Here is a 55,255-nt window from a genome sequence, read left to right on the forward strand (position 1 = left end):
GGTGAAGTGCACGCGCGCCCGCATCTCTTGATTCAGGCCCCCCGCGGCATATTGCAGCTCGCTTTCATGACCGAAGGCGACCAGGCCAGGGATCAGATGGCGATGAGCGAGTTGTCTCATCGCTTCGGCGTTGCCGAACCCGACCATACTACGCCGCTCCACGGCGTGACATGGGATGAAGGAGACCTGCACTGCGAAAAGCACACCGAGTTCTCGACGTATCTCTGGTGCGCTTCGCTGGATTCCGAGACGGGAGAGCCGTGCGGCGAAAATCCGTTCAAGCATGGATTTGTTCCTCCCGGCCCGGTCGTATCCGGCATCCGTTTGAGACTTCTTCCGTGGACGCCGGAAACGGAGAAGGAGGTCGATCGCTTCGATCCTGCCAGCCTGTGCTACTCGCTGGTGGAGAACGGCTCTGCCGCCATCCTGACCGACTTTCGACAGGATGAGGATGGCCTGACGCAGATCCTCGTCCTGGCCCGCGATTTGACCCCGGCGCGGGCGGGTGCGCTGGCTCAACGTCTGCTGGAGATCGAGACTTACCGCACCTTGGCGTTGCTGTCCCTGCCGTTGACACGATCGATGACGTCGGAACTGCGACGCATGGAGTCGCGCCTTGCGGCGATCACCGACGAGATGTGTACGAGCTTGGTGGAACGGCGCGACAGCGACGTGCTGCTGTCCGAATTGACCGGCCTGGCTGCCGAGCTGGAAGCTGGCGTTGCGGCGAATCTCTATCGCTTCGGCGCCAGCCGTGCCTACTACGAGATCGTCGAGGAAAGGCTGGCAGCGCTTTTGGAAGAGGCCGTATCCGGGTACTGCACCTGGGCGGATTTCCTGCAGCGTCGCATCGCTCCCGCCATGCGGACATGCCAATCCGTAAAGGAGCGCCAGACCAAGCTCTCCGACAAGCTGACCCGGGCCATCGCGTTGCTGCGTTCCTGGATCGACGTCGAGCTTGAACGCCAGAACCGCGATCTGCTTGCGTCGATGAACAACCGGGCCAAGATGCAATTGCGCCTTCAGCAAACCGTCGAAGGCCTGTCGGTCGCGGCAATTTCTTATTACGTCGTGAGTCTTCTCGGCTATTTGCTCAAGGGCATTCCGATGGTTCACGACAGCGTGGCGCCGGTGATGGCGGTTCTGGTGCCTGCGGTGATGCTGACGATCTGGTGGATCGTGCGCAGGATCAGACACGCCCACGGCGACACGGCAGCGGAAGAGAAATCTTCCTGACGAGCTGCCGTCCTGGCGCGCGAGAGCTGCGCCGTTCCTTTGAACATAGGAGAACTACATGGAACGCATCGAACATCACGCCAGCTTTGATGGTTGGCAGGACGTTTATCAGCATGAATCCACGACGCTCGGTTGCACGATGAAGGTCGGCGTCTATCTGCCTCCGCAGGCACAGCACGGCAAGGTGCCGGTGCTGTACTGGCTTTCAGGCCTCACCTGCACCGAGCAGAACTTCATCACCAAGGCCGCCGTCCAGCGCTACGCGGCCGAACATGGCATTGCCGTCGTCGCGCCCGATAGCAGTGCTCGCGGCGAAGGCGTTGCCGACGATCCTGCCTATGACCTCGGACAGGGGGCGGGTTTCTACGTCAACGCCACACAGGAACCCTGGGCTGCGAATCATCGGATGTACGACTACGTCGTGCAGGAATTGCCGGCGCTGATCGAGGCCCACTTTCCCGTGACAGCGGAGCGGAGCATCAGCGGCCATTCCATGGGAGGACACGGCGCTCTGGTCATCGCCCTGCGCAACCCGGGCCGTTATCGAAGCGTCTCGGCCTTCTCGCCCATCGTCGCCCCCACCCAGGTTCCCTGGGGGCACAAGGCCTTCGAGGCGTACCTGGGCAGCGATCGGGAAGTGTGGAAGCAGTACGACACCGTGGAGCTGATTCGCACCGTGCAGGAGCGTTTGCCGTTGCTGGTTGATCAGGGCTTGGGCGACGAGTTCCTGGAGAGCCAGCTTCAGCCCGACCTGCTGCGCAAAGCCTGCGACGAGACGGGGCACCCGCTCACGTTGAATCTGCGCCCAGGCTACGACCACAGCTACTACTTCATTGCCAGCTTCATTGGCGAGCATATGGCACACCACGCATCGGCGCTGAAACGCTGAGAGAGGAGATCAGGTCATGACAAAGACCTCCAAAAACCGACATCACGTCGTCATTATCGGAGCGGGCTTCGGCGGGATCGAGGTTGCCAACCAGCTTGCTGGTGTCGAGGTCGATGTGACGATCATCGATCGGCGCAATCATCACCTGTTCCAACCCTTGCTTTACCAGGTCGCAGGTGCGTCACTTTCGACATCCGAGATCGCCTGGCCTATTCGCTATCTCTTCCGAAATCGCCCGGAAGTGAACACCTTGATGGCGGAAGTGGAAGGTATCGACCAGGACGCGCGTCAGGTCATTCTCAACAATGGAATGCGGCAAACCTACGACACGCTCGTGCTCGCGACAGGTGCTACCCATGCCTACTTCGGACACGACGAATGGGGGGCTTTCGCGCCGGGGTTGAAGACGCTGGAAGATGCCACGACCATTCGGGGCCGAATCCTCGCGGCTTTCGAGGAAGCTGAGCGCACGAGCGATCCTCAGCAGCGTGCCGCGCTGCAGACGTTCGTCATCATCGGTGGTGGTCCCACCGGGGTTGAATTGGCCGGAACCATCGCCGAGCTGGCACGAGACACGCTGGCGCGTGACTTCCGCTCGATCGACCCGAGCACATCGCGGGTTGTACTGATCGAGGCTGGCCCGCGTCTGTTGTCGGTCTTTCCAGAGGATCTTTCGGCCTATACGCGCCAGGCACTCGAAAAACTCGGGGTCGAGGTCGTGCTGGGTACTCCGGTCACCGAATGCTCGGCCGACGGCGTGGTGTATGGCGGCAAGCCCCTTTCGGCCAAGACCATCGTCTGGGCCGCCGGAGTCCAGGCGTCTCCCGCGGCTCGCTGGTTGGGCGCTGCGTCTGATCGTGCTGGTCGAGTGGTCGTTGGCCCTGACCTGACGGTGGCCGGTCGCCCGGAGGTCTTCGCCATCGGCGATACAGCCTCGTGCACCATGGCCGATGGGAAGCCCGTGCCGGGCATCGCCCCGGCCGCCAAACAGCAAGGGAAGTACGTCGCTAACCTGATTGGACGGCGTTTGAAGGGCAAGCCCGCTGACGGGCCTTTCAAATACCGGCATCAGGGGAACCTGGCCACCATCGGCCGCAGCCTGGCGGTGATTGACATGGGGCGGGTGAAGCTGCGTGGTGCCTTTGCGTGGTGGATCTGGAAGCTGGCGCACATCTACTTTCTGATCGGCACGCGAAATCGTCTCAGTGTCGCTTTGAGCTGGGTATGGAACCACAGCATCGGCTACCGCGGCTCTCGCATCATCATGCATGCGATTGCCGACAAAGAGCCCACGGCGTTGGATAAATCCGGCTCTCTGGATTGAGGTGCCCACCTTATCGGAACGTCAACTATCAGAAATGCCAGGGAGAGGAACTTGACCGATCTATTCACGACAAAGCCCAAGCCTCCCTTGGCCGAACTCCTGCGGCCCAAGACGCTGGACGAATTCGTCGGGCAACGGCACTTGCTCGGCCCCGGCAAGCCGCTGCGTCTCGCGTTCGAGGCGGGCAAGTTGCACTCGTTCATCCTCTGGGGGCCGCCAGGCGTGGGCAAGACCACCCTAGGGCGCCTGGCCGCCAGTGCGACCGACAGCCGATTCATCGCCATCTCGGCCGTGCTGGCCGGGGTGAAGGACATCCGGCAAGCCATCGACGAGGCCCAGGCCGAACTGGACAACCATGGTCGATCGACGGTGCTTTTCGTCGATGAGATCCATCGCTTCAACAAGGCGCAGCAGGATGCCCTGCTGCCCCATGTCGAGTCGGGGCTCCTGACCCTGGTGGGGGGGACGACCGAGCATCCGGGGTTGGCGGTCAATTCCGCACTGCTCTCGCGCGCGCAGGTCTATACCCTCGAACCGCTGTCCAGCGACGAACTGAACCAACTCTACGAACGCGCACTGCCGCATCTCCAGGGCGTCACGTTGGACGCGGACGCGCTGGATCTGCTCAAGGGCTTTGCCGATGGCGATGGCAGGCGCTTCCTCAATCTGCTTGAGCAGGTGACGAATGCGGCGTCGGGCGCTGGCAAGACCGTGGTCGATGGCCAGTCCGCCAAGCTGTCCACCAGTCCATCGCTGCGCAGGTTCGACAAGGGCGGTGACGAGTTCTACTGGCAGCTCTCAGCCTTCCACAAGTCGCTACGGGGCTCCGACCCTGATGCGGCCCTGTATTGGCTGGCCCGCATCCTTGACGGTAGCGGCGACGTCAGCCAGGTGACCCGCCGCATGGTGGTAGTGGCCAGCGAAGACATCGGCAATGCCGACCCGCAGGCGCTGCAACTGGCGCTCAATGCCGCGCTGGCTTATGAGAGGCTGGGTTCCCCCGAAGGCGAAATACCGATTGCCCACGCGGCGACCTACCTTGCTGCCGCCCCCAAGTCGAACGCTGCCTATGCCGCCTGGAACAAGGCGAAGACCTTCGTCAAGAACAGCGGCTCCCTGCCTGTGCCTCTCCATCTTCGCAATGCGCCGACGAAGCTGATGCAGCAGATGGGGTATCACGAAGGCTACCGCTACGCTCCTGACGAGCCCAACGGCTACGCCGCTGGGCAAAGCTACTTTCCCGAGGGCGTGGCGCGGCCGGGCTGGTATCAGCCAACGGACAGAGGTGTTGAGCGCAGGCTGGGAGAATGGCTTACTTGGCTGCGCTCGCTGGATGATGGGACGCTGCCAGAGGCGGACGCCTGACCGGTCGCCTCCGAAACCTGCCCATCGTGATCTCACAAACTACAGGATAAGCACATGCCAGCCTCTTCTTTTGGTGAGTCCTCGGCGCATATCAGACGGAGACGCGTTGCCCACTATCTACGCACGGAGTCTGGCGCTGCGGTGCTGCTGGTGATCGTCACGGTTGTGGCGCTCGTGTGGGCGAACTCGCCGCTATCTAACGCCTATTTCGAGTTGTGGCACCTAGACGTCGGGTTCAACTTCGGGCCACTGCGCCTACACATGGATCTGCATCACTGGGTCAACGACGGCCTGATGGTCGTCTTCTTCTTCCTGATCGGACTGGAGGTGCGTCAGGAGTTCGCCCACGGATCGCTCCGTGACCGCAGCCGTGCCCGCCTCGCCCTGATCGCGGGGGTCACGGGAGTCGTGCTTCCCGCGCTGGTGTATGTCCTGATCGTGAAACTAGCCGGAAGTGAGGGCCTGCACGGGTGGGGTGCGGTGGTCGGCACCGATACGGCGTTCATGCTGGGCACCTTGGCGATCGTCGGCCCGCGGCTATCGGGTCAGTTGCGCGTGTTCCTGCTCACCCTGACCGTGGTCGATGACTTCCTCGCAGTGTCCATCATCGGCATCGTCTATAGCGAGGAGATCCGGATCGTCCCGTTGCTTATCGCCCTCGCCAGCCTCGTTGGATTGTGGTTGTTGGGGCGCACCCGCCAGTGGCGGGCGACGCCGTATGTGTTGATCGTGATCGTGCTGTGGTTCGCAACCGTGTACTCCGGCATCCATGCCTCTCTCGCCGGGATGGCCGCGGGGCTGCTGATCCCCGCCTACGCGACGCAACGTCACAAGGTCGTCGCGGCAAAACAACTGTTCCGCGACTTCTGGCAGTCTCCGAGTGCCGCATCGGCCCGCGCGGTGGACTGCGGGCTGTCCCGGGGTATCTCGGTGAACGAGCGATTGCACGAGTTCCTGCGGCTGCCGACGGCGCTGCTGATCGTGCCGGTGTTCGCCTTGGCGAACGCCGGAGTGGACGTGCGTGGCGGGCTGCTCGCCGAGGCCTTCGGCTCGCCAGTCACGTGGGGCGTCATCGCAGGGCTCGTGCTCGGCAAGCTCCTGGGCATCGGGCTCATCACTCTCATCGCCGTCCGTCTCGGCCTGGGCCGGCTGCCCGAGGGCGTCGGGGTGGGCAGCGTGTTCGGTGGTGCGGCACTGTCCGGGATCGGGTTCACCGTGTCGCTGCTGATCATCGGGCTCGCGTTCGGCACGACCTCCGACTTGGGCCGCCAGGCGACGGTCGGCGTGCTCGTGTCGATGGTGTTCGCCACGTTGCTCGGGTGGCTGATCTTCAAGGTCGCCGCCCAGCGGTGGGGTGAGAAGACCGCTGACCTGCCGATGGTGCTTGAGCCACCGGTCGATCCGGAGATCGATCACATCCGCGGGCCGGAGGACGCCCAGCTCACACTCGTCGAGTACGTGGACTTCGAGTGCGCGTACTGTGCGCACGCCACCGGTTCGTGGGACGATCTGCGCGCCCACTTCGGGGACGACCTGCGGTATGTGGTGCGCCATCTGCCGCACCACCCGCACGGGCCGATTGCCGCGCGGGCGTCCGAGGCAGCGGCGAACCAGGGGATGTTCTGGCCGTGGCTGGACTTCGTGTTCACCCGTCAGCATGCGCTGGAGCGCGAGCATCTGATCGGCTACGCCGCCGAGCTTGGGCTCGACGTCGAACGGTTCATCGCGGATCTCGACAGCACCGCGGTGATCGAGCGTGTCGAGCGCGACCTCGCCAGTGCCGTCGCCAGCGGTGCGCACGCCACGCCGACGTTCTTCGTCGAGGGTCGTCGTCTGCGCGGCAGCTACGACGCCCGCACTGTCACCGCGGCGCTCGAAGCCAGTCGCCGCGGCCCCCGAACTCAGGAAGTCCCGTCCTGAGCGGGACGAACTACAGGATAAGAACATGCCAAACAATTCTTTCGGTGAATCCTCTTGTACCGCTGCGGCCAGCGGCATGGTGGAAGTGCGCGGCGCGCGCGAGAACAACCTCAAAGAGGTGGACGTTTCCATCCCGCGTAACGCGCTGGTGGTGTTCTCCGGCGTTTCCGGCTCCGGCAAGTCCTCGCTGGCCTTCGGCACCATCTACGCCGAGGCGCAGCGGCGCTACTTCGAGTCGGTGGCCCCCTATGCGCGGCGCCTGATCGACCAGGCCGGCGTGCCGGACGTCGATGCGATCGACGGCCTGCCGCCGGCGGTGGCGTTGCAACAGCAGCGGGGCTCCAGCAACGCGCGTTCCTCCGTGGGCAGTGTGACCACCCTGTCCAGCCTGGTGCGGATGATGTATTCGCGCGCCGGCGCCTACCCAGCCAACCAGCCGATGCTGTACGCCGAGGATTTTTCGCCCAACACGCCGCAGGGAGCGTGCCCGACCTGCCACGGCCTGGGCCATGTGTACGAGGTGACCGAGGCCATCATGGTGCCCGATCCCTCCCTGAGCATCCGCGAGCGGGCGATCGCCTCCTGGCCCCCCGCCTGGCAAGGCCAGAACCTGCGCGACATCCTGGTCAGCATGGGCTACGACGTTGACCGACCGTGGAAGGACCTGCCGAAGAAGGACCGCGACTGGATTCTGTTCACCGAGGAAACACCGACAGTGCCGGTGTACGCCGGCTTCACGCCCGCCGAGACCCGCACGGCGCTCAAGCGCAAGATGGAGCCGAGCTACATGGGCACCTTCACCGGCGCCCGGCGGTATGTGCTGCACACCTTTGCCAATACCCAAAGCGCACTGATGAGAAAGCGCGTGTCCCGGTTCATGGAGGGCAAGCCGTGCCCCACCTGCCACGGCAAGCGGCTCAAGCCCGAGGCGCTGTCGGTCACCTTCGCCGGCGTGGACATCGGCGCGTTCATGCAGATGCCGCTGGACCAGTTGGCGGCCTTGCTCGAACCCATTGCCCAGGGCGATTTCCGCGCCCATGCAGCGGGGGCGGCTACGGACAAGGAAGCGACCCGACGCGACCGTGCCGAACGCGCGGCCTCCGGCCGTGCCGTCCATGCGGTATCGCCCGACGTGCGCCGCACCTCCGCGCTGTCGGAAGAAAAGCGCCTCGCCGCGCAGCGCCTGGCCGGCGGTGTGATGGCGCGCCTGCGTCAACTGCGTGGGCTGGGCCTGGGTTACCTGACGCTGGACCGGGCCACGCCGACGCTTTCGGCCGGCGAGTTGCAGCGCCTGCGGCTGGCCACGCAATTGAGTTCCCTGCTGTTCGGTGTTGTGTACGTGCTCGACGAGCCCTCGGCGGGGTTGCACCCCTCCGACAGCCAGGCGCTGTACGACGCGCTCGACCGGCTGCGTGACGCGGGCAACTCGGTGTTCGTGGTCGAGCACGACCTGGACCTGATGCGCCGCGCGCAATGGCTGGTGGATGTGGGGCCGGATGCCGGGGAGCGTGGCGGCCGCGTGCTCTACAGCGGCGAGCCGGACGGCCTGCGCAAGATTGCCGAATCGCGCACCGCCCGCTATCTGTTCGACGAAATCGCCGCGCCGGGAAGCCGGGCACGCGAAGCGACCGGCTGGCTGGAGCTGCAGGGCATCCATCGTCACAACCTGCATGGCGTGGACGCACGCATTCCGCTGGGCGTGCTGACGGCCGTCACCGGCATCTCCGGCTCGGGCAAGTCCAGCCTCGTCGCGCAGGCGCTGCCGGAGCTGGTGCTACTGCACCTGGGCCACGAGCCCGAGGACGACGCGGCCGAAAGCGCCACCAGCGAAGGGCCGGCAGTGATCGAAGCGACTGGCGGTCATCTGGCGGGCGACGTGGACGCCATACAGCGCCTGGTGCAGGTGGACCAGAAGCCGATCGGGCGCACGCCCCGGTCCAACCTGGCCACCTACACCGGCCTGTTCGACCACGTGCGCAAGCTGTTCGCCGCCACGCCCGATGCGCGACGCCGCCGCTATGACGCCGGGCGCTTCTCGTTCAACGTGGCTAAGGGGCGTTGCGAGACCTGCGAGGGCGAGGGCTTCGTCAGTGTGGAGTTGCTGTTCATGCCCAGCGTGTACGCCCCGTGTCCGACGTGCCATGGCGCACGCTACAACGAGGCCACGCTGAAGGTGCAATGGAACGGGCGCAACATCGCCGAGGTGCTGCAGATGACCGTGGACGAAGCCAGCGAATTCTTTGCGGGTGAAGACGCCGTGGCCCGGCCCCTGCAATTGCTGCGCGATATCGGATTGGGCTATCTGCGCCTGGGGCAACCGGCCACGGAACTTTCCGGTGGCGAGGCGCAGCGCATCAAGCTGGCGACCGAGCTTCAGCGCAGCCAGCGCGGCCGAAGCCTGTACGTGCTCGACGAGCCAACCACCGGGCTGCATGCGTCCGATGCCGACCGGCTGCTGGTGCAGTTGCAGCGCCTGGTCGATGCCGGCAACACCGTGGTGATGATCGAGCACGATATGCGCGCGGTGGCTCAGGCCGATTGGGTGATCGACGTGGGGCCTGGTGCAGGCGCTGCCGGCGGCAGCATCGTGGTGGCGGGCTCCCCTCAGCAGGTGGCCCGAACGTCTGGCAGCCGAACCGCTCCGTTCCTTGCGCAGGAGTTGGCGCGGGCCGAGTAGCTCAGTTCGCCAAATGTTGCCAGCTTTCGCGGGGTATTGATCGTCGCCAAACGACGGTGGCGATCAATGCCCGAATCGCGTCATCCTTCCTGAGTCAGAGCAAGATAGGGATTGTTGGGCGGTATTTCGGGGAATGCCAAGGACCCATCTTCAAGGAGGTAGCCATGCAGTCGGCGGGACTTCCTCGGGCCCGTGACTTCACAGGTCCAAATGTTCAGGCCATTGGGGTGCTTGCGATGTAGCTGCAGCTTCTCGAAGCGCTTCTGCACCCACTGCCAATCCTGTTGATTCTCCTGCTTGGCGAGCGCGGCCACTTCGGGATGCTCCTGCGCATAGCGTTGGAACACACCCGGGCTGACCAGGTAGGCCGTGTCATTCACCGTATGCACGAGCGCCTTCGCGTCGTTGATGATGAGCCGTCGTGAGGTGATTCCCTGCTTCAGCCAAACCATGAACTGTTCCGTGGATGGCTTCGTTGCCGATGACCCAGGCGTAGGCGCGGGTACAGGTGATGGAATGGACGTCGCGGCTGTTGCTGGCGCGGGAGGGTGGAGGAACTCTTCGGCATCCTGTCCAACGCCGGCCGACTCACCTAAGCCCACCATCGCGAGCAAGTCCTCCATGACGTCGGGCACGGGCTGGGCCGCGGGCGGTGAAACGATGGTGGTGCTGTCGTCCTCCCAAATTGGAGGCTCTTGACCTCCCTGCGCTGGGTTCACCGAGACGGTTGGCACGGGAGCCGACATGCTGGCGTCGTTTTCTGCGGGCGTCGCGTCGATCTCTACCGTGCCTGCGAAAGGTGCTGGTCGCTCGCCAGACTCCCAGATCAGCGCGGGAGCGAGACGCAACAGGGTGAACGAATGGGACCAGCCGGTCGTGCTGGTGACGGTCGCGCGCCAGACCGCTTTGCCGTCCGAGGTGGGCTGGAGCATGCCGTGGTCCTGCAGCACGTTGAACACGGCGGTGTTGTTCGCAGGAATGCCATCGATCCCCTGAGACAGGAGGTGTGCGCGCAGTTTGTCCGAGACCGTCTTGCTCACCAGCCACAAACCATCCTCGGTGAGCCAGCCATCGGAGGCTTCCGGCTGGTTCAGCTTCAACTGTTCCTTGAGCAGGTAGCGCAACCCGTCCAGCAGCTTGCGTTGCAGTGCGTGCTTAGGCGCGGCCATGGCGCGCGCCGGATCGCCGCCCAGCTCCTGGGCCACCGACGCCCGGTCTGCTTGCACGACGAGTTCCCCCAGTACACCGGCATGTTCGTACTGACCGGCCAGCACATAGAGCAGCGGTGCCCAGAGAGCCGGATAGTCGCTGAGCCAGTCCAGGACGTGGCGGTCGAGCAGTTGGCGATAGAGCAAGCCTGTTGCGGCGCTGTGCAGGCGGTATTCGCGGTCGTCACGGTAGCGAAATCGGTACGCCTGGTGCAGCGGGCCATGCCACGGATGCCAAGTACTGCCGTCGGCCAGTTCGACGTGTAGATCGACGGCGATCTTGCCAATATCGTGGAGCAGCGCAGCATAGGCGACGGCGGCGGTCCAGGCTTCGGACTGCGCCGCCTGGTCTTCGGGACTGGCACCGATGGGCAGCAGATGGGACTGCCGCAGTTTCAGGCTGTAGGCCACGATCTCCAGGCCGTGGTCGAGCATGCCGCCCGGATAGGCATGGTGATGCGCTTCGGAGGCCGGAAAGGCTTGGACCAGTTCGGCGTAGCGTTCCAGGGGCGTGCGGTACAGGGTGACGAATTGCCGGTGTGAGAGCGACGTGCGCTGCCAGATGTGCTCCAGCAGCTTCTGCCGGCGTGGGGTGGCCAGCAGCGATGCGGCCGACTCAGGACGCAGCAGCCCTTTCGGGAGGTCGGTGACGGGTGATGGCGTCGGTGCGGCAGCGACCGGGGGCCGTTTTCGCTGGAACAGGGAGAGCATGTGAGGTGTCCTAATGACGGGCCGACCGGGAGGCCTTTTGGCCTTTTCGAGGTAGGGCCTTTCCCCTTGCACCCCATTCCCTTGCCATTTCGACCCTTTGGCCTTTAACCGTTTCGGTATAGCGGGGCCTGGATCGCGGCTCCACCGTCAATGTGGAACCCGCTCGAATGCATTGGACGGCGACCAGGCGCTGGCCTCGGTCTATGCTGCGAAGGCGCTGCTTCCGCCGGGTAGGTTGCTTTCTAGGCGTCAAAGTTGACAAACGCGACAAAGGCGACTAGAGTGAAACCTGTCTCAAACCTACTTGGGAGATGACCATGCCCACTGCCATTGAATTCATTGCCGACCGTCTGCCGCGCGTCACGGTGGAAGATGTACGCCGCTTCGCGGATACCGTCGAAATCCGGGATGCCACGGCTTTCGCGGCCGAGTTGCAGGCGTTCGTCCACGAGCGCGTGGAAGCGGTAACACTGCCCGCCAACTTGCAGGGGGAGACCGTTGGGCAGGCCCTTGCACGCAAGGCGGCCGCGCTGCGCGCCGACACGCGCTGGGCACCGAATGAAACCGACGTCCAGCGAGGCCGTGCGGTGCTACTGGAAACCTTCAACCAGCCGCACAACCTGCCGCCCGCGGAGTTCGCCAAGCTGGCGGACAAGTCGCGCCAGCAGATCTACAAGGACATCCTCGCGCGTCGGCTGCTGGCGCTGAACGTGGGGCCGCGCGGTCAGAAGCTGCCCGACTGGCAGCTCGACCCGGTAAAGCAGCAGTTGACCCAAACCGTGCTTCAGGAGGTCGAGGGTATCGATCACTGGACGATCTACCGCGCACTGTCCGAACCGCTCGAAGGCTTGGGCGGTCGCTCGCCGGTGGATGCGGTGACGCATGGCACGATCGACGCCGTGGCCGAGGCCGTGTTTAACGTGCTGGGCGTTCAGGTGCATTGAAGCGAGACTGCCATGAACCACGAGCTGCCTTCTTTTCTGATCGATGCCGGTGAACTGCTCCAGCATGTGAGCCGCGTCGTCTATCGGGGCAGCCCGCTGTACTATGGTCGCAGCAGCACCAATCGCTACGACGACCCGGCCCGAGCCTACGGCGTGCTCTACCTGGGGCGCGACCTGCCCACGGCGTTGATGGAGTCGGTGTTTCACAAGCATCAGTGGCTTGATGACGCGAAGCGCTCGATCGCATTGAAAGAAGTCCAGGGCAGGATGGTGCGCGCTGTAGGGGTGGTGGCCGACGTGCTTCTGGCCGATCTCACGGCACCGAGCGTCATGGCGGGCTACTTTGGCCTGAACCTGGAGCAGTTGGCCAGCCGCGACTACACGCACACGCAGCAGGTGTCCGCTCAGGTGCATGCGATGGTCGGCGACGACGGCCAACCTCTGTTCGACGGAGTGCTCTATCCGTCGCGCAACAACTATCCCGCCAAGAGCATCGCCCTGTTCGAGCGTGCGGGAGCGAAGGTCAGCGTCATCGAGGACATCGATCTGGTTGACCATGTGGATTGGCCGCGTTTCGTTGCCACCTACCGCATCGGCGTGGAACCCGACCCGGGCCCGGTGGAACCGGATGACGAAGCGTCCTGAAGCAGCGAGAAAACACATTGAAGCCTGAAACGGAATGAAGTGGAGCACCCTGGAATAGACATCCCTCAGTAGCAGGAGACGACCATGAACACCACAACTCGTACCAGCACCGCAGAACGTATCGGCCGCGCATTTGGCCGTGTATGGCGTGCCTATGCGCGTGGCGAACGGCGGGTATCGAATTGGTTGATGGTCAAAGGGGTGCCTTCGGTTGGTGCCACAGTGCTGCTGTGGGCGGTCAAGCTGGCTGTGCTGGGCGCGCTGCTCTACGTCGCCTTCTGGTTCGCACTCGTGTTGTTGGGAGTCGTGGTGGCGGGATGGGCTGCTGCTGCCAATACCTCGGATGAAGACGAGTGGCCTTTCACCGACCTCACCGAACTGCGCAAGACGCCGGGCTACGATCCCAACCTGTACAACGATACGTCGCACGAGTTGTACACCGACGACTGACCGGCGCCGCGCTACTTCAGCTTACCTCCGGTAAGGGCCCCAGCGCCCTTACCGCCTGCTTGGCCGGCACTCTTGCTGCCATCCGAAAGCCCTTGGATGACGTGTCCAGCCCGAATCCCAACCCAAGTAAGGCTCGCAAGCCAAAAACCCGGCAAGACCAGGAACATCGTGCCCATGACGAACATCAGGAGCAGGTCGCCAAAGGCATTGTTCAACCCCACCAGCGGATCGAAGTTAGTGTGCGGCCGGTTCCAGCCGAAGCCCCACCCATAGAGCGCATCGAGGATGGTGCTGTCGATCCAGCGAGCGAGTTGGAACCAGAAATCGGTGAAGAACAGCGCGAACTGCACGACGCTGACGGTGACGACCGTCTTCAGGTCATAGGTGCCGACGACCAGCACGAGCGGGATGCAGATGACCAGCGCCATCTTGAGCAAGGCAAGCACCATGGGCAGCGCCTGGCGCACCACGTCCATGGCAGGGAATGCGGCAAGTGCCCCGACCGCCATTCCTACGTCCCCCGTGGCCCGCGTCACGATGTTCGGCAGGGTCTTGTCGATCTGGCCGCCGTAGTCGGTATAGACCGAACCCTGGTTGAGCTTCTGCTGTCGCGGTGACGCGATGGTACGGACCACCGAATCGTCCACCTCGGTACGGCTGAGGAACCCGGCCCAGCCCGCCAAGCGATTCAACAGGCTGGGGTCCACCTGGCTCAGCAGCCGTGCTCGCAGGCCGTTGCTGCCATCGGCCCACCACTGCCTGCAAGTCGGGTAGCCGCCGCCACTGGCCACCTGCGCAAGCCCTGCGTCGCGAGTGTCGTCATAGGGCCATGACTCGCGCGCCGTGCTGGAGCGGTAGCTGTCGTAGTAGCCGCCGGTGTCCGTGAAAAACCTCGAACCGATCCATGTCACGTCGTTCATTTGAGCTTCGTCCAGCTCCGGTCGCGCCATGAACAATTTAGCGCGTGCTGGCCCGTAGCAGTCGTGTGTGAAATCGGCCACTTCCTGAGCCAGCACCGGGTCGTTGATGCGGGTAGCGTCGATCTCCATGCGCATCTGTCGCAGGTCTGTTCCGCACGGGATCGCTGCCACCGAGGCACTGGTGACGGCGCGCGAGAGCGCGTGCATGAATGCCCACCAGACCGGCACCTTGGCACTCTGGTTGTTGATGGTGCTGAAGGACTGGGACCAGCCGGTATCCGTGGGCTGCGGCACGCTGACCTGGCATTGAGCCGAGCGCGAGCTGTCGTACTGAATGGTGTTGAGGTCCACGTCGATGAAGGGGATGCCGGCGAACATCACGACCACGATGGCGACGAACACCCGGTTCTCAATGCGTGCGGCCGAGAGCACGCCCTTATTGCCTTCGTCTGCACCCTCCCCACGGGCCTTGAGCCATTCCTGCACGATGATCGCCACGAAGGGCAGTGCGAATACCCCGCTGGATACCAGTACCGCCCAGATGCCGTTGTTGACGATCCAGGAAACCAGGGTCAGGTAGTACTCCAGGTAGTCGGTCGCGAAAAGCGTCATGGCTCGGATCTCCCCTCAGCCCTGCATCAACAGGCTGGCTTCAAGCGCCACGATGGCAACGACGCCGGCGATCTCGCTGCGCACCAGGCGGCGCCGCGCTTGCGCGTCGTCCTCGCGCGCCAGCAGTCGGCGACGCATCCAGACCCAGCCGTAGGCCGTCGCGCCGTACAGGCACAGCCGCCAGACCAGGAAGTAGCCCGCTGCTGCCGCCAGCCAACGCTCCCAGCCTGCGACGCTTCCGACGAGGTAGATGCCAACGATGTTGGCGCACACGGCGACGGCCGCGAGTACCACCGTCCACAGCAGCGCCTTTGCTGCGCGCCGGCTGAACAGCCAGCGCGGGCGCAGCCAGGCCGCACGCATCGGGCTCATGGCCGGCCTCCCGGATTGCCCTTCTGCAACTGATCGAGGCGGTCAGGCACCGGATCGCCTTCGTAGATCCCACGCGAGCCCGCCGCGCGCGTGCCGTGGCGCTGGATGATCGCCATGGGCGAATTGTTTGCCAGCTCCCGGCGCAGCTCCAGCTCGGTCTTGAGGTTGCGGATCTCGCGATCGAGCGTGTCGCTCTCGTGGTTCACAGCTTCCACGGCGAGCTGGTTGGCCGCCACGTTGGGCTCTTTCTTGCCGGTCAGCAGCGTGCGTTGCAGCAGTAGCGCTTTCTCCAGCACCGACGCCAGCGCAACCTCGGACGCCAGGCGCTGCGACAGCAGGTGCTGGTCCGGCTCGTCGCGCAGTGCCTCGATCACTCCGCGTGTGATGGGCAGCGACGCGCTGCCGGCCTCGCGCAGGTTTTCGGGCGTCGTGTTCTTCGCCTTGGAGACCAGGTCCTGGAGCGCCTGCAGCTTGGCATCGTACTCATCCTGGATCAGCGGCGTCAGCCCGACGCCGGGCACCGTCTCCGTCTTGGTGCAGGCGTCGCAGGTGCGCTGCTCCTTCTCGCCGAGCACCCGCGTCGCCCACTCGACGGCCGCTTGCGGCGTGGTCCAGGTCTGGCACGACAGGCTCGCGCAACTTGCCGGTGCGATTGCCGATGTGTCGGTCACACCGCGGCCATTGACCAGGTTGTAGCCCGCGCGGGTGACGTCGCCGACCACCTTGATCGCGGGCTGACCGGAGCCGCCGGCATTGCTTCCCCCGACCCAAGGCACGCCGTCGTTGCCACGGCGCGTCTCGGCTTGCTCGACGGCCGAGACGGCATCCGTGCTCGAAACAGCATCGCGCAGTGCCAACCCCTCTGCCATCTGGCTCCAGCCGAGCTGGCCGCCGGCCGTTTCGGCCATCTTTTCGGCCATGGCGCGGCACGTCAGCTTCGAGCGGTCGAAATCCAGCCGCGCTTGCAGAACGCCGTTGGTGAGCAGGTTGTAGAGGCCCGGATCAGCCCGTTGGATGATCAACGCCGGCAGGGAGGCCACAGCACTCGTAGCACTCTGGATCACCGAGGACATGATCTGCTGAAAGCCATTGGTCACGCCGTTGAGCTGATTTTTCAACGTGGTCTGGATGCTCATGTCACCGCAGATCAGATTGCTGTTCCAGCCGACACCCACGCCGAGCGAGCGCATGCCGGCTGCGCGACCCATCGAAACGGCGCTGCCGCCGCCGATGGAGTACATGACGTCATCGCCGATGACGTTGCCGCTGGTCTGGTAGCCCAGTTGGCCCCAGGCCACGCCGCTTGCCAGAACCAACGCGCCGGTGAGCGCCAAACAGATCCTCTTGCCACGAGCCGGAGGGGAGAACTGCATAGAGTCGAAACGCTTCATCGCGGCACCTCAAAGGAAATCAACGCTTCCAAGGAACACCTGTCCACGGCGTTCGCAGCAGGCATACGGCCGCCACAGTGCCCAGGCGTAGTCGCCTTGCTGGGCCTGGGTCAGGAAGCCGGTGCGTGGGAAAACCGTGCAAGACGAGGACAGGACGGGCGTGAGTTCCTGCCACTTGCCAGTCGAGGCATCACCCTCCATCAGCGCGCCGGCGGGCCAGTAGCCATCGCGGGCGTTGGCAAGCAGCGGCTGGTACACGTGCAACTGCCCCCGGCGAGTGACGATATCTCCCGCACGCTGGGCCACCACGGCCCCCGATTTGTGGTCGTCGGTCTGGTGCAGGAAGCCGCCGCGGGGATACACGTTGCCCCAAAGGTTCATCGTGGTGCGTGCGCCGACCTCGCGCATGCCGGGAATCAATGCCTCCGGGTAGGCCATCTCGGGCACGTTGTAGCGCCAGGCAAGCGTGTCCAAGGTGCTGAGCAGATACGGCATGAATGCCGTTCCTGCGCCCTCGCAGAAGTAGCCCGAGGACGAAACAAACTGGTTGAACACCTCGACGCCGGGATGGCCGATCACGTCGGCGTTCTTGAATTTCGCAAGATTGTTTTCGTGATCCTCGTTCGTCGTTCCATCGCCCCCCGCTTGGGCGGACGGATTGGCCGTACTCATCGCCCGGACTTCGACCCACGGGTTCTCGCCCGTGTTGCTGTAGCTGGAGACGACCGCATCGGGGATGTAGTGGCGCACCTTGACAGAGGTGCGCACCGTGCATCCTCCCCAGGTGCAGTAGAGCCAGTAGCAGATACCTACCACCCGGTACTCCAAGCAATCGGGCGAGGCCACCGAGGCAACGATGGCGGTGGTGTTCAAGGCGTAGCTACCCGTGGCGCTGAGCAGCAGCAAGGAAGCCACGCCGGCCCGCATGCGGCGCATCAGGTCGAATGGTCGCGTCATGGCTGGGTCCTCCGACGCTGCTCGATGCGCGCGACAGCGCGGGCCACATCCGGCTCGCCATAGACCACGTAGCGCTGATCCACCACGACAGCCGGGATGCTGGTGATGCCCAGGCTCCATGCGTCGGTGACGCCCTGGTATGCGGAAGCGATGCGGCGCTGTAGGTCGGCGCCGCCTTGGCTCAGCCGACGCTTGACGGTGGCCGCCGCCTGTTCGGGGGCGGCGGGCAGTTCCGCAGAAAGCTCCGCTTCAATCCGGCGGGCTTCGTCCAGCTCGATCAGCCGCTCGCCGCCCATGGTCTTGACCGGGTGGTGGCTGTCGGTGACGACCAGTACGTCGGCTGCGAAGGCGACGGGGCTGAACACGGCCAGGGACGCCGGCAGCGCCACGACGAGACCAAGGGTTCGCCAGCCCGACGCGAACGTGGAAAAGGATGCCGGCATGTCGCGTGCCCCGAAAGTTGATCAGGGCCATAGTCAAACGCGAACCCGATGCCACCCCAACAAACAATGCGCATCGCGGGCTGCCCGCATACCTGCTTGTCCCGCGCCATAAAAAAACGGAGGCCGAAGCCTCCGCGGGGATCAATGAAGCAATGCGACCGTTACAGCAGGCCTGACTCCGCAAAGGAGAACGGGGAACCTTGGCCTACGATGATGTGATCCAGTACCCGTACATCGATGAGCGCCAGCGCGGCCTGCAGTTGCTGGGTCAGCACACGATCCGCGCTCGACGGCTCGGAGATGCCCGAGGGGTGCTGGTGCGCGAAGACCACCGCGGCGGCGTTCAACTCCAGCACACGCTGTACGACGACACGTGGATAAACAGAAGTCGAGTTGATCGTGCCCCTGAACAATGGCTCGTAGGCCAGCACCTGGTGCATGCTGTCCAGGAACACAGCGGCGAATATCTCGTTGGGTTCAGCGACCAGTTTCACGCGCAGATAGTCCCGCACAGCGGCCGGTCGGCTGAGGCACGGTCCAGCTTTGAAAACCCGCCTCTCCAGCAGCACGATGGCTTGCTGGATGATCCAGTCCTCGTGTTGGGCAGCGGTGACGGAAAGCGACTCCGGGCAGGAGTCGTTGACGACAAAAGACATGGCGAACCTCCAGACGGTGAGATCGGAGGGCGCGCGCCCTAGGAGGGCCAGCCCTCCTAGGGAACGAACAAGGTGCATCCATCACCGCGGCAGCGGCGATCGTTCGCGACCAGGATGCGAGGCGAACGGGTTGCGGTCAGCGCAGCGGACTGCGCCGTAGCCTTGAAGACCGGGGCTACCTGGGCATGTCGCCGACGACGTCGGCAGGCATTTCGGATGTGGGTGTGCCGGTCGGACCGTCAGCCGTCAGCATGTCCATGGCAGACAACAAGGCGTCGCCCTCGATTGGTCCCTGCAGCAGGATGGCCTGGCCCGTCTCGCGATCAAGCAGACGCAGTGACGGTGTGGCGGTAACGCCGCTCTTGGTGGCTTCCGCGGCCTGGGCGCGGATAGCGGCACTGGACCTTTCGCTTGACATGCACTGCTCGATGGCTGGCGTCGATTCGGGGTAGCGCAAGCCATCCGGCAAGCCCAGGCCGTCGCTGCGCGTGTGGGCATAGACCCATTCGACCGCCTGCCAGAACGCGGCATGCCCGCCAGCTTCGGCTGCGCATTCGGCCAGACGTGCCTCGGCCGACGCGGCCGGCTCGTGCGCGGCTAGCGGCTGGTGGTGCCATTGCAGCGCCACGTCGGCGTTGGTGCCCACCCACCGTTTGAGCTGCGGAAAATATTCCCGGCAGAACGGGCACTCCAGGTCGGCATAGAGCGTCAGCGTGAAACGGCCTTTGGGGTTGCCCATTAGCCAGGGCGGCCCGGCCACCGGTGCCATGCTGACCGGCGTGGGCGGCTGCGGCGGGGATTCGCCGGGCGACCTCGGCACAAGCCAGATCAGCAGCAGCGCGACCAGCACAGCAACCAATGCCCAGGGCCAGCGGGGCCGCCCGTTGCGGCGGCGGAACGCCTGGACCTGCATCGGAATGGAAGGACGTTTCTGTTCCATGGCGTTCTCCGTCTTACGACAGTTCCAAGGCCGGCGACTCGATGCCGCGCGCCTGGTCGATCTTCTCGGCCACCTTGAAGGCCGCTTCCAGTTCGGTGCAGCCGTAGTGCTGCATGAGCTGGTAGCGCTCGGCCTTCTCTTCGGGTTCGGTCTGCGCCAACGCCAAGTACAGGCTGGGCGGCACGGCACGGAACAGCACTTCCATGCTCTTGGAAAGGATGACGCCCTCGGTGAACTTGCCCGCTTCTTTGCGCGCCGAGAGCATCAGCGCTTTCTGCGCGGGCGAGAGTTCGCGGAAGCGTGCAATCTTCTCGACCTCATCGGGCGGCATCGACAGGCAGATCCACCACTCAATCATGTTGAGCATGGGCTCCGCGGCACGCGGCAGATCGTCGATATTTTGTGTAGCCAGCCAGAACCAGGCCCCTAGCTTGCGCCACATTTTTGTAATTTTTACAACGTAGGGCGCGAGCAGCGGGTTCTTCGTGATGATGTGGCCTTCGTCGGTCACATTGATGATCGGACGGCCCAGGTACTGGTCGCGCTCGGCGATGTTGTTCACCGTGCTGATCAGGCTGATGTAGGCGATGGAGAGCTGCGCGTTGTAGCCCTCCCGGGCATAGGTCGCGAGATCCACCAGCGTGATGTCGGCCTCGGGCCACGGCGTGCCATCGCGATCGAACATCTCGCCGTCCGTGCCTTGGCAGAACATGTCCATCGCGTCCGCCATCTCCAGCAGCCGCACGCGCCGCATCTCGGGCAGCGTCGGGTCCTGGCCGCGCGTGCGCAGCGCGTTGCGCACGTCGCGCGTGAGCACCGTGCGTTTCTCGGCCACGCAGTGTTCGGCGGCATCGAGGATGCACTGGCGGATCAGCGAGCGATCGGCCCGCGTCATCCGGGCTTCTTCCTTGTCCTCGCCGCCTGTGATCATCAGCCGTGCCGTGATCTCCAGTTCACCCAGCACGTCGCGCTGCTCGTCCTCCTCCATGACCGAGGAATCGGCTGGCAATTCTTCATCCAGTGCATCGGCATCAAGCGTCTGCACGTTGCTGGGCGTTTCGATCAGCCGGCGAGCGTCGGCGAACGGCGCCAGGCTGATGCCTGAGCCAGGAGCCAGCTTGACCCGGTTTACGGTCAGACCCAGGCGCTTGGCGAAGTCGCTGAACAAGCCGAAGCTGTTGCCGGCTTCCACGATGAACAGCCGCGGCCGGTAGATGGCCGTGACCTGATTCAAGAGGTTGTTGAGCGTTGCGCTCTTGCCCGAGCCGGTGGGGCCGAATAGGAACAGATGGGCGTTCATCTGCCTGTCCAAGCGGTTCAGCGGATCAAACGTGATCGGCCCGCCACCGCGGTTGAAGAACGTGTTGCCCGGATGGCCCGTACCCTGGCTGCGTCCCCACGCCGGCGAGAGATTCGCCACATGCTGGGCGAACATCAGTTGGGTGAACCAGTTCCGCCGATCCTGCGCAGGGTTGTAGCAGCACGGTAGCCAGCGCAGGTAGCTGTTGAGCGGCGCAACTTCATCGTCCTCGCGCACGGGCTGCAACCCCGCGTTGAGCATCACGTTGGCGAGGTCCAGGCCGCGCCTGTCAAGCTCGGCTTCGTCGCGCCCGCGCAGATAGAAGGCCAGCGTGCCGCGGTAGAGCTTGTGCGCGCTGCCGATGAGCGAGCGCGCCTCCTGCACATCCTTGAGCGTCTGCTCCGATGCCAGTGTTTCGCCGACAGCCTTCTTCGCCAGGTGATTCAGGTGCGATTCGAGGATGTCCTGGGGCGTCGCCACCATGGTCAGACACATCGTGGTGTCTTCGGGCATCTGATCGAAAAGCGTGTTGATCGCATCGCCCTTGCGGGTTTCGCCAGTCAGGTGTCCCGTACCGGGCGGCATGCGTAGTCGGTCGGTGACCAGCACACGGTGCGGCATGCCGTCGAAGTACCAGGTACCGTGCCCGGCATCGGAGCGAGGCTGACCGAAGAACAGCCGTTGGCTGAAATCCCGACCACTCGCCAGCTCGATCTCGCCTTCCTCCACCTCGTCGGGATAGCGGGCCAGCGCATAGAAGCGCTCTCGATTCTCAGCGCTTGGCCCGAGCATCGTTGGGCGTGGGTTGAACCACCGCAGCAACCAGTCGTGAACATCGGCCGCGACCATGCGCCGGGCCTGGATGCCGGCGTTCGCCAGGCCGCCGCAAAGGCGATCGCAGACGATGTTCAGCATTTGCTCGGGTGTCTGGCCACGGCGGTTCGCCTGGCCGGTGGCCCGGCGATAGACCACCATGCGCACGCGCCGCGTCTGGCCGCGCCAGCGCAACCGCGTGACCACCGTGTCCTCGAACAGGCCGCCGGGCTTGGCCACCGCGCGCAGGTGGTGGCCGAAGAAGCGAAGATAGAACTCGGTGAAGGCTGTGCCGCGAGCGCGCGGCTGCACGTAGTTGCGCAGGGTCTGCATGTACTGGTCGAAGCTGGGTTCGTCCTGGGCGTAGAGCTGGAGCACCCAGGGGTTCTCGTCCAGCTCATCGAACGAATCCTGGAGCGCGTTTTCGAGCGCATCGCGGGCATGCGCGAGCCAGCCAGGCTCCCGACCTTCGGTGCCCAGCGGGACCAGCTCGTAGAAGGCTGCGACCGATTGCCCGTCCTCCAGCAGCATGGACTTCGACGGCGGCAGGAACTCCACCCACGGCAGCAGCTCCGCGAACGACTGCGCGACGTCGTACAGCGCCTGCTCGTCCGCCACGGTCGCCGGCTTGCGGCCCTGGATCGTCGCTCCGGGTTCGGCGATGCCGGCTTGGCGCAACGCCTCGACGTGGCGCTGCCAGCCGTCCGGCTGCTCGTCATTGCCACCATCGGATGCAGCCAGCTTCGGCCAAGGGAGTTTCCAGCGCATCAGTAGTCCTCCACGCGCTCGCCCGGCATGGCGTACTGCACGCGCTGGTACAGGGGGAAGACTGTCGTGTAGCCCGGAACAGGCACGGGGTCGGTACCCGCCAGGTGCGGGTACACATACATGACAAGATCGGGGTTCGGGAGGCGGTGGAACTGGCGATAGACCTCGTTTCGCGCCGTGCGCGTGTAGCGCATCTGTTCGGCGGGCGCGGCCTCCACGTCGGCCTCGGTCAGCGGCCGGCGCAGGCTCTGGCGTGCATCGAGCAATTGCCTGCGCGCCACCTGGCCGGCGCCACCGCTGCCGTCGCCGGCGTTCTGCTGCCAGATGTCCATCATCGTGCTGTCGCCGTGCGGGAGCAGCTTTTCCTTGCTGGTGGCACAGCCGCCGAGCACCGCGACGGCGAGGGCCAGCGCCAGGCCCTTATTCAAGTTCGAGAGCATGGCTTTCTCCTGCGCGGTGATCGACCTTGCGGCCTTCGGGATCGAAGTCGATGGCAAGCGGCTTTTCGAGGTGGACGGCGACCTTCGCGCCGGGCTGGACATAGACGGCGGCGAAGGCCTGGCCGTATAGCTTGTTCACCCAGTCGGCCATGTCGCGCACGCCACCGGCCAGGATGCGGCCCACGGCTTCATTGCCCGAGATGCCGACGCTCCCGATGGAGCCGTCGGCGCCGACGTAGGACATCTGGCCGCTGTCGCTGTCGATCAGCGAAGCGACGCCGGCACCGGCGGCGGTAATCAGGGCTTGCGAGCCGAGGTACTGCTGGGCGTTGCTGCGCCGCTCCCCGCTGACGCAGGGAATGCCGTATGGGTCGCTGATCCAGCCCAGGCCGTCTCGCTGCTGGTTGTTCTGCTGGTTGCCGTCGCGGTCTTCGGGGATGGTGCGGATCGTGCCGTCGTGGAAGACGAAGGTGATGCTGCGCACCTGGCCGCGCACGCACGAGAGCGTCCAATCTCCCGATGCGGTGCCGCTGAACACGGCACCGGCCACGTCGGGAATGTCGATGCCATTGGCGGTCAGGTTGTCCGGTCCGACCAACACCTTGAAGGGGTATGGATCGTTAACGGTTCCGTCGATCGGCACGCGGCCGATCAGCGCCGTCATCGCCACCGACCCCATCAGCGTCGAATTGGTCGGTACGGTATAGACCGCCTTGGCGCTCTTGACGCCTGCTGCGCGTGCGCCCGCGTTCGCCACGGTTTCCGCCGTGGTTTCCAACGTGCTCTGCGCGGGGCCGAAGCTCGTCGGGAAGCTCATGCCGCTACCCGTGCCACGACTGCTGTTCCGCCCCTCGGCCTTCCTCGCATCGTCGGGTTCGACCCATCGCACGCCGCCTTCCATGCCGGCCTCGTCGCCGTCGCGCAGCCCCAGACCCACCGGCAGGTCGGCATGGCCGCCGCCACGTCCGCCGATACTGTCCAGACGCCGCTGCAGGTCGGCAAGCAACCCTTCGGTCTGCTGGCGCGCGCTGGCTGCCTGCTCTTGGTCGCGACGCAGGTTGGTACGCTCGGAGTCGAGGGCCGAATTGATGCGCTGATCAATGGAGTTCTCGCGCTGGCGCAGTCGCTGGTTTTCTTCGCGCTGGGATTTGTTGTCCGAGAGCGCGGTCTGAAGCTCGGTGCGCAACTGCTTCACTTGGGCAACGAGCGTCGCCACGGTGTCGCGCGGGGTATCGCCCTCGATGCCCAACGCCTTCATTTCCGCTGGCGTGAGCTTGGCACCGGCATCCGCGGCCGGTGGCGCCGAACTGCTGCCACCCGAGAACAGCCGGATGGCAACGAACAGCACCAGCAAGGCAACCGGGACCATCAGCCACTTCAGGAGTCCATTACTGCGCATGGCGGGCCTCCTTGCGGTCTTCCGGTTGCGGGAGATGCACGGCCGGGTCGAAGCGGTTGATCGCCGGTAGCAGCGATTGCGCCAGGCCGCGCCCGCGCGTCACCAGGTACAGGACGGTCGTGTCCTCGGGCGTGCCACGCGGGCCAAGTGCCTCGTGTTGGAAGGTGGCGGTGAGGAAATCGCCTTGCAGGATGCGCGGATCGAGAGTGATCCAGCCGCTGCTGTTGTTGGTCAGTCGCACGGCAGTGACCCACTGGTCTTCCAGACGCCACGACGCGAGCGCGACCGCGCGCACGGGCAGCGTCGGCATCAGCGTGCCGAGGTCGAGGTCACGACGCAGGTTCACCCGCATGACGCCGGGCAACGGCTCCACAGTGCGCAGCGGAGCGTAGAGGTTCTGCGCGGCGAAGCGCGTCAGGACAACCGGCACCGGGGTCTCGCGTCGCGCCGCCCGCGCACCTGCCTGGTCCTGGGCGCGCGCCGGAGCTTCGTTGTCATCGCCGGGCTGATCGCCATAGCGCGCCGGGGTGCTGTTGCCCTCGACGATGCGCACTGGTTCCAGCTCGGCTTCGCCGTCCTTGGCTGGCTTCGCCGCAATGTCCAGCAGGATCAGCGCGCCCGTGTCGGCGTCCTGCAATTGCAGCCGCGTGGGCTCGATCGGCTCGCTGGCGCGCAGGTACACCGCGCCGCCCGCGCTCTGCACCCGTAGGCGCTCGCCGACGCCCGAGGGTACGCCCACGCGGACGTTGCGGTCGATGAACACGATACGCTCCTGGCCGACCTTCAGCGGCACCGCCAACGGCATACGTTCCCAGCGCAGGATCTCCACCGCCTGGACAGCAGGAGCCGCGGCCACGGCCAACAGCCCCAGCAGCGTGAGTACAGGATGCTTCATGGGGTTTCTCCTTGGGGCGCTTGCGGAGACAGGCCACCAGACGCCGGGCGCGTCGGCTCCGGCGTGCTGATGCGCTGGGGCGCGCCCTCATAGCAGTCGAGCGCCAGGCCGAACGGGTTGCGGGCAGGATCGACGTCCACCCGCGTGACCTTCACGGGATAGCGCACCAGAGCGCGCTTGACTTGCTCGGCGCCGTAGTACTCGTCGGCGGTGATGTCCAGCGTCACTACCCAGTCGCGGTCGGAAACCACGCGCACGCGGGCCGTGGGGTCGTCGCCGTAGCCGCGGCCGGGGATTTCGTAGATGCCGCGCACGCGCTGGCGCAACTCGCCCGTGCTGCGGCGGTAGTCGTAGTCCGCGCGCAGGAAGGCCTGGCAGGATGGGGTGAGGTACGGCGAGAGCGTGTGGAGGTTGCGCGCGTAGTCCTCTTCGCCATTCGTCGGCCAGCGGTTGAGCGTCTGGAACACGTAGAACGTGAACGCATAGACCGATTCGGGCGGCACTTCCCACCACTTCCTGGTACTGCCGGAGCGCAGGTCAGGCGGAACGTGGATGGTCAGATCGCGGGGAGCGCTCCACCAGCCGCCACCCATGACCAGGGCGACGATGATCAGGGCGCCAGCACCCAGGCGAAGCGTCTTGATGTGCGCCTGCAGGTGGGTGATCTCGTTCTTGAAGCGGCTCATCGTGCGCTCCTTCGGGTGGTCCAGAAGCCGGAGCGCGAGATCAGCACATGGCCGCCTACCCAGCCCGCCATCAGCGGATGGCGTGTGGCAATGCGCCATTGCAGTTGCCGATACAGCCAGGTGTCGGGACGCCCGCGCTTGAGGCGGCGAAGAATGCCGCCGCCGATGAACACGCCGAAGGCCACGCCCAGGACGACGAACGTGGGTGCTAGCGCGATCGTGCGGAACACCCACGACAGCGGTGCGCCGACCAGCAGACCGGCGGCGCCGGACAGGCCGCAGCAGATCCACAACTCGTCGGCGGTGAGACCGCGCACCACAACGGGATGTCGATTGAGCCGGTGCGGAAGGAACGTGACCGTCCCGTCCGCACGGACGTGCTGCTGCTCGGACATACCGGCCTCGCTTACAGGATGCCGGTGGCTTCGGTGAGCAGCCAGATGCCGATCACGAGCAAGACGGCGCCGATGGCGACCGTGAGGCCGAACTGGCCCCACGTCTTGCGGCCTGTGTGGATTTCCGCGTAGGTCCCGTAGGCGTGGTAGCACACGCCGATGAACATGGACGCCACCACCAGCAGAGCCACGAGCATGATGATGTCGTAGCCGTAGTTGCGGATCGTTTCCATGATGCCGTTGCCTGTGCCGCGGGTCGGGTTCTCCAACTGCGGCAGACCCTGCGCGAACGACAGGGCGGGCAGCGCTGCGGTGCCCAGGGCCACGGTGGCGCGCTGGGCAAGACGGGAAGTGAGGATGCAGTTTTGCATGGTCATGCCTTTCAGGTCAGGAGAGGAGGAAGAAAGTCAGGACGAGGTACATCGCGACGAATCGGATGCAGACGCCGAGGAACTGGCGCTGGTTGAGGCGGCTTTCGGACCACCCCACGTAGGCCGTTCGCATGGCCCAGACGCCCCAGACGAGCAGGACCGCGAACACGACGCCGACCAGGACGGTCGCCATCGCTGAAGGCGCGATGCCGCTGTTGGCTTGAAATGCCGAGACCTGGGCGCCGTTCATGGCTTGCCCTCCGTGGTCGTCGGCGGTGATGGCGGGACGACCCGCTCCGTGCGGTAGTCGCCGATCAGTTCGGAGGCGTCGCGCGGCTGGGCGCGCGACGGTGTGAGATGGGCCTGGATGCCGGCGCGCACGCGCGCCAGGTCAGCCAGCAGCCTCGGGTAATCGAAGTGGTAGCGCTCGCCCGGCTGGATGGGGGCATGCGTAGCGCTGTCGGCGACGGTGCGCTCCAGCGCGTCGAGCTGGCGCAGCGCTGCGACCAACTCCTGACGCTGCGCCGGGGACTCGGCCAACGCCATCGAGGACTGACCCAGTACAAGGGCCGTCACGAGAAAAGTGGGCACGCCGCGATGCGCGGCGCGCAGCCAGATCGGAGCCAACATCGCGCCATTCCTGTGTGATCAGCAATGGCTAGATCGTGGAGATCGGGGCTGTTTCAGGCCGCAAACAATAGGAACCTGCAGATGACCGGATTGATCTGCTAGAGGTACTTCTTGAAGCTGCCCGCAGTCAGGCTCACGGCCAGTCCCAGCAAGGCGGCGCTCGGCAACAGGATCAGCAATGGATGCACCGAGATCGGCAGCGCCAGGTACGTGATCCACGGCAGCACGGCCAGCGGCATGAGGCTGGCTTTTGCACGGTGGTAGATGAACCCGGATTCGCGGCCCGCGCCGAACCTGCGCACGTCGCGTCGCACCAGACCGTCAATCAGACCGACGAAGGCGGCCGTGAAGATCAGTGGCAGCGTGAGCACCAGGACCAGCAGGCGCACTAGGAAGGTCAGCGTCGTGAAGGCTGCGGCGATGAGGTAGCTCTCGGCCCAGACATAGACTTGGCTGATGTAGTAGCGGAAGTTGCGCGCCTGCTCGTGGCTGGGCGCGCGGACGCGCTCGGCGGTCTGGCTCATGCGCGCCAGCAGCCCCGAGCGAACGAACACCCATTCGTAGCCTGTATCCACCAACTCGTGCGCCGTGCGCCCTGGCTCCTGCACGACCACGCTGCGCGTGAAGTGGCTGGACAGGTGCCCAAGCTCGTACTGCAACATCTGCTGGGAATGGCGCCAGCCCTGATCCTTCCAGAACAGGTGCATGCCGACGCACTCCACCACGATCGAGAACAGCAGCGAGCCAATCAATACCCCGAGCAGGCGAAATGGCAAGGTGATGGTGCCGACGATCAGACCCTGGCGCTGGTTCTGCTCCCGCTGCGCGGTCGAGGCGGCGTCCTTCATGGCGCGGCCTCGTCGGTACTGTGGTCGGTGTCGGTGGCCACCGCAGCAGGCTCGGCTGGAGCAGCATCGTCCAGCAGGTCATCGGGCAAGGCCGCATCCTGCAAGGCAGGGGAGCTGGTGAAATCCCACCACTGCGTGGCCTCGCTGTAGCTCTGGCGCATGTATCCGGCCAGTTGCTGCAGATCCGCCGGCATCACTTCATCCGGGTCTGGTGTCGGCAGCGGCATGCGAACCTTCCAAAGCTGGCCGCCTTGCAGCAGCGCGAAGCACTGGCCTTTTGGCAGGCCGACTACGTGCGATGGCTCGATCATCGGCACGCTGGACATGCTGATGCGGTCCTGGGTGTTCGACGTGAAATCCGTCGCGCCACGGATGTCCGAGCTATCGGTCGCCCCGGAGACGATGGTGGTGGTATAGACCTCGACCTTCGGCAACTGCCGCGTCAGCAGTTCGGCGGTGGCCGTCTCGCGCACGCGCAGCATGAACAGGTTGTTGAAGTTGCCGATCACCTGGCCAGCTTTCGCGCGGTTGCCGATGCGGGCCTCGATATCCGAGAGGGTCTGTGTGTACGCCGTGACCTGTAGCCCGGCACCGCCGCCCTTGTTGATCAGGGGCACGAATTCGTCACCCATGAGTTCATTGAATTCGTCCGCATGGACATTGATCGGCACGCGCGTGCCAGCGGATGCGCCCGGCAGGCCATCGTCGATCCCGTGCTTGTAGATATGGCCCGCGACCGAAACCAGGTCGGAGAACATGGAGTTGCCGACCGCTGCGGCAACCTCGGCGTCGGACAGCGCGTCCAGTCCCACATAGACGATGGCGCGCTTCCTGATGACTTGCATCCAATCGAAGATCGGGCGCGGGTCGGTCAGGTCGGAGTAATTCGGGGCCAGGAGCTGGGCGATCTTGCCGCTGGTGAGCTTTTCCAGCAGCGGCAGCAACGATGCGACGATCTTGTCGAAGTAGGTCTTGTCGTACCGAACTGCCGAGCGCAAGCCGTCGAGCACCGGGTCGTAGTTGCGCGCCTGGGAAAGGTACTGCTCCAGCGCGACCACGCGCTTCTCGCGCCCGATCATGTTGCGCGGGATGTTCTTCTCGTTGAGCTTGGCCTCGATCTGGACGATCACCTCCCAGGCCTTGGGCTCGGTCTTGGCGAAGTAGTGCTGGGCGTACTCGATAAACAGTGCGTCGATGTTGATGACGTGCCGCTGGATCAGCATGTAGTCCGGGCGCTGCCCCAGTTCCACCAAAGCGCGGGCAATGATGTTGACGAAGCGCCACGCGAACTCCCGGAAGGCCGCGCTGTTGCCTTCACCGGAGAGTTGCCCTGCGATACGGGTGGCGACTTCCGAGATGCGACCGAAGCGTCCTACCGCGTTGTAGCGGGCGCTGATTTCCGGCCAACCGAGGTGGAAGATGTAGAACTCGCCTTCACGGCCTGCGCGCTGGGCTTCGACGTACATCCGCTTCAGGAGATCCGCGTCGCCCTTGGGATCGATAACGATCACGACCTCGTGCTCGCCGGCAGCGTTCTTGCGACGGATGTCCTGAGTCACAAACAGCTCGGCCAGCCGCGTCTTGCCCACGCGCGTCGTGCCCAGCACCAGCGAATGTCCGACGCGCTCACCCAGCGGCAGGCTGACGTCCACCTCGTCGGGTTCGATGCCATGCAGCCGCGGCAGGCCACCTACAGGTGGCAGCGGGCGCACAGGGTTGAACGGAACGTCCCAGCCCGTGAGAGCGGAGAGCCGGGACAGCGGGAACGGCGCAAACTCCAGCCGTTCCTCCAGCCGACGCGCCAGGCGATAGGCCGGTGTCGGCTCCGCGTAGCGGCGAAACTCCGGCCGGTATGTCTGCATGAGCCTATGGGTGTGCTTCTGCTCCCACAGGAATCCGCGCCCGATGAAAAGCCGCTGCTGGCTGACGGGCACATCCTTGCTCGTCATCACGTAACGCGGCAGGCGGCGGATGTTGCGCCTATAACGCAGGATGACGCGAGCGTCGCGGTAGCGGATCGCGCCGTAGGCGCCGAACGCCAGGGCGCTGCCGACGCCCATGGCCGGACTCAGCGCGAGCGACCACGGGGCCACCAGGGACAGAAACGCGGCGCCTGCACACGCTGCGACGGTGTATAGCTCCACCGCTGGGCGTAGCAGAACCTCGACCGGCTGTTTCCCCGACATGGCTTCATTGCTCGATGCCGGTGGCCGTGATCAGCGCCGGGTAATGCCGCAGGCCTAGGCGATCGGCCAGGTCGTCTCCGGCTACGGGCGCGAGCGGCACGCCCGGCACCAGGGCACGCAGCCCTGCCAGGCCCTGCGCGGTCTCGACATTGACCACTAGGCCGACCGCGCCGCGTTCGCGCAAAGCAACGCCGCGGCGCTGCAACCAGGCCCGGGAGGCGTCGTCGTCGCCGATGACCACGAACGGCCGCAGGCCGGGCGCTTCGATCACGCGCCGAGCGACGGTGCCAGGCGTGAGTTTGGTGCTGCGCACCGGCAGCATCGCTGCCTCGTCCGCGGGTGTGGCGGGAACCTGTGGCGTCGGAATGGGCGGCCGGGCCGGGACATCGGCGCGCGGCTGGAGGTTGAGGGCCTCGTAGTACGGCAGCGCCGACGTGCCACCGCGATCTTCGACCACGATCAGCGGATCGCCGGCACGCGATGCCAGCGGCAGACCCGCCAGCAGCACAAGCAGGCCCCGCAGGGCCAGATGGGATTTCGTCATGGGGAAGTCTCCTGGCGCGTGGCGAGCACCGCGGCGTTTGGGCGTGCGCCCTGCACACGCGCGAGATGGCGCGACACGCTGCGCCGGTAGCGGGCGGCGGGCTCGCCGCCCGCAGGACGGTGGTAGCGGCCGATCGCCAACAGCCAGTCTTCGCCGGACGTGTGCTGCTCCTTCAGGATCTCAGCGGCGATGGCGAGGTTGCGATAGGGGTCCAGCAGGTCGCACGCGCTGGTGAAGCGGTGCTTGTGGTAACCGAGGTTGATCTGGCCCAGGCCTGCATCGATGCGCGTGTGGGGCGTGGCGCGCATTGCCTGTTGCAAGCCCGAGCAGGCGTCGGCGCGCGTGGCGAAGCGGCGCGACTGGCCGGCGACATTGAGGGACCACGGCCACGGGACGATGCGCCCGTTGCGCCGAACACCGCTCTCCTGCAAGGCCACGGCGAAGAGCACGGTCGAGGGGATGCCCGCCCGCTGTGCGGCGAGTTGGTAGGCCGGTGGTGGAACCTCCTGGGCATGGACGGCGCAGGCGCACAGGCCGGTAGCAAGCACCAGTGCGCGCAGGAGCTGCGAGACGGAGGTGGCCGCTACGGCTGACGCTGCCATTGGCCGTTCACCTCGCGCACAGCCGCGGGCAAGTCACCGGGCAGGCCCAGCGACAGCCAGCGGCCGCCGTCGTGGTTGAGGGTAATGCTGCCGCTGCGCACGCGCGCCGGGTCGATCTGCGCGCGCTTGGCCCAGTCGCGGATGCGTGCATCGTCCTGGCGGCTGCCCACCATATACAGGTCGAACTCGGCACCCGAGGATTGCAGGCGCTGCACGAGCTGCCCACAGGCCGCGCAGCCGTCCTTGACGAACACCGCCATTCGGCCGCTGCCGCGCGCGGTGCCGGCGCCCGGCCCGTCGTCGGGCAGGTTCACGCGCTGCATGCCGGGGTTCAGGCGCTGCCAGGCTTCGTCGTAGGCGCGTTGGTAGGCGAGCAACTTCTCGACGCGGCGTGCTTCGATTTGCACCTGCAGCTCTGCATAGCGCCGCCGTTCTTCGTCGGTCCGTGCCTCGATGCCTAGGGCAGACAGCGGGTCCAGGTTGGGCGAGTAGATTCCCAGCGGCCCATCCATCAGCTCGCGGTAACGCACCCATTCCTGGGGTTGGAGGCCCCAGTTGCTTGCTACTCGGTCGTCCAGGACGCGGGCGGCCAGCGGGCGCTCCTGGCTCTGCGCATTGCGAGCGGGAGCCGTGGCTGACTGCTGCGCCCACGCGGGCCACTGGACTGAAGCCAGTAGGAGTGCGGAAAGGATGATCGACGGCTTCATGTGGTGTGCTCCGATCAGGGAATCGCCACGCGACGGGTCTGGTCGCCGGCTTGGAACACCGCGGCGCTGCCATCGATTGCCTGCAAGCGCCATGGGCCGACCGCATCACCGGGCAGCAGCACCTGAAGCTGGTCGGGCGTGAAGTCCCCACTGCTCGGCGCGACGGACACGCTGCGCTGGCCGGCGCGCAGTTCGGCGCCGACGATGCGGAACGGCAATGGCGGCGGTTCAGACTTGGCGGCGGGCTTGCTCGATGTGCGCGGCTGGACGGGGGCTGCTGCACGCGCGGCGGTCTGGCGCGTCTTGATCTGCTCGATCTCCGCGCGCAGCGCCTGAAGGTCGTCGGCGGCTGCGTAGCCGCTCAGTGTTTTCTCAACCTGGGAAGCGCGTGCTTCCAGGATTTGGCGGGTGTCTTTGAGGTCCGCCGCCGTTGCGACGGCCGGACGCTGCTGGATGGTCTCGATGGCCTCGGCCAGGGCCACCGCCTGCGCTTCGAGGCGTTGCAGACGGGAATCGAGCCGTTCCTGGTCGGCCTGGTCGCTCATCGCCTGGTAGCCGAGGGCCACGATGACGCTTAGACCGAGCAGCCAGAGCCAGAGCATGCTTTGCACCACCACGGCGGCGGTCGGGCGACGCGAAGATTGCGGAGCGTTCACGGCTGGCCTCCTGGAGTGGAAGGCATCAGCGGGAAGGTCTGCACCGCATCGGCGGCGGTCGGTTCGGGCATGGGTTCGGCGGCCACGCTGTCGCCGGGCCGCTCGAAGCAAATCTGTCGTGCGCGGTCATCCGCGTGCAGTTCCCAGGCCGGACCAGCCAGGGTGAGCAGCGCATCGCGCAAGGTCATGGGACCGAGATGCAGGTGCGCCGCCGGGAGCGGCAGCTCATACAGCTCGATCACGGCATGCGCCGTTTGGCACAGGCTGTAGCCGCTGCGCTTGAGCACATGCCGCAGCCCATCGCCGACCGTGGCGCGGGCATCCTCGGGCATCGACACGTCGATGGTCTGCAACAGCAGGTCGCGCTGCGCCGCTGTAGGGGCCAGTTCGACCAGCGTGTAGCGGGCGTAGCGCACGACCGGGATGTACTCGGGCGCTTCGGGTTCGGGCGCGGCCGAGACTTCCTCGATGGTGTCGGGCGCGACCGGCGCAGTCGTCGTCGCGCAGCCACCGGCCAGCACCGACCAAAGCAGGCCGAAAAATCCCGCCAGCAGGCGGCGTTCGGGATGGTGAAACCAGGGTGGAGAGGGGCACATAGCTCGGCGTCCTGAAACATCGAGCCCTCACCATCGCCGCTCGGGCTACGAGCGGCAGCAAACAATGCGAACCAGACAGCGCCCGATTTGCCGGCAGCGCCTTCACCAAAGAAAGGCCCCAAGTTGGGGCCTGTGAAAATGGGTCTCTTATTTCTCGTCGTCGATGCCCATGCGCTCACGCATTTCGGCGAGGAACGCCTCGGGGGCCATCAGACCATAGCGTGCCAGGCGCACAGGGATGTCCTCCGCATCGAGGTTCCCATCTTCGATGCGCTGCCGCAGGAAATCCGCAATCTCGGCTTCCAGCTTCCGTTGGGTGTCGATGGCTTCGGACGGTTGGGTGTTGGTATTCATGGAAATCTCCTTGGGATGAAAAAAGCGCAGCCACGTCCACGGAGAACGTGGGCGTGGCTGCAAGGTGGGAACAACAGAAATGCCGGCGGCGCTAGGCCGGCTTGTGGCGTGGGAATCAGGCGGCGACCAGTTGCCGGGCCAGTGCGACCTCGACGGAATCACCATCCTGGTTCAGGACATCCAGCCCCGATTCGGGTACATCGCCCGAGGTGGACTGCGAGACCATGATCTTCTTGGCCATCAGTTCGAGGCATGTCATCTGCGAGGAACCGGCGTAGCCGAGATAGATCACGCGCACGGGGTGCTTCTGCCCGATGCGCCAGGAGCGGCGGGCCGCCTGCTGGAGCGAGTACACGTTGTAGCCCGACTGCATGAACACGATTGTCGGGAAATCCAACAGGTCCAATCCCGTCTTGACCAACTCGGGGTTGGTGATGAGCACGTCGATGCCACGATCCAGTTGCTCGGCAATCCAGTCCTCGCGGCGGCTTGCATCCACGCTCGCGCGCAGCACCGCCACCTTGAAACCTTCCTGCTCCAGCAGTACCTTCAGGCGCGACGTGGTGTCGCGCGTGCCGGTATAGACCGTGTAGGCGAGGACCTTGCGGCCCTGCGCCTTCTCCTGTTTGCAGATATCGATCAGCTCACGCTCCTTGGGGCTGATCTCGAACTCGTTGAACTGAGCCGGGACGAACGCCAAGGTGTTGCGCGTGCGCGGATGCACCACGGTTTCCGACCGGAAGCAGCAATCCGGCCAGGCCAGCAGCACGTTGAGGACCACACCCAGCAGAGTCGTATCGCGTCGCGCCAGAGCCTGTTTCAGCTCCGCGGTCAGCCGGCCCGCCAGATCGCGGTAGGCCGCGGCTTGCGCCGTGTCCATCGCGACTTCGCGGAACTCTTCGTCATACGGCGGCAGGACGTTGCCGCCGATGTCCTTGAGCTTGAGGAAGATCGTGAACGGCAGGATGCAGCGCAAGACGCCCTTGGGGCCGAAGCCCGGGGCTTTGACCGTGCGCACCGATACCTTGGTGCCCTTGGCCGTCTTGTGCGCCGTGCCGGCGCTCTCGGAGTAGATGTCCTTCAAGACCCCGTGATCGCGCATGAACGCCATCGCGGCCGAGGTCATGCTGCCGCTCGTGGTCGGGCGGTAGCCGTCTTCGATCATCCGCCCGGGAAGGGCTCGGAACAGCAGGTAGAACAGGTCGTCCCCGTAGCCGCCCATCAACGTGCCGGTCAGCAGCAAGGTTTTGCGAGCCTTCGCCGCCAGCACGCCCATGGCTTGGCCCTGGGCACTGCCGCCGTTCTTGTACTCGTGTGCCTCGTCGGCGATGAGCAGGTCGAACGTGCCTTGCGGCAGGTATCTCTTGATGAACTCGGACGGCTGATAGCCGCCCTCGCCAAACCCGAACTCCATGTTGGCCATCGCGCGTTCCATGCGCGTGGCCTGACGGTCGGAGAACACCAGTTCGCCGTTGCCGTCCATGAGGTTGATGAACTCATGGATGTTGTCGCCGAGCATCGAGGCCAGGAAGCCGTCGCCGAACTTCTGCATCAGCTTCTGCGCGGTGACTTCCCCGATGGTCGGGATGCGCTTCAAGGCTTTGAGGACGGCCGAGGACTGATCGCTGCCGGACAGGCTTCTCGGGCGGATCAGCGTCCACAGGGGGGCGGCGCAGTGGCTGCACTTCCTGCGGGATTCCTCGGCTTCGAGTTCGACCGGGTTGACCGGCTCGCCGTCGAGATCGGTGATGACCGTGCCGCAGTCCGGGCACGCTGCCACGTTGCCGTGGCGGGTACGCCGCTGAGTGAAGACAGGCTTCCAGTGGAACCCCATCCGCATCCTGACGCGCCCCAGGACAAAGAACTCCTGGCCCGTGGGCTGCACGCCCAACTGCTCGCGTAGCTTGATGAGCTTGACCAAGGTATCGGGGCCGTTGAGCACCCACACCTTGGCGCCTGCTACCGTCTCCTGGATCTCGCGCCGCCACTTGTAAACAAGGTGCGGCGGCGAAAGAACCAAGGTGCGGCGGTAGCCTTCGGCGTTGAGCACGGCGGCCGTGGCGATGCCGACGGTCGTCTTGCCGCAGCCCATTTCGCCATTGACGATCGCGGCATGTTCGCCACGGTCAATCAGCAGCTCGGCGGCGGCATGGACGACTTCGGCCTGGGCCTGGAACAGCTTGCGCTTGAGGCTGGCGACGATGAGCTGGCGATGTGCCTGCGGTTGGCCGGTATAGACCGGCGGATTAGCGCTGTTGAGGGCGTCGAGCAGTTCGTCGCCGAACTCGCCGACGAAATCCTGAAGGCTCAGGGTCAGAGGGGAAGATTCCGCATCGAGCAGTTCGCCCTGTACGGGCGCGGCTTCAGCGGCATTGGTTTCGAGATCGAGGGACATGGTGATGCTCCAAAGAAAATGGGGCATGCACCACCCCCAGTGGGGCAGTGGCATGCCCCGTGGTGGGAAGTAAATCGGCGCGTGGCCGAAGGTGGTTGAAGGTGCTGGCCTGGATGGCCAGCGGGTGAACCGTGCTCAGTCCTCGGACGGCAGAACGATGACGGTGGCGCGGCGCTCCGCGTCGGTAACGATGCGAATGGCCAGCCCCGGGTGGATCACGTAGTGCGATGCCAGCGAAGCACCTGATTGAAGCGCGGTGCTGTTGGCCTGCCATTGCTGGACGTTGACGTCGCCCCAGTCACCACGGGTGTGGCGCCTGAAGTACGGGATCGGGTCGAGGCGACCCGAGCGGACCAGGCGGTCAATGCCTTTGCTGAAGATAAGCGCCCCGATGGGGAACGCCAGCCTCTGGCAGTAGGTTTCGATGCGATGTGATGCCATGGGCTCCTCCTTGAAAGGTTATTGAGCCACGACACCCCTGGCGGAGTGAAGTGGCTCCGTCAGGTGGATGAGAATGACGATGTGGGGCCGTCAAATCAGATCTTGCTCCTCGGATAGCTGGACCACCGTGGTTTCATGGTCCTCGCTGGTCTTGACGATCAGTGCCAGGTCCGGCGTGATCCTGAACTGCGAGATCATTAGGTTGTCCTGTTGGATTGCGACGTTGTTGGCTTGGCGGGTGGCCTCGTCGATCTCGCCCCAGTCACCGCGCACGTGGCGCTGGACATAGGCCAAGGGGTCGATCAGGCCTTTGCGTGCCAACCAATGCACCTTCTCGCTCAACTTCAGCGTACCCGGTGCGAACAACGGTTGCTTCTGCGGCGCGGGCCGCTTGAACGGGTTTGCGAACATGGTGTTTCTCCTTCGATGTGGGAATAGCAGGACGGCAGCGCGTCCGGTGAGTCAGCGGATGGTCAACACCTCGCCCCGTGTCGCGGAGCCAGGCGTCATGTCCCACGCGCGGATGACGGGCACAAACTTGTCGGTGAGGATGCGGGTCTCGGCGATCGAGCCGTCTTCGCGTTCGGTGAATTCACGCTGGAGCGTCTTGTCCTTGTGGGTGTCACCTTTGACGACGAGCACGCGCCCGGTCTTGGAGCGCACAACCCCCGAGATCGCGCCCGCGGCCAGAGCCAGGGCGAGATGCCAGTGGGACAAAGCCCGCGCCGGTGGACGCAGCGACTGCTGCGCGGCCCCCAGGTGCGTGTCCAGCGACGGCCAGAGGCCTTGCAGCCTGCCAACCTCGTCGGCGAACTGCTCGGGCTCCATCGTCACGCGGAAGAAATGCTCCGGCTCGGCCGGACTGGCGGGGACGATGTACGGCAGGAACGGCCAATCGCTCGGCAGCTCCTCGGCTTCGACTTCGCCAAGCCCAACCTGCAGCAGCAGATTGCGCACGGCCTTGACGCCATCGGGAGCCTGTTCACGCTGTCGCACCCTTCGGCCGAAGATCACCACCTGCTTGAATTGCGTTTCCACCGCTCGGTAGATGCGCAGGTCCGTGTAGTGGCGTGTCAGCCAACCGACCAACTCCGCGTCGAGCACGTAGCCGGGGACGATGAAGACCAGCACGCCGCCGTACTGCAACAGCGACAGCGAACGCTGATAGAACAGCTTTTCGAGGCGGGCACGGCCCTGGCCTTGGTAGCCGATGTTGCCGTTGACGTCCTTGGACAGGTCGCCATACGGCGGGTTGAGCCAGAGCAACCCGAAGGATTGCTTGGAGACCATCGTGTCCATCAGGTCCGCGTGCAGGCAGTGATCGACCAGGCCGCGGGCATGACGTGCCCGCTCCGGGTCGAACTCGACGGCGAACGCCTTGGCCTGCTCGCGCCCGAGGGCATGGGCGGCTTCGGCGATCGCCACGCCTTCGCCGGCGCAGGGATCGAGGATGCACATCGGCCCGTCGCTGGGCATCAGTGCGTTGAGGGCTCTTTCGAGCGTGGGTTCGTCGGTCGGGTAGTAACCGTTCTTGGCGAAATTGCGGGCAAGCCGCGGGAACATGAGGGCCATGGAAGTCTCCTGGTTGGCGGGGAGGAATGGCGGAAGCACGCCAAGGCGTGCCTCCGCAGGTGGGTCAAGCCGCTACCGCTTCCGGCGTCCAAATCTTGGCCGGATACGGATAGGCGGTGAGTACGTCACTTCGGATCAGGGAACCCAGCGCCAGGGTCAGCGCCGGCACGTCGATGGCGAGCCGATGGCCTTCCAACGGCCCGAGGGCGAACGGAAGGCGGGCCAGCATCTCGCGGGTTTGCAGCAGTTCCAGCACGGTCTCGCGCCAGTGGTCGAGCAGCGGCAACGGGCAGGTGTCCCGCACCAGCATCCACAGGCGGTCAAGCCGGTGGGAGCTGTCGCGTGGCAGCAATGCCAGCGCGCTGGCGTTGGCCTTGTCGGGCTTCACGCAACGCCGGTCGAACAGCCACACGTTGGACAGCGAACCGAACAGCGTTCGCCGGTAGGCGCGGGTCATGCGCTTTTCCAGGCGATCGACGTTGCCGACGAACACCGGGACGCTGCCGCCCTGGTCGGTGATGACGTGGAACTGGTCCAGTCCTTGCTCGTCGCGCCCGAGGGTCAGGCGAGCGAGGAACTGCTGGACGGCGGTGTCGCGCGCCCAGATGGACAGGAAGATCAGGTTGCCCTGGTCATCGCCGACGCAGGCGTCGGCCATCACGTCCGGGCATTCGTCGATGCGGTACAGCGTGGAAGAAGTGTTTGCGGGCATGGTGGTGTCCTCGGATGAACGGGAACAGCACCGCCCGCCGGGGCAAGTACTGCCCCAGGGGGTGGAAGAAAATCGCTCAGTCCGGCTCGAACTGCCGGGTGTGCGGGTTGAAGTGAAGCGCCTCGTCCACCGCGGTGATCGGCGTGAAGCCGTCCAGGTAGATGTTGTTGAGGTACTGGTCGCGGTAGGTCAGCGCCTGCCGCGCCTGTTCCTCGGTAAGGCCGTTGCTGATGAAGTACTCCTGCATTTCCTCGTCGGAAGACACTTCGTCGTTGGACAAACTGCCTTCAACGAGTTTCAACAGTGAGGCGGGGAGCGCAGCCAGGATCGGGTCCATGTCGGTTCCTCCTGACTCAGGCCAACAGCGCCGCGGCGGGTGCCGTGGATGCCGTGGGGGTGCGCCGCCGCGCGTGGTAGGCGCGAACGCCTGCACGCCAGTCGGCGGACTGCTCCGGCGTCATGTCGAGGTAGCTCAACGGGCACGAGTAGTAGTACGGGTGCATGGACTCGTCCAAGGGCTTGTAGCCCCATTGGCTGCCGCTGCGCTCCAGAAGATCGCAGCGGATGTAGCGCAGGGACTGGCCCGGTGCGAGATCACGATGCACGCCTTCGGCCCTGGCCGTCACTTCCGCGACGGACCAGAGGACGTTGCCGCGCAGCGTGTGGGCGATGACCTTCACGCTGGCGCGCTCGGTCTCCTGCGGTGCGATCAGTTCCGCGATCAGTTCAGACCGCGATTGGGGAGAGAAATACCAGCCCATGAGAGGCCTCCTGAAGAATGTAGAGCCAGAGGCCTCCCCGTGGGGAAGAACCCCCAGCGGGTGATGGAATGCCGCGTGTGCGGCGATGGAATGCAGTGCGGGCTAGGAACCGCAACCGGCCGGGCAGCAACCCAGCGTGATCCCATGCGAACAGCAGCCGTTTTCAGCGAGCCAGTCCTGGGTTTCCTGCCGTTCGGCGGGTGTTGCGTAGTCCCATTCCTGGGTCGCGATTTCCAGCGCATGAACGCGCTGGCTTTCCGGCAATCGACTGGCTTGCGCGTCGATCTCCGAGCTGAAAAGCGTGACCCAGTGATCCCAGGACAGGCCGCAACCACGTTGGGCATGCTCGGCGGCCGTCTTGCAAACGGCGCGCCACGCGGTTTCGTCCAGCGCGGAACGGGGTGTATCGCAAGTGATGATGGACATGATGGAGACCTCCAGAAGAAAGCCGAGGCCACCCCCGCATGGGGAAGGAACCCCGGCGGGTGGATGAAGAACACCGCGGATGCGGTGTCTGCAATCACGCAGGTTGCAGTTCGGCCTGGCGGCTCCACTCCTGCGTCTTGAAGTCCAGCGCGTAGCCCAGTTCGCCCAGGCGGGCGATCTGCGCGCGCAGGGTGCGGCGGTCGATGGTCGAATCCAGCTTCACAGACTCGCCCAGCGGCCACAACAGGCCGAACAGCGCGGCGTCGCCATCCTCGGTGCTGCCGGGGGCAGCAGCCGCAGCAGGCGGCGCGTCCACGCCGAAGGGCGTGGTATCGACCAGCGGGTCCGCGGACGTCTGCACGGGTGCAGGTTTGGCGGACCTGGATGCCTTGGCGGGCTTGGCCGGCGTTGTCGCAGGCTGTGTCCCTTGCTCTTCATCGAGCGGATCGACTTCCTGCGGAGCAAAGCTATGTGCTTCGGCCTTGCTCAGCTTGTCGATGCCGAAAAGTGTCATACCGTCCAGGTTGGCGCGCATCTCGAAACGCATGCTGCCGTCGCTGATCGGATAGCCTTTGAGGAAGATGTAGCGAAGAACGAATTCCCCTTGGTACTTGCCCTCGGGGTATTGCTCCAACTCCGCGTCTTTAATCGTGAACTTGCCGAGTTGGCATTCGAGCTTGCCAACGTTGAACTTTCCGTTGCGGCCGTGAATGGTGCGCAGCGCGAGCTGGCCCGGGACGATGATGGGCGTGGCCGATTTCTCGGGTGCCGATGTGACTGCCATGATGCTTCTCCTTGAGGAATAGGAAAAAGGCAAGGCCCCGTGAGGGGCCATGCCGGATCAGAACGAAGCAGCCAATGCCGGCTCCTGCTCTTCGACTTCACCTGCGGGCTCGCGCTCGGCGGACTCGATAGGCTGGTCGGCAGCGGTGTCGGCGGCATCCTCGGCTTCGGGCGCGGGTGCGTCCTCGGCCTGCGGCGCCTCGGCTTGCGCCTGGCTCGTCGGATAGACCTGGGTGCCGTCGATCTTGATCAGACCGATGTGGATCAGCGTCGATTCCAGGCTCGCTCCCGGCTCCCCGGCGCGCTCACCCTTGGTGCGGATGTACGGATCGATCTTCATGTCGTTCAACTTGAAGGCGATCAGCACCTTGCGGTCCCCTTCGATGGCCTGCACGCACCGGCGAACCAGGTGCTCGGCTTCAGGGGTGGCGACGATGGTGTCGAAGTACCGATAGTCCGGTTCACCGACAGGCCCGGCCAGAGCCGCGACGCAGCACGACAGGAACGGATCGCCATCCTTGGGGGTGACGTCCTTCGGACGGCTGAGGTAGCCGATGCCGCGGGTGATCAGCTCGTGCTGCTTGATGGAAGCCAGTTCGGCCCGGTCAAGCGGCTCGGCCTTGAGCAGTCGCGCCTTGAGGGACGCGGCGGCTTCACCCTTGCGCTCGCCCTTGTCGCGGATGTACGCATCGCCCCACAGGTCGCCGAGGCGGAAGCGCACCAGCGGGCGCTGCTTGGGATCGTCAACGCCGATGTAGCGCTGGACGAGGTTCTTGGCCTCGGCACCCGAGACCTTGACGTCGAAGTAGCGGTAGCTGGGGTCCCTGGCGGGGCCGACCAGCGCGGCAACGGTGCATGCCAGGAAAGGCTGCGCACGGCGGCCGCCCCGGACAGGCACTTCACGGACACGCTGGATGTAGCCGATGCCCGAGGTGTGGAGGTCGAAATACGATTTCTCGTTGGACGTGGTGTTCATGGTGAATCTCCATAGGGAAGAAGCGGAGACACACCAGCCCCACGCATGCGGGGAAAGGTGCGTAACCCCGCGGTGGGTCGATAAGGCGAAAGCATCCGCCACCAGAGACTGGTGGCCGCTCGCGGATGGATGCGGTGCGAGCTGGCTCGGTCACGCAGTGGGAACTGCGACGCAACCTCGAAGACCGATGGTTGCCTGGCATGTCGCTGACAACGTCAGCAGGCATGGGGTCAGCATGGCCGGGCCTCGCGCGCGCGACAGCAATCAATCGGCATCCGGGCGCTTCCCATTTTTTCCAGGCTGCCCAGTTCCGCCCAAAAGAAAGCCCCCGAAATGGGGGCTTCAAGGGGTATGCGGACATTTTTGGACTACGCCGATTCCACCGCCGCCAGTGACAGATACGTAGCGGTGGCGGACAGCTCCAGATCATCTGAGCTTTGCAGAATGCGAGTGAAAACGCTGTCTTTCGGGTCGAAGAACTCGCCGAAATCGTCGCCGCCAAGCTCGGCGCGTGCCAGTTCCCACCAGTCATCGAACGGGTCGGTATCCGGGTTGCAGCCGACGGCATAGGCCAGCAGCTTCACGCGGCCATCGGGGCGGCGCTCTCCGCGCTCGGCGAGGAAGTACACGCCCTGGTCCTTGGCCAGGGCGACGCGGCATTGGTTGGCGATGGCCTCGGCAAGCACGGGGCGCAGGTCGGAGCCTCTGAATCGCAGTGACATGGTTGAAATCTCCTGTATGGATGAAGAAAAAAGCCCTCCACCGAAACGGATGGAAGGCTTGTGGGGCAGTCGCCGGTAGGCTGTGGACTGATCAGTCGTGCCGCTAGGCTTCCTGTCTGGCGCGTCAGGCTGGAACCGCCTGACGTTGACGAGAGGCTTTGGCGTCGATCACGCTCACGCCGATCAGGCGCCAGCGCCCGTCGTCGATGAGCCGCTCCAGCACTTCACCGAGCATGTCGAAATACACCTCGTCGTGCCTATCGATCAACTCACCGTCGCGGTGCAGCTCCACCACGTAGGTGTCGCCGCCACGGTCGTAGAGGATCGTCACCTGACCCTCGAACTTGGTGGTTGAGACCGTGAAGCTGATCGCCGGCGGGGTCTCGATGATCTTGGAGGGCTTGGGATCGACCCAGGCGAAGTCGCGGGCACCTGCATCGACCAGCATGTGGGTGATGCACCGGAACCCGTCGGGCGCGGGCATCTCCTCCAACTGCTCGATGAGTTGGCCCAGCTCCATGCACTGCGGCTCGGGAATTGGCAGCTTGGCGGGTGCTTTGCCAAGGATATGCCTCGTGATGGTGTAAGGCGTGCCATCCGAAGTCTTCTCGGTGACGACTTCCGGGGTGTCCGCGCGCAGCCCGTCGAAACGTCGCCGGGCGTAGGGTTGGACATGGACCTTGGCGCCCTCGCTGGGAACGGTGGTCACCAGGTTGGGATCGAGCACGGCGAACTCGGAAGGCTTGAGCTTGACGACGATGGCATCGTCGGTCGCGGAGACCACCTTGCCGTTGAAGGGCTGAGGGTCGATGGCGAAGCCCAACGTCGAGGACTGCGGCTGATCATCGAATACGCGGTATTTGAACGAACGCACGTTGCGAGGCATATGGCCCGCGACAAGCGAAGGCATCATGGATTTGATGAGGGAACGGTCCATGGGAATCTCCTTGAGGAAGAACAAGGGATTCCCCGCCCGCAAGGGAGAGGTCCCTTGTGGGTGGCGTGAACGGACGGGGTACGTCCATAGGAAGAAACGACCAGCACGGTTTCCCGCACTTGCAGCCTTGAAGGTCTCGGCTGCCAGGGCATGTGTCGGCAACGCCGACGAACATGGAGCAAGGATGGCTCTGGAATGGGCGGCCTGCCCGCAAGAAATCGCACAGCGTCGCACCCGCTTTCCTGCGCTGCGGACAAGAAAAAGCCCCTCGAAAGGGGCTTGGTTGGGTCAGGCTTCGTACACGAAGTAGTGCTCGCGCTGACGTGGGAAGAAGACATGCTTCCATGTATCGCCGCTGGTGTTGCCACCGTCGAAGACGACCATTTCGTAGTCGTCAATGTCGGTGTCCACCAGGTCGGCGCTGGCGATATGGCGCATGTGCAGCGTGCCGCTCATGCGCTCGAATACCAGGATCTGGCCGATGGCGTCGTCCTGGCCCATGGCATTGACGCAGGCGCCGAGCTGGTGCTCGAAGTCTGGCGTGCGCGAGATGAGGTCGGGGAACATGAGGTTGCTCCTATGAAAATGGATCAGCCCGGTTCCGGGAGGGAGACGGGCCGGTATGGGGGAGAACAAAGAGGAAGGATGTTGCGTCGAGCGGCTGCTAGGATTCGGCCAACGGCAGGCCCAACAGCACGGGTGCGTCGGCGTCGAGAATCAGGATGCGCACATCGGCCTGGCCAGCCAGTTCAATGACGTTCGCCAGGTCATCCGGCATACCCTTGCTTCGGTGCTCCTGGCGAAGCTGCTCCGCACTGATGCCCTCGGCGTGGTCCAGGTTCTTGTCCGTCCAGGGGGTGGAGATCAGCTTGATGCCGATCGCCGGGCTGTACGGAACCCGGAACGCGATGAACAGGAAGGCCTCCGGCGTGGCGAGGTCTGCCAGGTTGGCGAGGTATTGGCTGGTTTCCTCGCTTATGTGCGCGCTGCTGATTTCCCAGCACCGGCTGTAATAGCCGGTCTCGAAACTCAGGCGCTGTACGACCTCCCGCGCTGCCTCTGCCGAATAGGCGTCGCCGACGTGGATGGGGCGGCCGTCGAAGTCATCGCCATGGATGGCATAGACCACGGCGCCGATTACGCCTTCGCCGCTGACACCTTCTCCGGCATCGCATTCGGCCAGTACCTCGGCACTCACGGGTTCGGGACCATTCCTGACTACGGCGAAATCGCTGGTGACGATGCACGAGGATGAAATCATTTCCTCGTCGGAAAGGTGCTTTTGGCTCGGGTGGATGATTCGCCAGACATGCGGGCTTCCATCCTCGTAGCTGATGCACAGCGTGCGGACGATTTTCAGATTCCAGTATCCGCGGAGAAAGGGATTGGGTTTCAGGGACATGGGAACTCTCCAGATTTGAATAATGGAGCCAATCCCCGCCACCGGGAATTGGACCCGGTGGGTTGAAAGTGGAAAATGCGTCAGTCGGCGCTGATCGTTGACGTCTGAGCCAGCCGTTCGGCGATGCGATGGCGCACATTTAGGCGAAATTGCTCATCGGTGATGCCGGCAAGCAGGTTGGCGGCCTCCAGCGCGATCAACGCTGAGGCCTCTTCGATGTCGGCGGCCAGGATGGTGTTGCGCAGTTGATCGCCGAGTTGAAGCGCCTGCGAGGACGTTCTGAAGACCTGGACCTCGCGGCTCAGGTAGCAGCCGTTGCCGCCGAACTCGAATAGCCTTGGCTTGCTGCAATACCAGCAGCCCTCAAACTGTATGGCGGTCAGGTTATGGCCATCATCGAAGCGGGTAGCGATCAGAAGCAGGGCTTCCAGGTCCGCGCTGTCCTCGAAGTGGTGGTGCTCTATCAGGTTCTCCAGCTCCCCGTCCTGGTCAGCACCGAAGTGCGCGGCCAGCCGTTCAAGCAGAGGCGGAATCGACAACTCTTCGTCGTCGGGCATGGGGATTCCGAGTTGTGTGGCCAGGTTTTCCAGACCGTCCAGCACATCTGTCCAGCGTGGATCATTGGTCTCGGCGATCTGGGCGATGTAGGCCTGCCCATTGCCGGGATGGTTTTCGTCGAGCGCGAAGGCATCGAACAGTGCCTTGATGACGGGAGTAACGCGGTCGAGCACGAGAACGCCCGTGCCTTCGTAGTAGTTGTTTGCCATGCTGGCTCCTTTCGAGAAGAGCGGAGCCAGCCCCTGCGGACGATGGCATCCGCAGGGAATAGCCCAGGGCCGTTGGCGCCGGGCGATGGGGAAGAAAAATTGAGGGACATGGCCTTATGAGCGCATGTCCCTCACGGGAGGATCGAGAAGACAGTGGCGTGCCGGAGACCGACTCACCAACCGCTGTAGTTCACCAGCAGGTCGGCGATGACCTTGCGGCGTTCCAGATCGAGACCGTCGAAGTCCGACAGCCCGTGGAAGTGGCAGCGCTTGAGCATGGCACCGCCCTCGCGCGCGTTGTAGAAGCTGACCATGGCGGACAGGAACATGCGTTCGCCGCTGCTCAGGACGCCGAGGGCATCGTTGAGCCGCAGCATGTCGGGACGCAAATCCCACTTGGTGTTGGCCCGGTTCAGGCCTTCACGGGTGCCGTCGCCGAACCACTCGGGACCAGCAATCTCGACACCGCGCTTCCAGGCCTCGAAGAAGGCTTGGGGCGCGGCAGCGAAATGCTGCTCTTCCCGCATGATCTGATCGACGACTTCCCGCGGCAGTAGCTGGTTCATGATGTGATTTCTCCAGTTGGATCAGGGAATGGCGAGCTGGGACCAGCCGCCTCTTTCGAGGGCGCGTTGAGCCGCGGCATAGCTGCGGAAGTACTCGCGGGATTCCCGCGAAACGGGACCTTCGGTATCGCGCGTGCCGATGTAGTGGCCGGCGGCGCTTTGCAAGACTTCGAGCGGCAGGAACTTGCCGCAGTAGGTCAGGGCCAACTGGCCGAAAGAGGCTTGCTGGGACATGGACGGGCTCCTTGGAAAAGCGGGGCCTTGTCCCTCACGGGATGGCAGCTCCCGCACGCGGTTGATAAAAAGCATCAGCGTCACGGGGACGCTCATCCGCAGAATTGATGCGATGCGGACTGGTGGGTGACGCGGGAGAGACCCGCGGCAGCCTGGAACCCTGGCTGCTGGCATGTGCTGACGAATCAGCGAACATGCGGGCAGCTTCTTGCGAGGGCCGTGCTGCGTCAGTTGGAAAACCGCATCCGGCACAGCCCCGATTGATGGGCTCAGAGAAAAGAAAAGCCCCGCGTCGAGTGCGGGGCTGTCAGGAGGGTGCGGTGGTGCTGGGTCAGTCGGGCTTGTCGCCCAGGACATGCTGCTTCCACAGGTCGAATGCCTGCTCGGGCGGCAGCTCGGCGAGGATGACGATGGGCTGGGCCTGCCGGGCGCGCAGCGAAGCGAAGTACGACTTGCGGTCGGCGATGGCCTTGAGCTTGATGCCCTTGATGAACAGCAGTTTGCGGTCCTTGATGAACAGCACCTTGTTGCCGATGTCGCGGTTGAACGCGGCTCGCACCTTGCGTTCCGCGTGCATGGCATCGGCCAGCTCATCGACCAGGAAGTCGAGCGTCATGGCGATGTAATGAGGGTCTTCACCCTCGTGGCCCAGGTCGAGCGGCGCAGGCGGCAGGCCCTTGGCGAAGGCTTCGGCCTGCGCCAGCAGCGCCGCCTTGCCGTTGAGTGCGTGGAGGAACGTCGAGCCGCCGTGGCCGTCGTTGCGGGCCTCGGCGATGGGAATGCCGTCGAACACGATGGTCGCGGTGAAGCACAGCGTTTCCTCGCTGGCGAAGTCGGCCACCTTGAGGTTCTTCAGCGTGATGCGGTCTTGCTTGGTGATGGTTTCCATGGGAGATCCTGAAATCGACCGGGTGGCGACATGCCCCTAACGGGACGTGGCGACCATCCCGTGGGTTGGAGAAAGGAGGCATCGATGCCCCGGTGGGCAGCGTTCGCCGGTGAGATGCCGAAGCGAACTGGTGGGTGGCGTGGGCGGAACCCACGGCAGCCTTGACACCCTGGCTGCGGGCTGCTGCCGATACATCGGCAATGCAGGGAGAGAATGGCGCGGCCGGCAGGCTGCGTCGTCGATCAATCCGAATCGGTCAAGTCCGTCTTGTGCAGGCACTGCACCAGCCGGTTGCCCAGCCAAGCCATGCACGGGACGGCCATGGAGTTGCCAATCGCCTTGTAGCGCGGAGCGTCTGCGGCAGGCTTGCCGCGATACGGGATCAGCGTGTAGTCGTCGGGCATGCCCTGCAGCCGCTCGCACTCCATGGGCATCAGCCGCCGCACCCGCCATTGCGACCAGTCCGCTGCACCGGATTCATTCCAGTCGTAGCGGAAATGTGCCTCGAAGTCGGGGGCCAGGACATGGGGCTTGTCTGCGCCGCCGCCGCTGGTACGCAACGCCGCTGCAACGCTTCCGCCCAGTTCGGCGGCAAGACCCTGCGTCCGTCCCCGCAGGGCAACGCAGGCCACCATCGGCACACCGTAGCCCGGCTTGCCGTTGGACAGGACGGTGCAAGACACCTGTCCATGCCCCGACTCGAAGCGCACTTCGCCGCGGTTGTTCTGCGCGAAGGCGATGGCGGGTACGACGCCTGCGTTCGCATGGCTGTTGCGATGCCCGCCGGCACGCAGCGTCGGCGTCAGGTCGATCGTGGCGTCCGCGCCGCTGCCCTGGGCGGTGAAGGCGATGATCGGCACGCCCTTTCCCGTACCGTCCTCGCTGCTGCCCTTGCCGTTGTTGGCGGTGTCGAGGGTGTGGGCGATGCTGCCGGCGATGGACTGCACCATGAACGTCTCGGTGCGGATGTCGTGCTTGGGACCCGCGGCCATCAGGCATGCCGCAACATCGACGGGGCCGATGCCGCCGCTGAATCCGAACGTCGTCGTGACCTTGCCGTAGGGCTGGTTCAGTCCAGCGAATCCTGCGTATCCGCCTGCTGCAGCAGCACCCGATCCAGCAGCGCGGGCAGCTTCTTGCCACGGCGCGCGGCCCGCAGAAGAATCCCCGCGCAGGCCTGTGCGCTCAAAAAGTACTTCGGAGGGATCGAGGTCATCACCACCACATGCCACAAGAAACACGCGCTTGCGGCGTTGGGCGACACCGAAATATTGAGCGTCGAGCACGCGCCAGGCGATGCGGCGGCGGGGTCCAGACACACAACCAGCGTGCGCCCATTTTTCCCCTGGCGGCTGGAGCGCACGGCTTTCTCCGGCCAGTGCTCCCAGGAAATGCCCGAAGGCATTGCTGCGGTCGTTGAGGACGCCGGGGACGTTTTCCCAGACGAGCGTTGCCGGCGGGCGGCGGTCTTGGTGGCGGGTTTGGTCGATGGCATTTGCAAGCTCCACATAGGCAAGGGTCAAGGCGCCGCGCGGGTCGTTCAGCCCCTGGCGCGCGCCGGCAACGCTGAACGACTGGCACGGCGTGCCGCCGACCAGGATGTCGGGCGCCGGCACGATGCCGGCGCGCACCTGACGGGCGATCGCGGTCATGTCGCCCAGGTTGGGCACATGGGGGTAACGGTGGGCGAGCACGGCGCTCGGGAACGGCTCGATCTCGGCGAACCACGCGGCTTTGAGGCCGAGGGGTTGCCATGCGAGGCTCACGGCCTCGATGCCGCTGCACACGCTGCCGTACAGCAGTGGCGCGGCCTGGGGCGCACCGCGAAGGGTGCAAGGTTGCGGGTTCATGTCGGGTCTCCTGTTCGTGTGGCCCGGGGCGGGCCGGGACGTTGATAGGCAGGAGAAAGGCGCCGAAGGCCCTGCGGCCTTCGGCTCGGGAGGACAGAACCACCCGTGGGCTGGTGCAGGCCCGGTCGTCGCTAGAACCGTCTGCTCATCAGCAATCACACCCGGCGCATGTCGTGGTTCGCGCCGGCATCGTCTGGCGCACATCCGCGCACAAAGGGAGCCCGTTTTTGCGCCGGCGGGCACCGGCACCGAATACCGCTGACCACGAAGGGTCTCCGGGTGGCTCGCGCAGCTTGGCAAGCCACCGGGGGACCCTTCGCAGAGGCGGGAGAAATGCAGATCAGCAGAACGCGCAGGAGGCGGTTCGCGGAGAAGCTACCTTCAGGTCCCGCGGCCGGGGACGGCCAGGCGGGACGCGCACACGGACAAGAAGGCGTTGCGCGCTGGGCGTCCCGCAGGGCGTGCGGAACACAGGCCGCGCCGCCGATGGCGGGCACGGCTCACGGAACGGGGTCGGTCAGGAGCCTTTGCGGCCGCTGCGGCGCGGGCGCGAGGCACCACGCCTGGACGTGCCGGATTCGACCGGCAGCGTGCCTTTGCAGTCGGGGTAGCGACTGCACGACCAGAATGGGCCGCTCTTGCCGGTGCGCTGGCGCGTCGGTGCGCCGCACTGTGGGCAAGGCGGTCCGTGGGGAACCTTGATGGACAGGGACGTGCTGCCGTACTGCGCGATCAACTGTGAGATCCATGCAGCCTGCTTGCCGATGAATACGTCCAGCGTGAGCTGTCCAGCTTCGATCATGTCCAGCGCCTGTTCCCAGACGGCGGTTGTCCCTGGGTCGGCAATCGCTGTGGGCACCGCGTCGATCAGGGTGAAGGCCGCATCCGAGGCACGGATGGCGCGGCCCTTCTTCACGAGGTAGCCCCGCGTCAGCAGGCCACTGATGATGTTGGCCCGCGTCGCTTCGGTGCCGATGCCGACCGTATCCTTGAGCTTCTGTTTCAGGCGCGGGTCCGAGACCAGTTTGGCGACGCCCTTCATGGACTTGACCAACTCGCCCTGCGTATAGGGTCGAGGGGGCAGCGTCTTGAGCGCCTTCAGATCGACGTCGGCCACCTGACATGCCAGGCCCTCGCGCAGCGCGGGCAGTACCTGGCTGCGCGCCGCAGGGTCGCCATCCTCCTCGGATTGCGGTTCGGCCAGCACCAGGTGCCAACCCTTGACGACGACCTGCTTGCCGGTGGCCGCCAGCGTCTGCTGGCCGCAGGAGAGGTTCGCCACAGTGCGGTCGAACTCGTGGTGAGGAAGGAATTGCGCCAGGTAATGCGCCCGGATCAGCCGATACACTGCCAGTTCTTTCTCACTCATGGTCGAGAGGTTCGCCGGTTCGAGCGTCGGGATGATGCCGTGGTGAGCAGACACCTTCGCGTCGTTCCAGGCGCGTGAGCGTTGAGTGCGGTCGAGCTGGTCCATGATCGGTCGCAGCAAGGGATCGGTCTTGACCAGGCTGTCGAGGACCGTTGGCACCTCGGCGAACATGCTTTCGGGCAGGTAGCCCGAATCGGAGCGCGGGTACGTCGTGGCCTTGTGCGTCTCGTATAGGGCCTGAGCAATGTCTAAGGTCTCCTGCACATCGAGCCCAAGCTGCCTGGAACACACCTCCTGCAAGGTCCCCAGGTCGAACGGCAGCGGCGGGCCTTCCCGCACGCGCTCGGTTTCGACCGCCACCACCTGGGCGCTGTCCGCGGCGCGGATCTGCTGCGCGGCGTGCTGCGCGATGGGCTGCTGCAGGCAGCGGCCGGCGTCGTCGGTGCATGTGTTCGGGGGAACCCACTGCGCGGTGAAAGCCTGGCCACCAGCGGACAGGGACACGTCGATGGCCCAGTACGGCACGGACACGAAGGCGGCGATCTCGCGGTCGCGGTCCACGACCAGTTTGAGCGTGGGGGTCTGGACGCGGCCGACCGACAGCACGCCGTCGTAGCCAGCCTGTCGTCCCAGCACCGTGAACAAGCGGCTGAGGTTCATGCCGACGAGCCAGTCCGCCCGAGAGCGTGCCAGCGCCGAGTAGTACATCGGCAACGTCTCGGCCGATGGCCGGAGCTTGCCGAGTGCCGCGCGGATGGAAGCATCGTTGAGCGCCGACAACCACAGCCGTTCGATGGGGCCGCGGTAGCCGCACAGGTCGATGATCTCGCGGGCGATCAACTCGCCCTCGCGGTCGGCATCTGTGGCGATGACAAGCTGGGTCGCCTTAGCCAGAAGCGCCTTGACGACCTTGAACTGCGTGGCGGTCTTCGGTTTGACCTCGACCCGCCAGTGCTGAGGAATGATGGGCAACTGCTCGATGGACCAGCGCTTCAACTGCTCGTCGTAGGCTTCGGGCGCTGCGGCTTCTACGAGATGGCCGATGCACCAGGTGACGGTGACGCCGGAACCGTTGAGGCAGCCTTCAGCGCGCTGCGTGGCACCGAGAATCCGGCCAATGTCTTTGCCCTGGGAGGGCTTCTCGCACAAGAACAGCCGCATGTCCGTCCATCCCGATTCCCGTTGTTCATGGAGTTGCTGGAATCGAGGATGCCGAGCGCCACCTGGGGCAGCAGCAAACAAGCCGCATGCGGCGGTGACCGCTTTCACGGGATGGAATGGCTTGTGCGGGGGTGGCGCGTGGCCGCAGGTGTGCGGACCGGGAGCCGCGATATGAGGGAGCGCGTGAAAGTCGGTGGACGTTGGTGGAGCTATCCCCTGGGGATAGCTCGCGAGCGCATGGAGGGCGGCGAAGACGTGCGACCGCCCTCCATGCCGGTTCACTTCCTGCGCTTGGATTCTTTCGGCGCAGCCGGTTCCTGCGCGGCCTGGGGCTTGGGCTCTGCCTCTTGCGGCTTCGGGCTGAGGGTCACGGATTCGATGCGGTACGGCAGGATGCCGACGCTGCGCGCGTTGATCTGCCAGGTCTCGCGCGGCTGATCCTCGTTATCCGTCCAGGGTTCGCGCTCCATGCGGCCGACGACCAGCACGCGCATGCCTTTCTGGTACAGGTCCTTCCAGTGCTCGGCGTCGCGGTGCCAGATTTCCACCGGCGCCCAGAAGCCGCCCCGGTCCTCGAACGTGCCATCCTTCTTCGGCACAGGGTTGTCGAAATAGACGTTCAGGCGTAGCAGGCGACTGGGTTCGTCGTTGCCGTTGGGGAATTCGCGGTACTCCGGTGGCGAACCGATGTTGCCTTCGCCGGAAAAATGCGTGCTCATGATGTGATCTCCGTGGTGGTTGAAATACCCGTGCCTCGTCGGCGCCGGGAGCGTGCTGGGTGCCCGGCGCAATCACCGATCGCGCATTGCGGCGGGAATGGGCGTGAGCCGGCGCAGGTAGGCGTCGTCCGCCTCGGCCGCCTTGCTGGCGCATTCCTGCGCCTGCCTGCCCAAGGTGTGCAGCAGGCTGATCTGCATGTTCAACGTGATGCGCTGCAGCTCGATCGCGTGCAGGTCGGCCAGCAGGTTGACGGGTGTGCTGCTGCTGGCGACCAGCTCCCGCCACAGCGCCACGCCCATGGCCGACCTGTCGTGTCTGCGCCAGCGCAAGAAGACGGTTCCTGCGCCAGTGGTCTGTTGGGCCAGTTCGATGGGCAGCAGGTGGAAGGGGTGCCCGCATGCCTGCTCCAGTACCTGTCGCTGTGCCAGGGCAATCAACTCGTCGCGCATGGCGAAGCACTGGCTGGCCCAGGCCTCGAAGTCCCCTTTACCCTTAAAAGGCTTTAAAAGGCCTTTTAGATAGGCCGCGTGTTCCAGCCGCATGAAGGCACCCTGTTGCAGGCCTCGGAAGTAGCGGGTCGGTGGGTTCGGATCGCTCATGCCGGCTCGTCCTCGCCGGCTGCGGCTTCGGGCGACTCTGCGGTGGTGGTTTCATCGCCGAGCAGTGATGCTTCGGCAGGACCGTCGCCGCGCTGCTTCAGGCCACGGCGCACGATGGGCGGCGCAAACTTCGACCGGCGCGTGCCTTCCAGCACGTCCTGCGGCAGTTCGCCATACTTCTCCAGCGCTGCCCGCGCTGCGGCATTCTTCGACGCGAAGTCATCGCGTGTGCAGCCCGAATAGCGATACTGCTGGGCCAGCGAGAACAGGCTGCGCAATGAATGTGCGCCCTCGTTGAGCCAGCGTTCCAAGGTGCTGCGGTCAATGAGCGCGGTGTGATGGGCGAGGATCAGCTTGCGGGCGATGTCGTCGTAGTCGGCCAGGAGATAGACCGCGGCAAAGCCGAGCTGCGCGTTGACGAAGAGCGGGAGCTTGACCGGCTGCACGTTGAGGTTTTCGCCCAGGCTGAGCGCCGGCGGCACACTCGCCAGCGCCTGGTCCACCTGCTCGCGCAGCGATTGCAGCGTGACCTTGGTGTGGTCGAGCTTGTCCTCGATGCGCAGCATCCACCAGTCCGAGTACGGATCGTCTTGTTCTGAGCCCCGCCGCATCTTGTTCATCTGAGCGATATAGCCATTCAGGCCGACGATGCCCGGTCGCCCCTCGGCGGCGGCGCGGCCATGCCAGATGCGGGAAGCGTGATGGGTGTGCAGGGTCAGCGACATCGCACTGCGCAGGGAGCCGAGATTCAGTTGCAGAGGTTCATTGGTTGCCATGGTGTCTGCTCGTTGTTGGAAAAGGAGCGGCCAGCTTCGACAGGAAGCGGAAGGCAGTCAGTCAAGAATCCGAATCCCGGCGGGCCCCGGTTTAGGGCGTGGCGGTTGCATGCGGCGCGAGCTATCCCCAGGGGATAGCTCCATGGAGCGCTAACGAACGCTGCACGCCGAGATCAGGGGGGACAACGCCGATGCTGCGGCAGATGGTCGATCCCAGGCCTGCGACAGCTTGGCGTTGTGCCCAGCAGCGGAACTATCCCCAGGGGATAGCTCTACTGGCGGCCATGGGCATCTAGTTTCACCGCCTGGCATGCCGACTCATTTGCTGGCGAGCAGATTGCGTAGCCGCTCGATGTGCTGCTTGGCGACTTCTGGCGGCACTGGCTTACCCTGCGGCTGAGGTGGCGGTGCTGGTGGTGGTCGCTCGTTTGGTGGGACGGATGCCGATGGCGCGTCTTTCTTGGCCCAGGCATTGAACTCGCCATGGATGGCGCGCTGGATGATGCCGAACAGATACCCCGCAGGATTGCGTATGCCATGACTGCTGCATCGTGTGGCCCATTCGTCCAGCACGGCCTGTCTCAGCGCGGCATCAACCTGCTGCAATGCCACCCTGGCACCTGTCTGCTGCTCTGCCTTCAGTTCCGTGAAGCGCTTGGGCCATTGCAGATCGCCCAGCGCGCGCGCCTGCGCGGTAGTACGTACTTCATTAATACGACTACTACGTACTGTACGGGCCTGCTTCGGATTCCGAAGAGAGGCGTTTGGCACGGGTTTCGCCCCTGCTTCGGATTCCGAAGATGGGTCATCCGCATTCCGAAGAAGGCTCGATACTCCTTCTTCGGAATCGTGGGCGGCGTCCTCCTGTGGATAACTTGCGGCGGCCGTGATGCCTTGGCTGGCGAGGCGTTCTGCCAGAACCTGCAGCCGCGACGGCAATGTGCGCCCGGAGAGCAGCGGATCTTCCGCGATCTCCTTAAGGGTGTTCAGGCCGACCATCTGGACGGCCTTGGCCGAATGGCCGAGGGACTGGCTGACCAGTGCCAGGTAGTCGGCGTCGAGCTGCATGGCCTCGAAGGGCGTCAGCGGTTCATCGTGCAGAACGTAGAGGTTGCCGAGGATGCGGCCGGTCTTGGGGTCACGCCGTCGCCGCACCAGGCTCAACCATCGGGTGAGGCGCAACAGCGTCAACGCTCGGGCCACGGTTTCATGCGAGGCCTGCCCGGCGCAGGGCATCGATGCCAGCCAGGGTCGAAGCTGCTCATACGTCGGGAAGGCTGTCACGCCATCGTCGTTGAGCATCAGCCGGAACACCTGCCAGGCGTTGCGCTCCAGCGGCGTAAGGCG

The 55,255-nt window shown here is 64.9% G+C and carries 58 protein-coding genes (1 of these 58 cut by a window edge); 9 read left to right on the forward strand and 49 right to left on the reverse strand.

Annotated elements, in window-relative coordinates; translation table 11 throughout:
* The 6 genes from JYJ84_RS00785 to JYJ84_RS00810 all read left to right on the forward strand — a co-directional run.
* On the forward strand, window positions 1–1,236 hold a 1,236-nt coding region (locus JYJ84_RS00785; RefSeq protein ID WP_205189106.1), incomplete at its 5' end, for a DUF3422 family protein.
* A 58-nt stretch (window positions 1,237–1,294) separates the two neighbouring features.
* Entirely contained in the window at window positions 1,295–2,125 is an 831-nt protein-coding gene (fghA, locus tag JYJ84_RS00790; protein WP_011871465.1) for an S-formylglutathione hydrolase, read from the forward strand.
* A gap of 16 nt (window positions 2,126–2,141) precedes the next feature.
* Window positions 2,142–3,449 (forward strand): NAD(P)/FAD-dependent oxidoreductase, encoded by a 1,308-nt coding sequence (locus JYJ84_RS00795; protein ID WP_011871464.1) that lies wholly within the window; start codon window positions 2,142–2,144, stop codon window positions 3,447–3,449.
* Between the two features lie 51 nt (window positions 3,450–3,500).
* Window positions 3,501–4,814 (forward strand): replication-associated recombination protein A, encoded by a 1,314-nt coding sequence (locus JYJ84_RS00800; protein ID WP_023106336.1) that lies wholly within the window; start codon window positions 3,501–3,503, stop codon window positions 4,812–4,814.
* Between the two features lie 54 nt (window positions 4,815–4,868).
* The gene (gene nhaA, locus JYJ84_RS00805) at window positions 4,869–6,734 is read left to right on the forward strand and encodes a Na+/H+ antiporter NhaA (RefSeq protein WP_205182887.1); all 1,866 of its coding nucleotides are present in this window, start codon (window positions 4,869–4,871) and stop codon (window positions 6,732–6,734) included.
* 25 nt (window positions 6,735–6,759) lie between these two features.
* A complete protein-coding gene (locus JYJ84_RS00810) occupies window positions 6,760–9,411 on the forward strand; it encodes an excinuclease ABC subunit UvrA (protein ID WP_019726350.1) in 2,652 nt (883 codons plus the stop codon).
* Window positions 9,412–9,491: 80 nt separating this feature from the next.
* Here the strand turns inward: JYJ84_RS00810 and mobH are convergent, their stop codons facing one another.
* A complete protein-coding gene (mobH, locus tag JYJ84_RS00815; RefSeq protein WP_019726349.1) occupies window positions 9,492–11,330 on the reverse strand; it encodes a MobH family relaxase in 1,839 nt (612 codons plus the stop codon).
* 317 nt (window positions 11,331–11,647) lie between these two features.
* Between mobH and JYJ84_RS00820 the strand changes: the two genes are divergently transcribed.
* From JYJ84_RS00820 to JYJ84_RS00830, 3 genes are all read left to right on the forward strand, one after another.
* Window positions 11,648–12,274: a hypothetical protein gene (locus JYJ84_RS00820; protein ID WP_009459635.1), complete on the forward strand. Its 627-nt coding sequence runs from the start codon at window positions 11,648–11,650 to the stop codon at window positions 12,272–12,274.
* A 12-nt stretch (window positions 12,275–12,286) separates the two neighbouring features.
* Window positions 12,287–12,919, forward strand: coding sequence for an RES family NAD+ phosphorylase (locus tag JYJ84_RS00825; RefSeq protein ID WP_009459636.1), 633 nt, complete (start codon window positions 12,287–12,289; stop codon window positions 12,917–12,919).
* 84 nt (window positions 12,920–13,003) lie between these two features.
* Window positions 13,004–13,369 (forward strand): DUF3742 family protein, encoded by a 366-nt coding sequence (locus tag JYJ84_RS00830; protein ID WP_009459638.1) that lies wholly within the window; start codon window positions 13,004–13,006, stop codon window positions 13,367–13,369.
* A gap of 11 nt (window positions 13,370–13,380) precedes the next feature.
* On the opposite strand, the gene JYJ84_RS00835 is transcribed toward JYJ84_RS00830, so the two are convergent.
* From JYJ84_RS00835 to JYJ84_RS01070, 48 genes are all read right to left on the reverse strand, one after another.
* The gene (locus tag JYJ84_RS00835; protein WP_019726345.1) at window positions 13,381–14,901 is read right to left on the reverse strand and encodes a conjugal transfer protein TraG N-terminal domain-containing protein; all 1,521 of its coding nucleotides are present in this window, start codon (window positions 14,899–14,901) and stop codon (window positions 13,381–13,383) included.
* 15 nt (window positions 14,902–14,916) lie between these two features.
* Window positions 14,917–15,273 carry a hypothetical protein gene (locus JYJ84_RS00840; protein WP_009459645.1) on the reverse strand — a complete coding sequence of 119 codons (357 nt, stop codon included), beginning with the start codon at window positions 15,271–15,273 and terminating at the stop codon, window positions 14,917–14,919.
* On the reverse strand, window positions 15,270–16,664 hold the full coding sequence (locus JYJ84_RS00845) for an integrating conjugative element protein (protein WP_009459646.1): 1,395 nt from the start codon (window positions 16,662–16,664) through the stop codon (window positions 15,270–15,272). Before JYJ84_RS00845 ends, JYJ84_RS00840 begins: the two co-directional genes overlap by 4 nt.
* A gap of 9 nt (window positions 16,665–16,673) precedes the next feature.
* Entirely contained in the window at window positions 16,674–17,621 is a 948-nt protein-coding gene (locus JYJ84_RS00850) for a TIGR03756 family integrating conjugative element protein (protein ID WP_019726343.1), read from the reverse strand.
* Window positions 17,618–18,064 (reverse strand): TIGR03757 family integrating conjugative element protein, encoded by a 447-nt coding sequence (locus JYJ84_RS00855; protein ID WP_009459649.1) that lies wholly within the window; start codon window positions 18,062–18,064, stop codon window positions 17,618–17,620. Before JYJ84_RS00855 ends, JYJ84_RS00850 begins: the two co-directional genes overlap by 4 nt.
* Before the next feature lie 161 nt (window positions 18,065–18,225).
* Window positions 18,226–18,720: a DNA repair protein RadC gene (radC, locus tag JYJ84_RS00860; protein WP_009459650.1), complete on the reverse strand. Its 495-nt coding sequence runs from the start codon at window positions 18,718–18,720 to the stop codon at window positions 18,226–18,228.
* Between the two features lie 175 nt (window positions 18,721–18,895).
* A complete protein-coding gene (locus tag JYJ84_RS00865; protein WP_009459652.1) occupies window positions 18,896–19,660 on the reverse strand; it encodes a DsbA family protein in 765 nt (254 codons plus the stop codon).
* 13 nt (window positions 19,661–19,673) lie between these two features.
* Entirely contained in the window at window positions 19,674–22,541 is a 2,868-nt protein-coding gene (locus JYJ84_RS00870) for a conjugative transfer ATPase (RefSeq protein WP_019726341.1), read from the reverse strand.
* Window positions 22,541–22,981: a TIGR03751 family conjugal transfer lipoprotein gene (locus JYJ84_RS00875; RefSeq protein ID WP_009459662.1), complete on the reverse strand. Its 441-nt coding sequence runs from the start codon at window positions 22,979–22,981 to the stop codon at window positions 22,541–22,543. Before JYJ84_RS00875 ends, JYJ84_RS00870 begins: the two co-directional genes overlap by 1 nt.
* Window positions 22,962–24,380 (reverse strand): TIGR03752 family integrating conjugative element protein, encoded by a 1,419-nt coding sequence (locus JYJ84_RS00880; RefSeq protein WP_009459664.1) that lies wholly within the window; start codon window positions 24,378–24,380, stop codon window positions 22,962–22,964. Before JYJ84_RS00880 ends, JYJ84_RS00875 begins: the two co-directional genes overlap by 20 nt.
* The gene (locus JYJ84_RS00885) at window positions 24,370–25,275 is read right to left on the reverse strand and encodes a TIGR03749 family integrating conjugative element protein (protein ID WP_175221277.1); all 906 of its coding nucleotides are present in this window, start codon (window positions 25,273–25,275) and stop codon (window positions 24,370–24,372) included. The genes JYJ84_RS00880 and JYJ84_RS00885 overlap by 11 nt, the downstream gene beginning before the upstream one ends.
* The gene (locus JYJ84_RS00890; RefSeq protein ID WP_009459666.1) at window positions 25,272–25,961 is read right to left on the reverse strand and encodes a PFL_4703 family integrating conjugative element protein; all 690 of its coding nucleotides are present in this window, start codon (window positions 25,959–25,961) and stop codon (window positions 25,272–25,274) included. The genes JYJ84_RS00885 and JYJ84_RS00890 overlap by 4 nt, the downstream gene beginning before the upstream one ends.
* Window positions 25,958–26,356 carry a TIGR03750 family conjugal transfer protein gene (locus JYJ84_RS00895; protein WP_009459668.1) on the reverse strand — a complete coding sequence of 133 codons (399 nt, stop codon included), beginning with the start codon at window positions 26,354–26,356 and terminating at the stop codon, window positions 25,958–25,960. Before JYJ84_RS00895 ends, JYJ84_RS00890 begins: the two co-directional genes overlap by 4 nt.
* 11 nt (window positions 26,357–26,367) lie before the next feature.
* The gene (locus JYJ84_RS00900; protein ID WP_009459670.1) at window positions 26,368–26,727 is read right to left on the reverse strand and encodes a TIGR03745 family integrating conjugative element membrane protein; all 360 of its coding nucleotides are present in this window, start codon (window positions 26,725–26,727) and stop codon (window positions 26,368–26,370) included.
* A gap of 16 nt (window positions 26,728–26,743) precedes the next feature.
* Complete coding sequence (locus tag JYJ84_RS00905; protein ID WP_009459672.1) at window positions 26,744–26,977, reverse strand: TIGR03758 family integrating conjugative element protein; 234 nt, start codon at window positions 26,975–26,977, stop codon at window positions 26,744–26,746.
* Window positions 26,974–27,357: an RAQPRD family integrative conjugative element protein gene (locus JYJ84_RS00910; protein ID WP_009459674.1), complete on the reverse strand. Its 384-nt coding sequence runs from the start codon at window positions 27,355–27,357 to the stop codon at window positions 26,974–26,976. The genes JYJ84_RS00905 and JYJ84_RS00910 overlap by 4 nt, the downstream gene beginning before the upstream one ends.
* A gap of 98 nt (window positions 27,358–27,455) precedes the next feature.
* The gene (locus JYJ84_RS00915) at window positions 27,456–28,205 is read right to left on the reverse strand and encodes a TIGR03747 family integrating conjugative element membrane protein (protein WP_009459676.1); all 750 of its coding nucleotides are present in this window, start codon (window positions 28,203–28,205) and stop codon (window positions 27,456–27,458) included.
* Window positions 28,202–30,391, reverse strand: coding sequence for a type IV conjugative transfer system coupling protein TraD (gene traD / locus JYJ84_RS00920; protein WP_009459677.1), 2,190 nt, complete (start codon window positions 30,389–30,391; stop codon window positions 28,202–28,204). The genes JYJ84_RS00915 and traD overlap by 4 nt, the downstream gene beginning before the upstream one ends.
* A gap of 4 nt (window positions 30,392–30,395) precedes the next feature.
* Window positions 30,396–30,935, reverse strand: a complete 540-nt coding sequence (locus tag JYJ84_RS00925; protein WP_009459678.1) for an integrating conjugative element protein — start codon at window positions 30,933–30,935, stop codon at window positions 30,396–30,398.
* The gene (locus tag JYJ84_RS00930; protein ID WP_009459679.1) at window positions 30,932–31,537 is read right to left on the reverse strand and encodes a transglycosylase SLT domain-containing protein; all 606 of its coding nucleotides are present in this window, start codon (window positions 31,535–31,537) and stop codon (window positions 30,932–30,934) included. Before JYJ84_RS00930 ends, JYJ84_RS00925 begins: the two co-directional genes overlap by 4 nt.
* The gene (locus JYJ84_RS00935) at window positions 31,519–32,244 is read right to left on the reverse strand and encodes a TIGR03759 family integrating conjugative element protein (RefSeq protein ID WP_009459680.1); all 726 of its coding nucleotides are present in this window, start codon (window positions 32,242–32,244) and stop codon (window positions 31,519–31,521) included. Before JYJ84_RS00935 ends, JYJ84_RS00930 begins: the two co-directional genes overlap by 19 nt.
* 14 nt (window positions 32,245–32,258) lie before the next feature.
* On the reverse strand, window positions 32,259–32,900 hold the full coding sequence (locus JYJ84_RS00940) for a hypothetical protein (RefSeq protein ID WP_009459681.1): 642 nt from the start codon (window positions 32,898–32,900) through the stop codon (window positions 32,259–32,261).
* A complete protein-coding gene (locus JYJ84_RS00945; protein ID WP_009459682.1) occupies window positions 32,897–33,496 on the reverse strand; it encodes a PilL N-terminal domain-containing protein in 600 nt (199 codons plus the stop codon). Before JYJ84_RS00945 ends, JYJ84_RS00940 begins: the two co-directional genes overlap by 4 nt.
* Window positions 33,497–33,643: 147 nt before the next feature.
* A complete protein-coding gene (locus JYJ84_RS00950; protein WP_009459683.1) occupies window positions 33,644–33,850 on the reverse strand; it encodes a hypothetical protein in 207 nt (68 codons plus the stop codon).
* A 115-nt stretch (window positions 33,851–33,965) separates the two neighbouring features.
* Complete coding sequence (locus JYJ84_RS00955; RefSeq protein ID WP_019726337.1) at window positions 33,966–36,245, reverse strand: helicase-related protein; 2,280 nt, start codon at window positions 36,243–36,245, stop codon at window positions 33,966–33,968.
* A gap of 135 nt (window positions 36,246–36,380) precedes the next feature.
* Complete coding sequence (locus JYJ84_RS00960; protein ID WP_009459685.1) at window positions 36,381–36,686, reverse strand: hypothetical protein; 306 nt, start codon at window positions 36,684–36,686, stop codon at window positions 36,381–36,383.
* A gap of 90 nt (window positions 36,687–36,776) precedes the next feature.
* Window positions 36,777–37,097 carry a hypothetical protein gene (locus tag JYJ84_RS00965; RefSeq protein WP_009459687.1) on the reverse strand — a complete coding sequence of 107 codons (321 nt, stop codon included), beginning with the start codon at window positions 37,095–37,097 and terminating at the stop codon, window positions 36,777–36,779.
* 51 nt (window positions 37,098–37,148) lie between these two features.
* Window positions 37,149–38,297 carry a DUF6094 domain-containing protein gene (locus tag JYJ84_RS00970; protein WP_219805742.1) on the reverse strand — a complete coding sequence of 383 codons (1,149 nt, stop codon included), beginning with the start codon at window positions 38,295–38,297 and terminating at the stop codon, window positions 37,149–37,151.
* Between the two features lie 25 nt (window positions 38,298–38,322).
* Entirely contained in the window at window positions 38,323–38,970 is a 648-nt protein-coding gene (locus JYJ84_RS00975; RefSeq protein WP_019726336.1) for a hypothetical protein, read from the reverse strand.
* 76 nt (window positions 38,971–39,046) lie between these two features.
* Window positions 39,047–39,307, reverse strand: coding sequence for a hypothetical protein (locus tag JYJ84_RS00980; protein ID WP_009459691.1), 261 nt, complete (start codon window positions 39,305–39,307; stop codon window positions 39,047–39,049).
* Window positions 39,308–39,323: 16 nt separating this feature from the next.
* The gene (locus JYJ84_RS00985) at window positions 39,324–39,731 is read right to left on the reverse strand and encodes a hypothetical protein (RefSeq protein WP_009459693.1); all 408 of its coding nucleotides are present in this window, start codon (window positions 39,729–39,731) and stop codon (window positions 39,324–39,326) included.
* A gap of 102 nt (window positions 39,732–39,833) precedes the next feature.
* Entirely contained in the window at window positions 39,834–40,157 is a 324-nt protein-coding gene (locus JYJ84_RS00990; RefSeq protein ID WP_009459695.1) for a hypothetical protein, read from the reverse strand.
* Window positions 40,158–40,251: 94 nt separating this feature from the next.
* Window positions 40,252–40,941 carry a DUF3275 family protein gene (locus JYJ84_RS00995; protein WP_009459697.1) on the reverse strand — a complete coding sequence of 230 codons (690 nt, stop codon included), beginning with the start codon at window positions 40,939–40,941 and terminating at the stop codon, window positions 40,252–40,254.
* 57 nt (window positions 40,942–40,998) lie between these two features.
* Window positions 40,999–41,916 (reverse strand): DUF3577 domain-containing protein, encoded by a 918-nt coding sequence (locus tag JYJ84_RS01000; RefSeq protein ID WP_009459698.1) that lies wholly within the window; start codon window positions 41,914–41,916, stop codon window positions 40,999–41,001.
* Between the two features lie 368 nt (window positions 41,917–42,284).
* A complete protein-coding gene (locus tag JYJ84_RS01005) occupies window positions 42,285–42,638 on the reverse strand; it encodes a DUF3085 domain-containing protein (protein ID WP_009459699.1) in 354 nt (117 codons plus the stop codon).
* Between the two features lie 124 nt (window positions 42,639–42,762).
* Window positions 42,763–43,575 (reverse strand): hypothetical protein, encoded by an 813-nt coding sequence (locus JYJ84_RS01010; RefSeq protein WP_019726335.1) that lies wholly within the window; start codon window positions 43,573–43,575, stop codon window positions 42,763–42,765.
* Between the two features lie 288 nt (window positions 43,576–43,863).
* The gene (locus JYJ84_RS01015; RefSeq protein ID WP_009459701.1) at window positions 43,864–44,142 is read right to left on the reverse strand and encodes a hypothetical protein; all 279 of its coding nucleotides are present in this window, start codon (window positions 44,140–44,142) and stop codon (window positions 43,864–43,866) included.
* Between the two features lie 97 nt (window positions 44,143–44,239).
* Window positions 44,240–44,977, reverse strand: coding sequence for a hypothetical protein (locus tag JYJ84_RS01020; protein WP_009459707.1), 738 nt, complete (start codon window positions 44,975–44,977; stop codon window positions 44,240–44,242).
* A gap of 80 nt (window positions 44,978–45,057) precedes the next feature.
* Window positions 45,058–45,744, reverse strand: a complete 687-nt coding sequence (locus JYJ84_RS01025; RefSeq protein ID WP_009459708.1) for a hypothetical protein — start codon at window positions 45,742–45,744, stop codon at window positions 45,058–45,060.
* 173 nt (window positions 45,745–45,917) lie between these two features.
* The gene (locus JYJ84_RS01030) at window positions 45,918–46,310 is read right to left on the reverse strand and encodes a hypothetical protein (RefSeq protein ID WP_009459709.1); all 393 of its coding nucleotides are present in this window, start codon (window positions 46,308–46,310) and stop codon (window positions 45,918–45,920) included.
* 21 nt (window positions 46,311–46,331) lie between these two features.
* Window positions 46,332–46,544: a hypothetical protein gene (locus tag JYJ84_RS01035; RefSeq protein ID WP_003290186.1), complete on the reverse strand. Its 213-nt coding sequence runs from the start codon at window positions 46,542–46,544 to the stop codon at window positions 46,332–46,334.
* A gap of 331 nt (window positions 46,545–46,875) precedes the next feature.
* Window positions 46,876–47,433, reverse strand: coding sequence for a hypothetical protein (locus JYJ84_RS01040; RefSeq protein ID WP_009459715.1), 558 nt, complete (start codon window positions 47,431–47,433; stop codon window positions 46,876–46,878).
* A gap of 242 nt (window positions 47,434–47,675) precedes the next feature.
* Window positions 47,676–49,283, reverse strand: coding sequence for a DNA cytosine methyltransferase (locus JYJ84_RS01045; RefSeq protein WP_009459716.1), 1,608 nt, complete (start codon window positions 49,281–49,283; stop codon window positions 47,676–47,678).
* A 517-nt stretch (window positions 49,284–49,800) separates the two neighbouring features.
* Window positions 49,801–51,813, reverse strand: coding sequence for a DNA topoisomerase III (locus JYJ84_RS01050; protein WP_009459717.1), 2,013 nt, complete (start codon window positions 51,811–51,813; stop codon window positions 49,801–49,803).
* A 278-nt stretch (window positions 51,814–52,091) separates the two neighbouring features.
* Window positions 52,092–52,532 (reverse strand): single-stranded DNA-binding protein, encoded by a 441-nt coding sequence (locus tag JYJ84_RS01055; protein WP_019726334.1) that lies wholly within the window; start codon window positions 52,530–52,532, stop codon window positions 52,092–52,094.
* Window positions 52,533–52,604: 72 nt separating this feature from the next.
* Window positions 52,605–53,132 (reverse strand): DUF3158 family protein, encoded by a 528-nt coding sequence (locus JYJ84_RS01060; RefSeq protein ID WP_009459718.1) that lies wholly within the window; start codon window positions 53,130–53,132, stop codon window positions 52,605–52,607.
* Window positions 53,129–53,908, reverse strand: coding sequence for a PFL_4669 family integrating conjugative element protein (locus JYJ84_RS01065; protein WP_009459719.1), 780 nt, complete (start codon window positions 53,906–53,908; stop codon window positions 53,129–53,131). Before JYJ84_RS01065 ends, JYJ84_RS01060 begins: the two co-directional genes overlap by 4 nt.
* 318 nt (window positions 53,909–54,226) lie before the next feature.
* Window positions 54,227–55,255, reverse strand: partial view of an STY4528 family pathogenicity island replication protein gene (locus JYJ84_RS01070; RefSeq protein ID WP_009459721.1) — the 3' portion only. Its footprint extends 198 nt past the window's final position; 1,029 of the gene's 1,227 nt are visible here — the last part of the coding sequence; its start codon lies beyond the right edge, outside the window — the gene reads right to left on this strand; the stop codon is at window positions 54,227–54,229.

Source organism: Burkholderia sp. LMG 13014 (assembly GCF_905232215.1).
Lineage (GTDB): Bacteria > Pseudomonadota > Gammaproteobacteria > Burkholderiales > Burkholderiaceae > Burkholderia.

Excerpts from the sequence above, each read along its gene's own strand:
- fghA (WP_011871465.1), top strand. The coding sequence starts at position 1,295 with ATGGAACGCATCGAACATCACGCCAGCTTTGATGGTTGGCAGGACGTT.
- JYJ84_RS00795 (WP_011871464.1), top strand. The coding sequence starts at position 2,142 with ATGACAAAGACCTCCAAAAACCGACATCACGTCGTCATTATCGGAGCG.
- nhaA (WP_205182887.1), top strand. The coding sequence starts at position 4,869 with ATGCCAGCCTCTTCTTTTGGTGAGTCCTCGGCGCATATCAGACGGAGA.
- JYJ84_RS00810 (WP_019726350.1), top strand. The coding sequence starts at position 6,760 with ATGCCAAACAATTCTTTCGGTGAATCCTCTTGTACCGCTGCGGCCAGC.
- mobH (WP_019726349.1), bottom strand. The coding sequence starts at position 11,330 with ATGCTCTCCCTGTTCCAGCGAAAACGGCCCCCGGTCGCTGCCGCACCG.
- JYJ84_RS00820 (WP_009459635.1), top strand. The coding sequence starts at position 11,648 with ATGCCCACTGCCATTGAATTCATTGCCGACCGTCTGCCGCGCGTCACG.
- JYJ84_RS00825 (WP_009459636.1), top strand. The coding sequence starts at position 12,287 with ATGAACCACGAGCTGCCTTCTTTTCTGATCGATGCCGGTGAACTGCTC.
- JYJ84_RS00830 (WP_009459638.1), top strand. The coding sequence starts at position 13,004 with ATGAACACCACAACTCGTACCAGCACCGCAGAACGTATCGGCCGCGCA.
- JYJ84_RS00835 (WP_019726345.1), bottom strand. The coding sequence starts at position 14,901 with ATGACGCTTTTCGCGACCGACTACCTGGAGTACTACCTGACCCTGGTT.
- JYJ84_RS00840 (WP_009459645.1), bottom strand. The coding sequence starts at position 15,273 with ATGAGCCCGATGCGTGCGGCCTGGCTGCGCCCGCGCTGGCTGTTCAGC.
- JYJ84_RS00845 (WP_009459646.1), bottom strand. The coding sequence starts at position 16,664 with ATGAAGCGTTTCGACTCTATGCAGTTCTCCCCTCCGGCTCGTGGCAAG.
- JYJ84_RS00850 (WP_019726343.1), bottom strand. The coding sequence starts at position 17,621 with ATGACGCGACCATTCGACCTGATGCGCCGCATGCGGGCCGGCGTGGCT.
- JYJ84_RS00855 (WP_009459649.1), bottom strand. The coding sequence starts at position 18,064 with ATGCCGGCATCCTTTTCCACGTTCGCGTCGGGCTGGCGAACCCTTGGT.
- radC (WP_009459650.1), bottom strand. The coding sequence starts at position 18,720 with ATGTCTTTTGTCGTCAACGACTCCTGCCCGGAGTCGCTTTCCGTCACC.
- JYJ84_RS00865 (WP_009459652.1), bottom strand. The coding sequence starts at position 19,660 with ATGGAACAGAAACGTCCTTCCATTCCGATGCAGGTCCAGGCGTTCCGC.
- JYJ84_RS00870 (WP_019726341.1), bottom strand. The coding sequence starts at position 22,541 with ATGCGCTGGAAACTCCCTTGGCCGAAGCTGGCTGCATCCGATGGTGGC.
- JYJ84_RS00875 (WP_009459662.1), bottom strand. The coding sequence starts at position 22,981 with ATGCTCTCGAACTTGAATAAGGGCCTGGCGCTGGCCCTCGCCGTCGCG.
- JYJ84_RS00880 (WP_009459664.1), bottom strand. The coding sequence starts at position 24,380 with ATGCGCAGTAATGGACTCCTGAAGTGGCTGATGGTCCCGGTTGCCTTG.
- JYJ84_RS00885 (WP_175221277.1), bottom strand. The coding sequence starts at position 25,275 with ATGAAGCATCCTGTACTCACGCTGCTGGGGCTGTTGGCCGTGGCCGCG.
- JYJ84_RS00890 (WP_009459666.1), bottom strand. The coding sequence starts at position 25,961 with ATGAGCCGCTTCAAGAACGAGATCACCCACCTGCAGGCGCACATCAAG.
- JYJ84_RS00895 (WP_009459668.1), bottom strand. The coding sequence starts at position 26,356 with ATGTCCGAGCAGCAGCACGTCCGTGCGGACGGGACGGTCACGTTCCTT.
- JYJ84_RS00900 (WP_009459670.1), bottom strand. The coding sequence starts at position 26,727 with ATGCAAAACTGCATCCTCACTTCCCGTCTTGCCCAGCGCGCCACCGTG.
- JYJ84_RS00905 (WP_009459672.1), bottom strand. The coding sequence starts at position 26,977 with ATGAACGGCGCCCAGGTCTCGGCATTTCAAGCCAACAGCGGCATCGCG.
- JYJ84_RS00910 (WP_009459674.1), bottom strand. The coding sequence starts at position 27,357 with ATGTTGGCTCCGATCTGGCTGCGCGCCGCGCATCGCGGCGTGCCCACT.
- JYJ84_RS00915 (WP_009459676.1), bottom strand. The coding sequence starts at position 28,205 with ATGAAGGACGCCGCCTCGACCGCGCAGCGGGAGCAGAACCAGCGCCAG.
- traD (WP_009459677.1), bottom strand. The coding sequence starts at position 30,391 with ATGTCGGGGAAACAGCCGGTCGAGGTTCTGCTACGCCCAGCGGTGGAG.
- JYJ84_RS00925 (WP_009459678.1), bottom strand. The coding sequence starts at position 30,935 with ATGACGAAATCCCATCTGGCCCTGCGGGGCCTGCTTGTGCTGCTGGCG.
- JYJ84_RS00930 (WP_009459679.1), bottom strand. The coding sequence starts at position 31,537 with ATGGCAGCGTCAGCCGTAGCGGCCACCTCCGTCTCGCAGCTCCTGCGC.
- JYJ84_RS00935 (WP_009459680.1), bottom strand. The coding sequence starts at position 32,244 with ATGAAGCCGTCGATCATCCTTTCCGCACTCCTACTGGCTTCAGTCCAG.
- JYJ84_RS00945 (WP_009459682.1), bottom strand. The coding sequence starts at position 33,496 with ATGTGCCCCTCTCCACCCTGGTTTCACCATCCCGAACGCCGCCTGCTG.
- JYJ84_RS00950 (WP_009459683.1), bottom strand. The coding sequence starts at position 33,850 with ATGAATACCAACACCCAACCGTCCGAAGCCATCGACACCCAACGGAAG.
- JYJ84_RS00955 (WP_019726337.1), bottom strand. The coding sequence starts at position 36,245 with ATGTCCCTCGATCTCGAAACCAATGCCGCTGAAGCCGCGCCCGTACAG.
- JYJ84_RS00960 (WP_009459685.1), bottom strand. The coding sequence starts at position 36,686 with ATGGCATCACATCGCATCGAAACCTACTGCCAGAGGCTGGCGTTCCCC.
- JYJ84_RS00965 (WP_009459687.1), bottom strand. The coding sequence starts at position 37,097 with ATGTTCGCAAACCCGTTCAAGCGGCCCGCGCCGCAGAAGCAACCGTTG.
- JYJ84_RS00975 (WP_019726336.1), bottom strand. The coding sequence starts at position 38,970 with ATGCCCGCAAACACTTCTTCCACGCTGTACCGCATCGACGAATGCCCG.
- JYJ84_RS00980 (WP_009459691.1), bottom strand. The coding sequence starts at position 39,307 with ATGGACCCGATCCTGGCTGCGCTCCCCGCCTCACTGTTGAAACTCGTT.
- JYJ84_RS00985 (WP_009459693.1), bottom strand. The coding sequence starts at position 39,731 with ATGGGCTGGTATTTCTCTCCCCAATCGCGGTCTGAACTGATCGCGGAA.
- JYJ84_RS00990 (WP_009459695.1), bottom strand. The coding sequence starts at position 40,157 with ATGTCCATCATCACTTGCGATACACCCCGTTCCGCGCTGGACGAAACC.
- JYJ84_RS00995 (WP_009459697.1), bottom strand. The coding sequence starts at position 40,941 with ATGGCAGTCACATCGGCACCCGAGAAATCGGCCACGCCCATCATCGTC.
- JYJ84_RS01000 (WP_009459698.1), bottom strand. The coding sequence starts at position 41,916 with ATGAACACCACGTCCAACGAGAAATCGTATTTCGACCTCCACACCTCG.
- JYJ84_RS01005 (WP_009459699.1), bottom strand. The coding sequence starts at position 42,638 with ATGTCACTGCGATTCAGAGGCTCCGACCTGCGCCCCGTGCTTGCCGAG.
- JYJ84_RS01010 (WP_019726335.1), bottom strand. The coding sequence starts at position 43,575 with ATGGACCGTTCCCTCATCAAATCCATGATGCCTTCGCTTGTCGCGGGC.
- JYJ84_RS01015 (WP_009459701.1), bottom strand. The coding sequence starts at position 44,142 with ATGTTCCCCGACCTCATCTCGCGCACGCCAGACTTCGAGCACCAGCTC.
- JYJ84_RS01020 (WP_009459707.1), bottom strand. The coding sequence starts at position 44,977 with ATGTCCCTGAAACCCAATCCCTTTCTCCGCGGATACTGGAATCTGAAA.
- JYJ84_RS01025 (WP_009459708.1), bottom strand. The coding sequence starts at position 45,744 with ATGGCAAACAACTACTACGAAGGCACGGGCGTTCTCGTGCTCGACCGC.
- JYJ84_RS01030 (WP_009459709.1), bottom strand. The coding sequence starts at position 46,310 with ATGAACCAGCTACTGCCGCGGGAAGTCGTCGATCAGATCATGCGGGAA.
- JYJ84_RS01035 (WP_003290186.1), bottom strand. The coding sequence starts at position 46,544 with ATGTCCCAGCAAGCCTCTTTCGGCCAGTTGGCCCTGACCTACTGCGGC.
- JYJ84_RS01040 (WP_009459715.1), bottom strand. The coding sequence starts at position 47,433 with ATGGAAACCATCACCAAGCAAGACCGCATCACGCTGAAGAACCTCAAG.
- JYJ84_RS01045 (WP_009459716.1), bottom strand. The coding sequence starts at position 49,283 with ATGAACCCGCAACCTTGCACCCTTCGCGGTGCGCCCCAGGCCGCGCCA.
- JYJ84_RS01050 (WP_009459717.1), bottom strand. The coding sequence starts at position 51,813 with ATGCGGCTGTTCTTGTGCGAGAAGCCCTCCCAGGGCAAAGACATTGGC.
- JYJ84_RS01055 (WP_019726334.1), bottom strand. The coding sequence starts at position 52,532 with ATGAGCACGCATTTTTCCGGCGAAGGCAACATCGGTTCGCCACCGGAG.
- JYJ84_RS01060 (WP_009459718.1), bottom strand. The coding sequence starts at position 53,132 with ATGAGCGATCCGAACCCACCGACCCGCTACTTCCGAGGCCTGCAACAG.
- JYJ84_RS01065 (WP_009459719.1), bottom strand. The coding sequence starts at position 53,908 with ATGGCAACCAATGAACCTCTGCAACTGAATCTCGGCTCCCTGCGCAGT.